At 60.2% G+C, this 44,783-nt stretch carries 35 protein-coding genes; 13 read left to right on the top strand and 22 right to left on the bottom strand.

What is annotated here, in order from left to right:
* Positions 1-194 precede the first annotated feature (194 nt).
* A complete protein-coding gene (locus tag EYB53_RS18295; protein ID WP_135479841.1) occupies positions 195-3,305 on the bottom strand; it encodes a carboxypeptidase regulatory-like domain-containing protein in 3,111 nt (1,036 codons plus the stop codon).
* 90 nt (positions 3,306-3,395) lie between these two features.
* Between EYB53_RS18295 and EYB53_RS26090 the strand changes: the two genes are divergently transcribed.
* The 3 genes from EYB53_RS26090 (at position 3,396) to EYB53_RS18305 (ending at position 4,165) form a co-directional block, all read left to right on the top strand.
* Positions 3,396-3,521 (top strand): hypothetical protein, encoded by a 126-nt coding sequence (locus EYB53_RS26090; RefSeq protein ID WP_256439725.1) that lies wholly within the window; start codon positions 3,396-3,398, stop codon positions 3,519-3,521.
* 82 nt (positions 3,522-3,603) lie between these two features.
* Positions 3,604-3,948, top strand: a complete 345-nt coding sequence (locus tag EYB53_RS18300) for a type II toxin-antitoxin system RelE family toxin (RefSeq protein WP_135479842.1) — start codon at positions 3,604-3,606, stop codon at positions 3,946-3,948.
* Entirely contained in the window at positions 3,914-4,165 is a 252-nt protein-coding gene (locus EYB53_RS18305) for a type II toxin-antitoxin system Phd/YefM family antitoxin (RefSeq protein ID WP_135479843.1), read from the top strand. The genes EYB53_RS18300 and EYB53_RS18305 overlap by 35 nt, the downstream gene beginning before the upstream one ends.
* Positions 4,166-4,329: 164 nt before the next feature.
* On the opposite strand, the gene EYB53_RS18310 is transcribed toward EYB53_RS18305, so the two are convergent.
* Together EYB53_RS18310 and EYB53_RS18315 are read right to left on the bottom strand one after the other, a co-directional pair.
* Positions 4,330-7,779, bottom strand: a complete 3,450-nt coding sequence (locus EYB53_RS18310) for a reprolysin-like metallopeptidase (RefSeq protein WP_135479844.1) — start codon at positions 7,777-7,779, stop codon at positions 4,330-4,332.
* Positions 7,780-8,240: 461 nt separating this feature from the next.
* Entirely contained in the window at positions 8,241-8,480 is a 240-nt protein-coding gene (locus EYB53_RS18315) for a hypothetical protein (protein ID WP_135479845.1), read from the bottom strand.
* A 783-nt stretch (positions 8,481-9,263) separates the two neighbouring features.
* On the opposite strand from EYB53_RS18315, the gene EYB53_RS18320 reads away from it, so the two are divergent.
* A complete protein-coding gene (locus EYB53_RS18320) occupies positions 9,264-9,404 on the top strand; it encodes a hypothetical protein (RefSeq protein WP_167857470.1) in 141 nt (46 codons plus the stop codon).
* Here EYB53_RS18320 and EYB53_RS18325 read toward each other — a convergent pair.
* From EYB53_RS18325 to EYB53_RS18350, 6 genes are all read right to left on the bottom strand, one after another.
* On the bottom strand, positions 9,379-9,633 hold the full coding sequence (locus tag EYB53_RS18325; protein ID WP_135479846.1) for a Txe/YoeB family addiction module toxin: 255 nt from the start codon (positions 9,631-9,633) through the stop codon (positions 9,379-9,381). The two genes, EYB53_RS18320 and EYB53_RS18325, sit on opposite strands and share 26 nt — an antisense overlap.
* Positions 9,630-9,884 carry a type II toxin-antitoxin system Phd/YefM family antitoxin gene (locus EYB53_RS18330; RefSeq protein WP_135479847.1) on the bottom strand — a complete coding sequence of 85 codons (255 nt, stop codon included), beginning with the start codon at positions 9,882-9,884 and terminating at the stop codon, positions 9,630-9,632. The genes EYB53_RS18325 and EYB53_RS18330 overlap by 4 nt, the downstream gene beginning before the upstream one ends.
* A 555-nt stretch (positions 9,885-10,439) precedes the next feature.
* Positions 10,440-12,914: a tetratricopeptide repeat protein gene (locus EYB53_RS18335; protein ID WP_135479848.1), complete on the bottom strand. Its 2,475-nt coding sequence runs from the start codon at positions 12,912-12,914 to the stop codon at positions 10,440-10,442.
* A 229-nt stretch (positions 12,915-13,143) separates the two neighbouring features.
* Positions 13,144-15,966, bottom strand: coding sequence for a CHAT domain-containing protein (locus EYB53_RS18340; RefSeq protein ID WP_135479849.1), 2,823 nt, complete (start codon positions 15,964-15,966; stop codon positions 13,144-13,146).
* A 5-nt stretch (positions 15,967-15,971) separates the two neighbouring features.
* Positions 15,972-16,697, bottom strand: coding sequence for a hypothetical protein (locus tag EYB53_RS18345; RefSeq protein WP_135479850.1), 726 nt, complete (start codon positions 16,695-16,697; stop codon positions 15,972-15,974).
* Positions 16,698-16,785: 88 nt separating this feature from the next.
* Complete coding sequence (locus EYB53_RS18350) at positions 16,786-17,574, bottom strand: sigma-70 family RNA polymerase sigma factor (protein WP_135479851.1); 789 nt, start codon at positions 17,572-17,574, stop codon at positions 16,786-16,788.
* Positions 17,575-17,792: 218 nt separating this feature from the next.
* Here EYB53_RS18350 and EYB53_RS26660 point away from each other — a divergent pair, with 218 nt between their 5' ends.
* Both EYB53_RS26660 and EYB53_RS18360 read left to right on the top strand, forming a co-directional pair.
* Entirely contained in the window at positions 17,793-18,005 is a 213-nt protein-coding gene (locus tag EYB53_RS26660; RefSeq protein WP_371879132.1) for a helix-turn-helix domain-containing protein, read from the top strand.
* Positions 17,977-19,614, top strand: coding sequence for a peptide chain release factor 3 (locus EYB53_RS18360; protein WP_254151130.1), 1,638 nt, complete (start codon positions 17,977-17,979; stop codon positions 19,612-19,614). Before EYB53_RS26660 ends, EYB53_RS18360 begins: the two co-directional genes overlap by 29 nt.
* 37 nt (positions 19,615-19,651) lie before the next feature.
* Here the strand turns inward: EYB53_RS18360 and EYB53_RS18365 are convergent, their stop codons facing one another.
* Positions 19,652-20,656: a substrate-binding domain-containing protein gene (locus tag EYB53_RS18365; protein ID WP_135479852.1), complete on the bottom strand. Its 1,005-nt coding sequence runs from the start codon at positions 20,654-20,656 to the stop codon at positions 19,652-19,654.
* 386 nt (positions 20,657-21,042) lie between these two features.
* On the opposite strand from EYB53_RS18365, the gene EYB53_RS18370 reads away from it, so the two are divergent.
* From EYB53_RS18370 to EYB53_RS18385, 4 genes are all read left to right on the top strand, one after another.
* Entirely contained in the window at positions 21,043-22,359 is a 1,317-nt protein-coding gene (locus EYB53_RS18370; RefSeq protein WP_135479853.1) for an ABC transporter substrate-binding protein, read from the top strand.
* A gap of 350 nt (positions 22,360-22,709) precedes the next feature.
* The gene (locus EYB53_RS18375; protein ID WP_135479854.1) at positions 22,710-23,639 is read left to right on the top strand and encodes a carbohydrate ABC transporter permease; all 930 of its coding nucleotides are present in this window, start codon (positions 22,710-22,712) and stop codon (positions 23,637-23,639) included.
* A complete protein-coding gene (locus EYB53_RS18380; protein ID WP_135479855.1) occupies positions 23,636-24,508 on the top strand; it encodes a carbohydrate ABC transporter permease in 873 nt (290 codons plus the stop codon). The genes EYB53_RS18375 and EYB53_RS18380 overlap by 4 nt, the downstream gene beginning before the upstream one ends.
* Before the next feature lie 68 nt (positions 24,509-24,576).
* The gene (locus EYB53_RS18385) at positions 24,577-27,981 is read left to right on the top strand and encodes a 1,3-beta-D-glucan phosphorylase, GH149 family (RefSeq protein WP_135479856.1); all 3,405 of its coding nucleotides are present in this window, start codon (positions 24,577-24,579) and stop codon (positions 27,979-27,981) included.
* A gap of 307 nt (positions 27,982-28,288) precedes the next feature.
* Here the strand turns inward: EYB53_RS18385 and ppdK are convergent, their stop codons facing one another.
* From ppdK to purL, 8 genes are all read right to left on the bottom strand, one after another.
* A complete protein-coding gene (ppdK, locus tag EYB53_RS18390) occupies positions 28,289-30,919 on the bottom strand; it encodes a pyruvate, phosphate dikinase (protein WP_135479857.1) in 2,631 nt (876 codons plus the stop codon).
* A gap of 171 nt (positions 30,920-31,090) precedes the next feature.
* Entirely contained in the window at positions 31,091-31,504 is a 414-nt protein-coding gene (locus tag EYB53_RS18395; RefSeq protein WP_135479858.1) for a type II toxin-antitoxin system death-on-curing family toxin, read from the bottom strand.
* A complete protein-coding gene (locus tag EYB53_RS18400) occupies positions 31,501-31,899 on the bottom strand; it encodes a type II toxin-antitoxin system death-on-curing family toxin (RefSeq protein WP_135479859.1) in 399 nt (132 codons plus the stop codon). Before EYB53_RS18400 ends, EYB53_RS18395 begins: the two co-directional genes overlap by 4 nt.
* Complete coding sequence (locus EYB53_RS18405; protein ID WP_097652317.1) at positions 31,899-32,111, bottom strand: hypothetical protein; 213 nt, start codon at positions 32,109-32,111, stop codon at positions 31,899-31,901. Before EYB53_RS18405 ends, EYB53_RS18400 begins: the two co-directional genes overlap by 1 nt.
* A 6-nt stretch (positions 32,112-32,117) precedes the next feature.
* The gene (gene aat / locus EYB53_RS18410; RefSeq protein ID WP_503827070.1) at positions 32,118-32,705 is read right to left on the bottom strand and encodes a leucyl/phenylalanyl-tRNA--protein transferase; all 588 of its coding nucleotides are present in this window, start codon (positions 32,703-32,705) and stop codon (positions 32,118-32,120) included.
* Positions 32,702-33,430: a hypothetical protein gene (locus tag EYB53_RS18415; protein WP_135479860.1), complete on the bottom strand. Its 729-nt coding sequence runs from the start codon at positions 33,428-33,430 to the stop codon at positions 32,702-32,704. Before EYB53_RS18415 ends, aat begins: the two co-directional genes overlap by 4 nt.
* A gap of 66 nt (positions 33,431-33,496) precedes the next feature.
* Positions 33,497-34,069 carry a DUF1444 family protein gene (locus EYB53_RS18420; RefSeq protein ID WP_135479861.1) on the bottom strand — a complete coding sequence of 191 codons (573 nt, stop codon included), beginning with the start codon at positions 34,067-34,069 and terminating at the stop codon, positions 33,497-33,499.
* 81 nt (positions 34,070-34,150) lie between these two features.
* Positions 34,151-37,096: a phosphoribosylformylglycinamidine synthase subunit PurL gene (gene purL, locus EYB53_RS18425; protein WP_135479862.1), complete on the bottom strand. Its 2,946-nt coding sequence runs from the start codon at positions 37,094-37,096 to the stop codon at positions 34,151-34,153.
* Between the two features lie 130 nt (positions 37,097-37,226).
* Between purL and fsa the strand changes: the two genes are divergently transcribed.
* The 3 genes from fsa (at position 37,227) to EYB53_RS18440 (ending at position 40,913) form a co-directional block, all read left to right on the top strand.
* Positions 37,227-37,874, top strand: coding sequence for a fructose-6-phosphate aldolase (fsa, locus tag EYB53_RS18430; RefSeq protein ID WP_135479863.1), 648 nt, complete (start codon positions 37,227-37,229; stop codon positions 37,872-37,874).
* Positions 37,875-38,801 (top strand): phosphoribulokinase, encoded by a 927-nt coding sequence (locus EYB53_RS18435; protein ID WP_135479864.1) that lies wholly within the window; start codon positions 37,875-37,877, stop codon positions 38,799-38,801.
* A gap of 213 nt (positions 38,802-39,014) precedes the next feature.
* Positions 39,015-40,913: an RCC1 domain-containing protein gene (locus EYB53_RS18440; protein ID WP_135479865.1), complete on the top strand. Its 1,899-nt coding sequence runs from the start codon at positions 39,015-39,017 to the stop codon at positions 40,911-40,913.
* Here EYB53_RS18440 and EYB53_RS18445 read toward each other — a convergent pair.
* The 4 genes from EYB53_RS18445 to EYB53_RS18460 all read right to left on the bottom strand — a co-directional run bounded on the left by EYB53_RS18445 (position 40,868) and on the right by EYB53_RS18460 (position 44,349).
* Positions 40,868-41,410, bottom strand: a complete 543-nt coding sequence (locus EYB53_RS18445) for an L-2-amino-thiazoline-4-carboxylic acid hydrolase (RefSeq protein ID WP_167857471.1) — start codon at positions 41,408-41,410, stop codon at positions 40,868-40,870. The two genes, EYB53_RS18440 and EYB53_RS18445, sit on opposite strands and share 46 nt — an antisense overlap.
* 112 nt (positions 41,411-41,522) lie before the next feature.
* Positions 41,523-41,774, bottom strand: a complete 252-nt coding sequence (locus EYB53_RS18450; protein ID WP_135479866.1) for a UPF0175 family protein — start codon at positions 41,772-41,774, stop codon at positions 41,523-41,525.
* A gap of 152 nt (positions 41,775-41,926) precedes the next feature.
* Complete coding sequence (locus tag EYB53_RS18455; protein ID WP_167857472.1) at positions 41,927-42,649, bottom strand: uracil-DNA glycosylase family protein; 723 nt, start codon at positions 42,647-42,649, stop codon at positions 41,927-41,929.
* Positions 42,646-44,349 (bottom strand): endonuclease domain-containing protein, encoded by a 1,704-nt coding sequence (locus EYB53_RS18460; protein ID WP_205712684.1) that lies wholly within the window; start codon positions 44,347-44,349, stop codon positions 42,646-42,648. The genes EYB53_RS18455 and EYB53_RS18460 overlap by 4 nt, the downstream gene beginning before the upstream one ends.
* Between the last annotated feature and the right edge of the window lie 434 nt (positions 44,350-44,783).

Here is a 44,783-nt window from a genome sequence, read left to right on the forward strand (position 1 = left end):
CGGGGCGGGGGCCGAATCCGGTGTAGGGGCACCCCTTGCGGGTGCCCTTGCGGGTGCCTTGGCGGGGTGCATCCACGGAAGATGCGATCGCCCTGGTACTTCCAGAGCCAGAGTTTGGGTAATCGTGGCAAAATCGATTGTGGGGGAGACTTCGCCTCCCCCACGCCCCCGCCGGGGGCCGCAGGCCCAGGAACTTACCGCCTCACCAACGGCAGATAGACCGAGAAGCTCGTGCTCAACCGCACATCGGTGGCTTCGACATCGGTGCCGGCGGTGGTCACGCTCACCTCGCGGCTGACCGTCCCCAGGCCACTGTCCGCCGGCGGGATGAAGCGTAGGTGATAGCTTCCCGCAGGCAAGCCGGGTGCCGTCGTATAGCTCCCGTCGGCATTCGTGGTCGCACTGGCAAGGATCGGGTCGTCTGCGGCTAGCGTGGCCTGTGCCCTGACCTCGATGTGTACCCCGGCAAGCCCGTTGCCTTCGGGATTCAGCGCACGCCCACGGATCTGGCTTCCCGCAGTGAGACTCGCGTTGATATTCTCAACCGGCGTTGGTGCCGTGACGGTGATCGGATCGGCGCTGGCAAGATCGGGCTTGTTGTTGTAGCAATTCGCCATCAGGCGGCTATTCTGGGGCCGGAAACAGACGCGATACGTGCCACTGGGTAGGGCTGCCGTGATGTAACGCCCATCAGCGCCAACACCTGCCGTCTGCACAAGCTGATCCGTTGCGTTGTAGACTTGCACCAACGTCCCCTCGGCACTCAGTCCTTCTGGCGCACTCACTTGACCCGAAATCGCACTGCCCACGACCAAGACTGCATTGATGTCGCCAACAATGCCTGTGCCCTGAACCTGCACCGGATCGGCGCTTTCCAGATCGGGCTTGTTGTTGTAGAACTGCGGCGCGTACTGGGCTGATCCTCCATCAGAGAAGGGCCAGAACTGCAGGTAGTAGGTTCCATCAGCCAGACCAGGGGAGGTGTAGCGCCCATCGCTGTCCGTCGTGGCACTGTTCACAAAGTTCCGGTTCGCGTCATAGATAAAGACCGAGACATCAGGCAGCCCGGCCCCGGTGCTATTGGTCACTCGCCCACTAATCCGGCCCCCGAGGGCCAGTTGGGCATCCACCAAGGTAAACGTGTTCGCCGTAATCTCGAATGGCCCCAACATCACGCGTGCGAACCCGGTGCTCGGCCCAGATGAGGATGGCTCCAGTTCAAGCATGTAGCGGCCCGGTGCTACGGCTGCCGAGGTAAACACGCCGTCATCGCTGCTCCACGTAGCACTAAACGTCGCCAGTGCGCCATCAAGGGTATAGGCCCATGCGGTAATTCCACTGAGCGGATTGCCCTGCTCATCGGTTACCGTTCCCCGGAAGGCCCCGCCCGGCTCCAACACGGCGTTGATGTCGGGAACGTCGGTGCTGGCAACCACCATCGGTGCAGCATACTCCTGCCTGGCATACCCAGGCCGAAGACTCGCATTGGATGCAGAACGACCCGTGAACGCAACCTGGTACGTTCCGGGCGGCAAGCCCGTCGTGCGGTAGCTGCCGGTGGAATCCGCGCTGAAGCTCTCGAAGAATCGCCCCTCCGTTGTGCGAATCTCTACTCTTGCATTTGCAATCCCGCGTCCAGTATCGTTTGCACTGATACACCCGCTAATCCGTGCGCCACGGGCCAAGACGGCATTGATATTGCTGGTGGTATTTGGCGCCGTTACCGTAACCAGATCAGCGTTGCCTCGATTAGATTGGTTGTTGTAGTGTTGGGTGATGTATCCTTCAGAGGTACGAGACGGACGAAACTCAAGCTCATACTGCCCGCTCGGCAGACCACCGATGCGATAGGTACCATCCTCGTCGGTTGAGGTGACGTTAAAACCTGTTATACGGCTGTATGCAAAAATCTGTACGCCGTGTAGCCCCTGGCCTTCGGCGTTGGTGACCCTGCCGGTAATCGTGCCCTCGCTAACCCGACTCATCTGGGCATTCACATTCGGTGTGATGGTTGTTCCAGTGAGCGTAAGCGGAGTTGCTTGTTCCAGTCTCGCTTGGGCGTTGTAGTAGACATCAGCGTAGCCACTCTGTTCAAAGCCAACCTTATAGCTACCCGGCACGAGGCCCCGCGAAATAAACGTGCCATCAGATCCAGAATTGGCTACCAGCCCGCGTGGCGCATTCGTTGCCGCATCATAGGCATAGACCGAAACGTTACGCAGCCCAGCACCATCACTGTCCGTCACCCGCCCACTGAACTGCGCCCCACGTACGAGTTGGAAGTTGACATTGGGGTTGCTGCTGGCAGCGGCAACGGTTAGTTCATTAGAGGTCTGGTTGAAGAATGGGAGCGCTGTCGCATTACTTGAAGCGCGGATGTCGGTTACTACCACATAGGTGCCAGGTGGTAGTCCCGTGAGCCGATAATTGCCTTCGACATTGGTGTCCGCACTGCGTACAAAAGCACGCGCACCATTGACCAAACGATACGCTTCGAGTCGCACCCCACTTACCGGCTCGTTATTCGCTGTAGTCACCGTACCGCTGATGATCGCTGGGGCCACTAGAGCCGCATTGATATTACTAACGGCAGCCCCTTCAGCGACCACAACCCGATCAGCGAAGTCAGCATCCCATTTGCCATTATAGAATTGCCCAATCGGGCTGTCTGTGCGGGGCTGGAAGCGGATGGTGTAGCTGCCCGCTGCAAGATTCGTCAAGGTGTAAGCACCAGTCGCATCACTGTCCACTGTGCCAGCGTTAGGTCCGCTTGCCGTCACTCTGACTTGATTGATCGGTGCCCCGGTTGCTGCTTCCGTCACCACTCCACGAATCGTCGCCGTCCCCGGCGGCAACTCTTCGCAGCGCGTATCCTCCGCCGCTAAACTCGCTCCAGGCTGCGCCAGCGGTTCTCCAAGCGCCATAACCACTGTTTCACCCGGATGCAGGAAGACTTCCTCGACGGCAAACGGATGATCCATTGCATCATACGCCCGCACCTGGTAACTGCCCTCTTCTCGTACCTGGAAGTGGTACATCCCAGCCGCATCCGTCGTTGTGACCTGAAGCAGCGCCTCCCCTTGCGCCAAGCTGACGCGCAAACCCACCTGTGGCAGACCATTGGGCGCAGCCGAACCAATAAGTAGGGCTGGTCGAACTGGGCGTAGCACGGTCTCCCCCTGGCGGGGGTGGGTCGGTGCCGCTTGCGAATTGGGGATGCGCGGTAGCATAACCGTTACGAGCAGGAGCATACAGACGGTTAATACCATTCGGAGCGAAGACGACGGTAGAACTGATCTTTGCATCAGGCTCTCCTTAATCAAAGCTGAAAACTATGGGGCATCAATAAGTAGCCAAACGCCCCCTTCCGTGCTTGCGCAAAAGGGGGCGTTTGGATGACAATGTTGTCATCTTGGCGCGACAGGGGAGGGGTGAGTGTCAAGCTCCGGGCCGCCCTGCGCGCCTGGCCGCAAGCTGCTCCGCGCCCGCTCGTACTCCTGATTGACGAGATCGTGATCTAGGCATTGCCGTCTGAGCAAAATTTAGCTATAATCTAGCCAGAATTTTGTTGCGCGGGCTTTCTAACCAGTCCATGGTGGTGCTATGGCTCTACCCTATACCATTATCTTGGCACCGGAAGCAGTAGAGGATTTACAGCAACTCAAAGCTCATACACGAGCAACCGTCCGGGCTGCACTAACCACGCATCTGCGCTACCAACCCACACAACTCAGCAAAAGTCGGATCAAGCGCTTACAGGGTCTGCGCCGTCCCCAGTATCGTCTGCGGGTGGACGACATTCGAGTGTTTTACGATGTGCAGGAACAGGCGGTCGAAATCCTTGCCATCATCAATAAGGCGGAAGCCGATGCTTGGCTAGCCCAGTTCGGTGAATCTGAGGAAGGAGTGAGCGATGAAGCAGATCCCCCTTTCGGAAGTGAAGAATGACCTCTCGAAATATCTGCGCATGGCTGAGGAGGAGCATATTATTATTACGCGGCATGGCAAGCCAGCAGGCATCCTGATTGGCTTTGAATCCGAAGATGAGTGGTTCGAATATCGCTTGGAGAATGATCCGCGTTTTCTGGCACGGATCGAGCAAGCACGCGCTAGCTTACGAGCGAAGCGCGGCATTCGGCTTGAGGATCTCCCGGAAGAACCCTAAGCGCAGGCTTCGCCTTTCCGTTTTCAGCTTTCAGCTTTCTCTTGCCCTCCGCATCCACCCCATCGGAATGGGGGGTTGCGGGAGCCATGCCCCTTCGACAAGCTCAGGGCAGGCCCCGCACCCTTGCTACGGCAGCGGCAACAGCTGTAACGATGCACCTGCCCCTAGCGCCGCACCAGCGGCAGGTAGACCCGTTGCGAGGTGATTGGGCCAATTGTTGGGGTGGGCGACGGCGTCGGCGATGGGCCGGCGGTGGGTGAGGTGGTGGGCGAGGCTGACGGGCCAGCGGTGGGCGAGGTGGTGGGCGTAGCTGAAGGCTCCGCGGTGGGTGTAGGCGTAGGCGCAAGGGGATCACTGGCGCTGCGCTCGACGGCACCGATATCGCATGCTGGCCCAACCGGGCGGGCGATGCCCCGTTGATCGGTGGCGGGGCAGGTACTCCCGGCTGTGTCTACCGCCGGACTGTCGGCATAGGGCGGATGGTTTAGGGTCGTGCCGCCGTAGATGCCAAGCGGGGCGAGACGCGGATCCAGGGGTGCTTGGAGTGTGCCGCCCTGATCGCCAGTGGCGTCAAATAAGCAGGAGCCGTCACCAATGAGGTTATGGCCTCCAGAACTGAGGCGGTCTGGACGCTCAGCAGCATTCCTACTGAACGTGCAATCACGATTACCGTTAGCAGCAATAATGTTGCCCGTCGCAGTGACGCTGCCGCCTGCCCAGAAGATACCACTGGGGCTGTTGTTGGCAATCGTATTGTAATGCAGCAGCACAGGTTGTACATTTTGGGTGGTGTTGGCTTCGACAAAGAGAGCACCACCAGTACGAGCGGTATTTTCGCTCAGGGTACTATTCTCGATCCGCATGTCACCAGTTGCCGTTCCATAGTTGGTTCCCAAATATACTCCACCGCCCGAACCTGCCTCATTATTGGTAAGCGTGCTACGTTCAATGCGCAAGGTCGCACTCGGCCCCGTCGTAAATGAGAGGAAGTAGACGCCACCGCCATTTAGATCAGCACGATTCGCGCTGATGGTACTATCAATAATCGTCAATGAAGCTGTCGCGTTGATCCCACCACCTCTGCCTTGGGTTTGGTTGTCACGGATGATGCTCTTCACGACGACGAGTTGCCCACTTCGATGAAAAATCCCGCCACCGACTCCTGCTTGATTAGTTTCGACCATCGCATTCTCAAGGGTCAGATCGCCTTGATTATAGATGCCACCACCGACATCTGCTTGATTGCCTGCAATCACCACATTCTCAAGGGTCAGGTTAGCGCGACTATAGATCCCACCGCCATTGCCGTCGGTAGCGCCATTGCGAATCGTCAAGTTGCGTAAGACGACCTGGTTGGTTTGCAGATCAAAGACGCGATCCAGCCCCCCGCCATCAATGATCGTCTGATCTGGCCCAGCGCCTTCGATCGTCAGCGTATCGTTGATCACCAATGGCCCTGCCCCGTTCAGGCTGAGTTGGTAGACCCCGGCGTTCAGTTCAAGGACATTCGCGCCAGGGAGGGCGTTGACCAACGCGACCGCTTCACGCAGCGCACAATCTTCACGCGTGCAGGTGCCGTTGTCGTCGCTGGTTTTGGTGACAATGGAACCTGCCGTGCTGAAGGTGGGCGAAAGATCAAGGAAGATGTTGTCGGCGCACTTGACGCGCAGGTTAGCGGCGAGCAATGGGTAATCGGGCAACGTGACATTGGCACTGCCGGTATTGGGCGTGCTGGCGAGCAGGGTGGTGTAGCTGACACCGGCGTCTTCGGTGAGATCGATCTGCACATTGGCGCAACTAATCGGCGCTTGGTCGGTGTTGGCAACATCCCACTGCACCGGGATTTGTTCACCTTGGGCAAAGCGTTCGCCGCCGGCAATACTCGTGATCTGGAAGGGGCCAGCAGCCGCCACGACCGCCAGGGTCGTCGTATCGAAGGCAAAAGCCCCCGCGCCGGGACGGTTATCGCGAGCGGTGAAGCGAAACGTGAGCGTGCGATTCGTCGTTGGCAGCGTTTCACCAAGCGTCTCTTCACGGGTCACAATGTCGAGGTACTGCGGGAAGAGTCGGTTCGGGTTGGCGCTCGGCGGCGAGGAACGGAACAATGGGCGCGCCCCATCATCGCTCAGCGGTGGCGAGGCTGGCCCCAGGTCGTACTGTTCCCAGGTGAAGGTCAGTTGGTCGCCATCGGGATCACTGGCCGTACCAAGCAACTCAAACGGCGTGCGGGCCGGGATGGTGTAGCTCGGGCCAGCACTGACCACCGGCGGGGTGTTGCCGGTGGGCACGTCGGTGCCGCCACAGGCCAGGGCGTTGCCACTGCGGGGGTAGGTTGTCATCTGTTCAAGGCTGTAGCTGTGGTAGTAAAGATCAACAGCAGTGCGGAAATTGATGATATTTTCGGGGGCGCAGCTACCCGCATAGCTCATGATCGTCGAACCGCTACCGGGTTCGTAGGCTGTGGTTGGTGAACGTTGACTTCTACCAAGCAGATTACCACATGCTCCACTTTCGCTATTGAAGGTATGTTGGGATCCGAATTGATGACCTAACTCATGGACGAAGGTTCCAATGATACGGGCACTTGTCGGTTGCCAAGACCCACTATTTGCCCTTCCCCGATTCTGAAAGAATTCGTTGCACCAGAGAAACGCCGCAATCCCACCGCTTCCAGTCGTGAGCAGATGTCCAATATCGTAGGTTCTTCCGAGGGTCGCTTCGATCACTGTGTTTGATTCACCGAGCCAAATTTCGCGTACATCGTTATCGGGATCGTATGCGGTGAACGGATCAGTAGCTGGATCAAGAAAAAAGAGTTGATCGGTGTTTTCGGCCAGGATGAACCGAAAGGCAATCTCGCGCTCAAAGATCGCATTGGTCGCATTCACCAACGCCACGACTTCCGCCATGACACTCGCGGTCGTCCCGCCGTGGAACTGGGCATACTCGCCGGTGGTAGCAATCGCCAAGCGAAAGTCGTGGCGCATGCTGCCGTTGCTGCCGCTCTGGGCGAGAGTAATGGCCTGAGCAGGCTCCAGTTCGGGTTCGGGCAGCCATTCCAAGGCGCGCTGATCGCTGGAGGCGAAGGCGATATGCAAGGTGCGATCCGGCCCGCCGTAGGGCGTGACGAAGCTGCTGGTAGTAGGCCCAATGATAATAGCATGATAGCCATTTTGGCTGCGAGTGAGCCGGGCGGTCACGCTGGGGTCGTCGCGCTGCTGCCCGAGGTAGGTGCGGATCTGCGGATAGCGGGCGGCAAGTTCGGGGGCCATGACCGGACTTTCCACCAAGGCAAAAGAAGCCACACTACCGTCGGGCAGCGGCAGATCGAGCATCGCAGCGCGCTCCCAGGCGCGGGGGCTGTCCTCGCGTGGCGCACGGTTGAGCACCGCATCGATCGGTTCTTCCACCGCAAGTAGCGTCACATAGCGCAGGGGATCATCGGCGGGCGGTTCGGCGGCGAGCGTAGGGCCAGCGGGGATCTGCCAGAACGGAGAGGTTTGTCCCGTAGCAGAATGCGACAGCGCGGTTGGTTGCGCCGGTTGAGGCAGGCTAACGACGATCGCGATCAAGGCCGTGACGACCAGACTAGCGAGCAGCAAGCGTGCGAGCATGGGCTTCCCTTTCAGGCACAGAGCTTCAGGAACGGCTTTCTTGCTATGTTACGGCTGCCAATCAGTTGCGGTAAACGACGCAACGCAACCTTCCCTTCTGCAGCGTTGAGCGGGCGACGTCATCGGCTGCTCAATGCACTATTCATAAGTAGCCAAAAGTTGCCTGCCGCGCTTGCGCGATGGGGAGGGTATTTGGCTGACAATTTTGTTGTCTTGGCTCGACAGGGTATGGGCGGGTGTCAATCGCTCTGATGCTCTGCCCATCAGCCGACCAGATAAAATGCTCAGCCCACTGTTCGCGGCGGGGATGAAAGAGTGGAACTAAGCGCAATACCTTGCAAATAAGGCGGCTATTTTGACGCAAAGGCGCAAAGGCGCAAAGGTTTTTGCGTAGGTGAGCGTAACCCTTCGCGTCTTCGCGTCTTCGCGTGAGCCTATTTGAAAAGTATTGGAACTAAGCGTCATGACTCAGCAATGATCCGTGCATTTATCAAGGTAAAAATGCGCTCAAGCTCAGTCAGGCCAGCTAATTCAGTCGCCTCTTCAGGGGTCAGCAGGTTGGCTTTTTGGCGCTCAATCAGGGTTTCAAGCCGTGTTTGCAACTCATGGTTGAACTTAAACAGCTTGAGCCCCCGAACTTTACGGAGGTCGATCCCTGCTTCAACCCAAGAAGAAGGTTGAACCAGGGTCTGGGTAATCATGGGTGCATACCCCCCTATTGGTTGGCCACTGCCGTAGCAGGGCTGGTGTCCCAACCCTACCCTTCGCTATCTGCGAGCGTTGCAGAGCCGTTTGCATCGCTCGTTGACCGTGCGTGGTTTCGTTCGCATGCTCATGCTATGCCATCACCCAGCCCTTGTCAATCAAACAGCGCACTTCGAGCAGGGCGATTGCATCATACGAAACCGGAATACAACGGGGCACCCGCAAGGGGTGCCCGTACCGGGGCGGGGGCCGAATCCGGTGTAGGGGCACCCCTTGCGGGTGCCCTTGCGGGTACTCGTGGCAAAATCGATTGTGGGGGAAACGTGCGCTCCGTGGCGTCATACGCCCGCACCTGATAGTTGCCCTCTTCCCGTACCTGGAAGTGGGACATCTCCTCCTCATCCGTCGTTGTGACCTGAAGCAGTGCCTCCGCTTGCGCCAAGCTGACGCGCAACCCCACCTGTGGCAGACCATTGGGCGCAGCCGAACCAATAAGTAGGGCTGGTCGAACTGGGCGTAGCACGGTCTCCCCCTGGCGGGGGTGGGTCGGTGCCGCTTGCGAATTGGGGATGCGCGGTAGCATAACCGTTACGAGCAGGAGCATACAGAAGGGGCGTTTCGCTGACAATTTTGTCATCTTGGCGTGACAGGTTGGGCGCGGGTGTCGATCGCCCTGTGGCGTGGCCCAAGGGGTATGGTCAGAGAGGTGGGATGGGTACGGATCGCCCCAACCTCCTCCGGCTGAGCAATGGGGGCAAGCTGCAACTAAGGGGGCTACGATGACGGCACAGCCGCAACGCACGTTCACCGAAATGGCAACCGGGCTCTATACCTATCCTGATGTCACGGTGGTGGGTGAGCAACCCCGATTTCTGGACAGGCTCATGCCGTCCCTCAATAATGGTAGCGGCATGCAATGATGATGATCTCGTTCGCAGTCGCAGCGTACACCAGACGATGCTCGTCGTTAATGCGTCGTGACCAGTAACCGCTGAGATCGGCCTTGAGCGGCTCCGGCTTGCCGATGCCTTCAAATGGTGAGCGCATAATATCTTGGATCAACAGATTGATGCGCCTGAGTAACCTGCGATCTTGCGTTTGAAACCATACGTAGTCTTCCCAGGCCGAACGCGAAAAGCAGAGTTTCATACCTCAAAGAGTTTCCGTTCTGCGATTGCGCCATCTGTGACTTCGGCGATCGAGGTGCGTAAGTGAGCCGCATTGGCGGGACTTGCAAGCAGGTAGCGCGTTTCTTGCCAAGCCGCGTATTCTTCCTGTGGTAACATCACAACCTGTTGCCCACTTGCCAAAAGCACAATAGTTGGAGCGGCATCGTCAAGAACTTGCGTGAGCAACCGTTCCAGATCCCGCTTGGCTTCCTCAAGGGTGACGATCTGCATATGCTTGCATACTCCTTCGGTTGCTTGTAGCGATTGAACTTCATTCGCTCTTAGTATAGCGCGATTGTTCTGTGGGTTCAAGATCGGCACCAGTTGCAACCAGGGCGATTGCATCTTCCGTGTATGCACCCCACCAGGGCACCCCTTGCGGGTGCCCGCCCGTACATCGGATGCGGCCCTGGCCCCGGTAGGGGCACCCCTTGCGGGTGCCCGCCCGTACACCGGATTCGGCCCTGGCCCCGGTAGGGGCACCCCGTGCGGGTGCCCGCCCGTACACCGGATGCGGCCCCCGCCCCGGTAGGGGCACCCCGTGCGGGTGCCCCGTTGGATCCGGTTTCGTATGATGCAATCGCCCTGGCCCCGGTAGGGGCATCCCTTGCGGGTGCCCGCCCGTACATCGGATGCGGCCCGGCCCTGGTAGGGGCACCCCGTGCGGGAGCCCGCCCGTACACCGGATTCGGCCCCCGCCCCGGTACGGGCACCCCGTGCGGGTGCCCCGTTGGATCCGGTTTCGTATGATGCAATCGCCCTGCAGTGGCAACAAGCGTAACTTGGTTACGAACCATCCCCAAGCTCCTCCAGCCGCCCCCGCGCCCGCTCGGTCAACGGGTGCTGCGGCCCGTAGGCGCTGCTCAAGAGGCTTTCGAGCAGGCGTAATTCGACCAGCGCGGCGTCGCGTTTGCCCAGCATGATCAATGGTTCGACTGCGTTCAGCCGCGCTAGCAAGGTCGTCGGGTGGCGCTCGCCGAGTACGTCGCTGAGGCTCACCACGGCTGTGCGCTGCGTCTCACGCGCTTCGGTCAGGTCGCCCAGTGCGGCCAGGGCGGTGCCCAGGTTGATCTGCGCTGTGGCGACCCGTGGGTCGTTTGCGCCAAAGAGGGCGCTGGCTGTGGCGATGAGGGGCCGTAGTTGTGCGGCGGCTTCGCGGTGAAATTGGAGTTTGCTGAGCAAGAGCGCTAGGTTGTTGCGGGCCGCCAGGGTGGTGTTGTGCTCGGGGCCTCCCGTCGCTAACGCCAACGCTAGCGCCTGTTCGTAGTGGTAGCGTGAGGCCGCGTAGTCGCCCAGTTCGCGCAGCAATTCGCCCAGGTTGTTGTGGCTCTCGGCTAGGGCCATGTCGCCCGGTGGAAGAATGCGCTCGCGGATGGCGAGCGCCTCTTCGTAGAGCGGGCGCGCTGCATCGCGGTTCCCCAGGAGCCGCTGCCATTCGGCTAGGTTGGCGATTACTTCGGCCCCCAGTGGGGTTTCGAGTTGAGCCTGGGTTGCTAGGGCGTCATAGGCCCGCTGTGCGTACGCTCGGCTGCTGTGTAGGTCGCCAATCAACTCGCAGAGGAAGGGCATGCTGTTGAGCAGATCCGGCGCGGGTTCGCGGTTGCTTGCGTCAAGGCGGGCCATGTGCGGCAAGAGCAGCGGGGCTTCGCCGGGTTGCTGGTTCAGGTAGGCCTGTTCGGTGCGGGCGATCAGGGCGGTCACCAGCGCGGTGCGTTGCGGTGCCGCGCTCACCGTTGCTTGCGCACAGTCGGCCACGAGACGGTGGACGCGCAGCAGGCCTACGTCACTGCGTAACAAGCCCAGGTCGCGTAGGCGCCGTACGGCGAGCCGTGCCGCCCCCGCTGCGCTGCTGGTCGCGGCCGCCAGCAGTTCGCCGTCGAACGGTTCACCAGGCGCCAACCAGCCCACTGCGCCGAGCATCGTGCGGGCCAGGGCGTCGCCAGGGGTTGCTGGATCGAGTTGCTCAATGCTCAGGGCGAAGGTGCGCCCTAGGTGTTGCTCGTGGCGCGTGAGCGATGGCGCCGCGCCTTCCCCTTGTAGGGCCGTGTGTTCGAGTGGCCCCTGGGCCTGGAGTTCGCGGAGAAAGTTCGCTGGATCGCCCAGCCTCCGGTCGTCCTGATAGGTTTCGAGGTAGCTCCCGGCCAGGTGCAGCGCCAACGGCAGCCCGGCCAGTTCGTTCGCAATTGCGGCCAGGTGCGGATCGTTGCTGGCAAGATCGGGGCGGTAGCGGTGCAGCAACGCCACGGCGTCGGCAGAGGCAAGCTCGTGTAGCGGCAACTCGCTCACCCCGAGGCTGCGCGGCCAGCGGGCGCGGCGACTGGTCAGCACCACCCGGCAGCCGCCGCTCGTCGGTCGCCAGCGCAGCAGGGTCTCGTCCTCTTCGCAGTTGTCGAAGATCAAGAGGCGTGGAACCGGCGCTTGCCAGGCTTCAAGTACCAGTGCGGCCCGTTCGCTCAGGGTGAGGTCGCGCCAGTCGGGGTGTTGCACCAGTCCCGTTGCCCCACACACGGCCAGCTCGCGCTCAATTGCAGTCGGGTCGGCGCAACTGATCCAGAAGACGCCGCCGCTGAAGTATTGTCCATACCGATGAACCAGTTCGCTTGCCAGGCTTGTCTTGCCCACCCCACCAATGCCGGTGATCGCCACGGCTTCGCCCACCCCCTGATCGCGGAGCAGGCGCACCAGGTTTTGCAATTCCTGGTCCCTGCCCCCAAAGAGCCGCGCCGGGGCAAGTGGCATGCGATGGGGCACAGGAAGCGTGGTGGGCGGTGGCGGTGGCCGGGTCGGATCGAGGTGCAAGGTGGCACTAGGTGCGCCGGGTGTCGCGGGACTGGCCCGACGCACTAGGTCGTCAATCGCGGCTAGCAGGGTGACAGGATCGGGCTGTGGCGCGACTGAAGGCAATTCGATCGCAAGGTGCTGTTGGAGCGCTGCACGCCAGATCTCGGGTGGGAAGAGGCCACGCTGCAGCACCTCGGGGTAGCGGTCGAGGGGGAGGCGTGTCGAAATAAAGAAGGCGACTGCCTCCTCTGGGGTGCAGCGCTCAGCCTCGGGGAGCCCGGTTGTCAGCGCCTGCACGACGCGCAACGCCGCCTCGGGATCAGTGCTGAGGGCCCGGCTCTGATCGAGATAGGCGCGGTAGAAGTCATCGTAGCTCCCAAAGCCGGCCCGGGCCGCCAGCGCCTGCTTTTGCAAACCGGCCCGGAGCGTCCAGGTATTGATTAACGTTCGCACCGCCTGTTTTGCCGCAATGTCATCCATACGTTGCTATCCTCACCACTCCCCAATTCTGGCGCTTACTTTCGCCAGCCTTGCCGACTCTCCACGGCCCTCTCGCTTTATCCTGGTTATACACCCGGGTGTACCTGAACAACTTTGTCACCGGCCGCTGTGTCGGTGGCTTCATCGCAATGAGGTACACCATGCCCGCACAATTTTGGCTCTGTCTCGTCGGCGATCCCGGCAATGAGAATGGTGGTGGTGGCTAGGCTCAACGACAGACAACATGAAACCCTCCCCAGATGTAGGGCGTATGCAACATCGAACCGGTGACCTCTGGGCGTGCGCACAGGTCACGCTGCGCGTGGGCCAGCGCCGTTGGGGCGTCATGACCACCGGCCAGAGCCTGGTAGAGTGGTTCGAGGAGGGCGAGGAGGCCTTGATCGTAGACCGTCCAGAGGCTCGCTATGACGCTGCGCGCACCTGCGGTCAGTAGCGCCCGGCTGAGACTCAAGACTTCATCGCCGGGTAAGACCGCCCCGGCACCGCCTTCGCACGCGGTGAGGATGACCAGATGCGCCTGCAAGCGCAACTGGACGACGTCGTCGAGCAGCATGTCATCGTCGGTGAGCTTGATCTGAGCCAGTAGGCCATCCGCAGACCCGAGTTGGGCGTGGCTGGCGATCTGGATCAAGCCGTAACGCTCGAGCGCTCGCTGTGCATTGGCGGCGCGGAGGGCAGCCAGGGTGGCGGCCTGATCGCGGAGTTGCACCACGGGGCCGGGCCACGTCCGTGCTGCGATCTCCAGGTTCGCGCCGACGAGCGGCAACGGCACGGCCCGGGTCCCAAACTCGCTGCAACCGATCAGCAAGGCCGGGGCGTGGGGATCGAGTGATGGCTGTGTCCGCGCGGCACGCAGGTTCGGCAAGATCTGCAGGATGGCCTGCTCGCAGAGCCACGCTTCGTTCACGCGTAGCGCAGCCCAGGCGAGCCCGTGCAGTGGCCCCGAGGGGACGATCAGGAGACGATGCTGCGGCGCGAGCCGGGCCGTCAACCATGTAGGTAACAGGCATTGCCCCAGTGCGCTGAGCGTCGCCCACGCTGGTCGTTCAGCTTCTCGCAGTCGCGCCAGGTCGCGGTAGGTCATCAGGCGCTGGCCTGGCAGACAGGCCCGGTCGAGAAGTTGGTGTAGCTGCTGGTCATAGGGCCTCGTGGTACAAAAACTCCCCTCAGCGGTGACGCCAACCAGCAACAGCGCATCGTCAGTGAAGAGCGGGCAGAGCAGTGTCCACGCAAGGCCATAGGCCGCCGTCAATTCGTGGCGTAACCGCACGGGATCGCAGGGTTCGACAGGTTGGTGTGGGGGCAGGGTGACATGGCGCGTGTGCAGCAGCGTCGTGAGGTAGTGTTCCACCGCAGCGTCGCGTTGGGCTGGCTCTGCCGAGCTCGACAGCGCCTCGCGCAACGCTCGCCCCGCCGCCTCACGCACTCCCGCCGTGGCAGGTTGGTGTGTCGCCTGGATCAACTGGTATTCCAGGCTCAAACTGTGCTGACTGTCGGCCAGCCGAAGGAGTGCGTCGTGGTCTTCCAACTGCACAGCCAGCTTCAGGGCCGCGTTATGCAAATCCTGGGCCTGCCGAAAAATCCCACTTGAGGCATGCTCGCTGGCGAGGCGACGACGCATCCCGGCCACGAGGGTTACGGCGGTGAAGTAGGCGTCGCGTGCCTCGTGCAACGCGCCCTTCTGCACCGCAATGCGCCCAAGTGCAGAGTGGACACGCCAGAGTTGGGCTGGACGATCGGCAAGATCGGCGGCAATCACATGCAAAAGCCGATCAGCTAGCTCAACGTCCCCGGCTTCAAGCTGGAGCCAGGCCAGTTCCAGTTGACAGGCGGCGGCGGCACCCCGGTTGCCCAGGGCCACGAAACGGCTCGCCGCCGTCGCCCAGGTCTCGGCAGCCTCGGTCGTGCGCCCCAGTCCAAGCAACGCTCGCGCCCGCGCCTCCAGCAGTTTACATGCTCCCAGGTCATCACCGAGTCTTTCACCCTCGGCGGCCAGGGTGTCGGCCAAGGCCAGGGCGTGCGCCGGATCACCCTGGGCACAGGCGACCAGCACTTGGTTGCGCCCCGCGACGAAGGCAAGAAACGCATGCCCCCGTTCTCGGTAGGTCTGCGCGGCACGCTGGTAAACCGCCATCGCCAGATCGTAGAGTCCGCTCACATGCGCGACGGTTCCGAGATTGAAATCGCATCCGGCTGCGTGGGCGTGACGACCAAGCGCCAGAAAGCTGGTACGAGCGGCGACGCCGCGGGCGATCGCGTGCCCATAGTCATTCTGCAGATAGGCGACCGTCCCCAGGTCGCGTTCGCAGAGGGCCACCCGGAAGGGGAGATCGAGGCGTCGGTAGATGGTGTGGGCCTGCTCAAGCATCTGCTTCGCCGTAGCCAACGCTTCCCGCCGAAGCGCGAGCCAGCCTTGCTCAAACGCAACCCGGGCCACTTCGGCGCGGTGTCCCAACTGGCGAAAGAGGGCACCTGCCTGGTTGAGGCATTGCTGGGCTGTCGAGAAATCACCGCAGCCAATCGCGGCGACGCCGCTGACGTGGAAGAAGCGCGCTTGCAGGGCCAGGCTCGTGCGGGCTGTCACGAGCGGCGTGAGCATTGTTGTCAGGGTACGCGCCTCACGGTAGCGCCCGAGCACGTTCAAATGCGCCACTTGCTCACAGCGTGCTGCGAGCATCGCGTCGCCTCCTGGTAGCGTATGACACCTCGCGACGTGGTCTTCCCAGCCTGCCTGAAGTTCCGCCCCGCGACCCTGCAATTGCGCTAGCATCAACTGCGCACGTTCGCACAACAGGTGTGTCGCATGATCGGAGGGTGGCAGGTTTGCTGCGGCGGTGCCTAGCGCCTGCGCGGCAGCCTCAAGGCGTTCCCAGCGCAAGAGCGCCCAGCCAATGGCGAGCTCTTCATAGGCTGTTCGCGTACCCCGCTGCGACCACTGGCAAGCAATGCGCCCACTGCGCCGAGGATCGCGCTCGGCCAGTTGCATCAGGCGTACCCACTGCGCCGTGGTTGTCTGGCGGGAACTCTGCAACGCCACTACCCACCTTCTGCTCGTGCAAGCGCAATGGCAAGCTCGGGGCCATCCGGATCAGTAAGCGTGGCCAGCGGCAGGTGCGTCAGCAAGGCCACCTGATCATCACGCAGCGCCTGCACAAAGACCTGTTCGCCCAGACCAACCAGTACCGTCCCTGGGTGAGGAGGATGCACCCGTACTTCGAGGCACCACTGGTCAACATCGTGCGCCCCCACCGAGAGGCTGATCCGTCCTTCTGGTACATCTTCTTCAGCGACCAGTTGAAGTTCAGGCGTCGCACTGTTCCAGGCTGCTCCCGCTGCCAATTGGGGCGCAAAGACGTTCGCCAGGAAGGTGTGCGACAGACGGAGCGTCGGCTGATGCGCCTGGGGAAGCGGCGCAGTCAAGACCCCCGCGTCGGTTGCATCCATCAGCACGGCGGTATCGTGGTACACCTCGGCGCACAAAGGACACGTCCACAGGTGCCACCAAACATCAGGAAATGCGCGTGCAGCGGCAACTGCCCCTTCACTCCGCTCTACATCGAGCATCGCTGGCAGATCCATTTCCGTCGTTGCACAACTCGGATCACGTGGTGCCGGAATACCAATGCGTTCAGCGAGAAACGTCAGCAACGCCGTCTGGCAACGAGCGCAATCCTGCACATGGGCCACCAGGGCCACAGGCGGAGGGGCCTCATCGTAGGCAGCAAGCCAGTGATGAACCTCAACACACGGCGAAGAACTCATCGTCGATCCTTCCATCTACGTAGGGAGGGCTTGGCGTCCCTGAGACCCTCCCTATCTCCTGAATGTGGCAAGTGCAGCTTGCAGACATTCAGGAAGCAGCCTGCTGTTCATCGCCAGCTGCATACCACTGACGAATGACAGGATCATTGCGGAGCACCGTCCGCGCAAGTTTCAGCAGGGCGCGCACCCGTGACTCGTGGAGATTGACCAGGCTCCCGATTTCAGCCGAAGTCCGTTCCTCCAGGGCCCACAGCCGAAAAATTGGTAATAGGCGTTGATCAGTATGGGCAGCCAGCACAGCCTGCACCCGTGCCGCGAGCAAGCGTGCATACGTTGTCTCCTCGTGGGACACGGCCAACGCCTCACCTGACCGGGTTGTCGTGAGGAGGTCCAGCGACACACTCGGTGCTGAACGTCGTTGCGCATGGCTCATCCGCACATAGCGGTGCGCACTACGCACCACCACACTATAGGCCCACGAGAGAAACCGGCTTTGATAACGATAACTCGGGAGCGCCTGGGCCAGATCGCCACGGGCAATCTGCGCCAGATCATCAAGCTCGAGCGAGCCATCGCGTGACCAATCGATCCCCGCACGGCGCAACACCCCAAGCACTTGTTGTGACCACTTCACCCAGGTCTCGTGGTGCGCGGGGTGATGGGCATCACGAAGTGCAGCTACCATGCGATGATCGAGATGGTAATGTAACACCACCATTGATTGACGCTCGGGCGGGACAGCAGTTATCAATGGTGTCAACGCATGCACGTAATACTCGTATGTGAAGGCATCCAATTGCCACCCATACGCTTGATTGCACGCACTAATGATCTGGCGGCAAGCAAGCAAATTGCTTGCATCAGAAACAACTGCCATACGCTGAAAGATAAGAACATAAACGGATCGTATTCAAAGTATAACATGAAAAGATGGAGTTTCTCCTGGATGATGAAGTTCTCACCTGGATCACATCTTTCTTGTGTTCACATGTAGGGTAACAGGCAAGCCTGGGAGCGAGGGCGTCTCGCCCTCAAAGGCATTCCGAGGGCGGGACGCCCTCGCTCCCAGGAAAAGTGTGAACACTTATTTCACATTTGTACAATAATAGTGTACAATACGGCTTTTCGCCCTCTTTTATCGCTCAAATTGAGGCAGATGTGGCCTCGCCTTCGCTTGCTTCGCTCGAGAAGATTGCCAGTGCCCTTGGAGTCACTCGCGGCCAACTCTTGAGCTCGCTGGAACATAACGCTGCGGACGGTTCTAGGAGATGCCTGCCTGATGTCTATGATGATCACCCCACCAACTGAGCAAACGCTTGCCGATCAGCAGTTGGTTTCCGAGACCGCCCGCCGTCGTACATTTGCGATTATCTCGCATCCTGATGCAGGCAAGACAACGCTAACCGAGAAGTTGCTGCTCTACGCGGGGGCCATCGATCTCGCCGGTTCGGTGCGAACCCGCAAGCACCAGCGCCATGCGACGTCTGACTGGATGGCGATGGAGCGTGAGCGTGGCATTTCGATCACGTCCACGGTGCTGGCGGTTGACTATGCCGGCTGTCGGATCAATCTGCTTGATACCCCCGGCCACCAGGATTTCAGCGAGGATACCTACCGTACGCTGATGGCGGTTGATAGTGCCGTCATGGTGCTCGATGCTGCGAAGGGTATTGAGGCACAGACGCGCAAGCTCTTTGAAGTCTGCCGCCGCCGGGGGGTGCCGATTCTGACCTTTATCAACAAGCTCGACCAACCAGGGCGCGAGCCTCTCGATCTGCTTGATGAGATCGAGCAGGTGTTACAAATCGGTGCGACGCCACTCAACTGGCCGATTGGCTCGGGCGGCGATTTCCAGGGCGTCTACAACCTGTCTCGGCGTCAGGTGCTGCGTTTTACGCGTACTGCCCATGGTGCCCAACGTGCGCCGGTTCAGGTGGCTGATCTCGCTGATCCGTCCCTTGATACGCTGATTGGTCGTGCTGCGGCCCAGCGCCTGCGTGATGAGGTCGCCCTGCTGGAAGGTGCCGGCGCAGCGTTTGATGAGGCGACGTTCCTCCGCGGGGAGGTAACGCCGGTCTGCTTTGGAAGTGCGCTGAACAACTTTGGGGTCGAGCCCTTCTTGCAGACGCTGGTTGAACTCGCCCCGCCGCCTGGGATGCGGATGAGTGACCGGGGCTTGATCGATCCGATTGCCGAACCGTTCTCAGGCTTTGTCTTCAAGATTCAGGCCAACATGGATCCGCAGCATCGCGACCGTACCGCCTTTATCCGGATCTGTTCGGGTCGGTTTACCAAGGATATGCAGGTTCAGAACCCGCGCCTCGGGCGGAGCATCCGGCTCACACGGCCGAGTCGGATGTTTGCCCGTGAGCGTGAGACGGTGATCGAGGCTTTTCCGGGCGATGTGATCGGCGTGACGAATCCCGGGGTCTTTGCCATTGGTGATACGCTCTGTGCCGGATCGCCCTTGACGTTCACCGCCATCCCGCGTTTTGCGCCCGAGTGTTTTGCGGTGCTGCAGAACCGCAGCCTCGCCAAACACAAGCAATTCCACAAGGGCCTTGAACAACTCGTTGAAGAAGGGGTTGTGCAGTTGCTCTATGACCCTGATGGCCTGCGGCGCGAACCAACCCTCGCTGCTGTCGGCGCGCTCCAGTTTGATGTCGTGCAGGCCCGCATGGCCGCCGAGTACAATGTCGAGACCACCCTTGAGCCTTTGGCCTATACTGCTGCCCGCTGGCCGACCTGCACACCCGAGGTGTTGTCAGAGACGCGCCTCTTTTCAACGATACGTCAGATGCGCGATCACAATGGCGATCCGGTGCTCCTCTTTGCCAACGAATGGGAGTTGGCCTATGTCGAGCGTGAGCGCCCCCAGTTGCTGCTTCGCGGCCCTGACAGGATCGCGGATGAGTGAGCTTCCCGGAAGCTTTTAGCTTCCGGGAAGCTACGCCTCACCCGCGTACGCGGGCGGTCGTTTCCCGAATCACGAGTTCGGTTGTGATGGAGGGAAGCGCGGGTGGCTCGTTGGCAAGCAGCCTCAGCAACCCGCAGGCGGCCTGGCGACCCTGCTCAAGCATGGATTGACGGACGGTCGTCAGGGGCGGGGTGGTGTAGACTGAGCCGAGCAGATCGTCAAAGCCGACGAGCGAAATATCATCGGGAACACGAAGCCCGCGCCGGTAGAGGCCGAGCCTGATGCCGTAGGCCATCTGGTCGTTGGCGGCAAAGATCGCCGTGAAATGACTTCCCCGCGCCAGGAGCGTCTCAAGCGCAAGCAGGCCGCTCTGCTCGGTGAAGTTGCCCTCGACGATCAGGCGCTCATCAACGGCAAGCCCGGCTGAGGTGAGCGCCTCGGTATACCCGCGTTGCCGTTCGCATGCATCAAGGTGCGACGGAATGCCACTGATATGGGCGATCCGCCGATGACCGAGATCGATCAGATGGCGCACAGCCTGAAACGAGCCGGAGGCATTCTCGACGCGGATGCAGTGCTCTTCGAGACCCTCGATGTGGCGCCCGACGGCAATCAACGGGATTTGCTTGTTGATCGCACGCAAATCGATATCAGGATGATAGCCCCCCAGCACGATCAGGCCATCGACCTGGCGAGCCAGCAGAATATCAAGTGCAGCCTGTTCATCGAGCGACTCCCAGTGACCACTCGCAAAGACCCCCTGGTACCCACTGCCCGCCAGACCCTCTTCGATTCCCTGCGCTAGTTCACCATAAAACTGGCTCATCATGCTCTGCGTCAGGATGCCGATCACCATCGACTTCCCGAGAGAGAGGGCTCGGGCCGTCAGGTTAGGACGAAAGTTCAACTGCTCGATGGCCGCACGCACGGCTGCACTCTTGGCTGGGTGAACCCGGCTGCTCCCGGTGAGTACCCGCGAAACCGTGCTTGGCGAGACGTGGGCGAGCCGGGCGATATCACTGACGGTTGGTTGCTTTGACATAGGAACTTGCCCTATTTTTTGACAGCGGTTTCACGAACTGTTACGCGCAATATACCGACGTATTCTACCATAGAAGCAAAAAAGAGCCAATATCCGATTGGGTAATTTTGAAAACGGTTTCAAATATTTGGGCTTATAATGCCTTGACAGGATTCTTTTGGCCTTGTATAATGAAATCGGTTTCAAGATATGGGTCGGCAGCGTAAAGGCCGCAATCTGTTTTATTAGCTGACACTTATTTGCAAAAGAGGCCAACGTTGTTCCGTTATATCTCTGAAATCGGTTTCTTAATCAGGCAACGAGCCAAGACCGGTCAAATGCTGTACCGGTAACGCATCGTTGCAAGTCAATGGCGACGTGTCGCTCAAAGCTCTGGGAGGTTTCCTATGTCTAGGTGGCGTTCAACGATGTTCGGCCTGATCCTTGTCTTTGCGCTGCTCCTGTCGGCGTGTGGTGCCTCTTCTTCGGGTGGTGAGGGTACCGCCGGTTCGTCAACAACCCTTCGCGTGCTTGTCCATCAGAATCCCCCAATGGTCGCTTTTATGGAGGAGTTCAATAAGGCGTTTGAGACAGCCAACCCCGGTGTCAAGGTTGACATGACAGTAGTTAACGCAAATGAACTGAGCACCGTGACCCAGACCCGCCTGACGGCCAATGATATTGATGTGATTGGCATCTTTGGCTTCTCGAATCAGGCTCAACCCTTCATGTCCAATGTGACTCCGCCGAACTGGCAGACCCTGATTGAGGCTGGTTTGCTGCTCGATATCACTGATCAGCCGTTTGTCAAGAACTATGACGAGGTCTCGATCCGAGATGCGGGCACCTACAACGGCCAAGTCTATCATATCAACCTGGGCCGTGTCTCCTACAGTGGCATCTACTACAACAAGGATCTCTTTGCGGCCAACAATGTTGTCGTACCCACCACCTGGGACGAGTTGGTGCAAGCATGTGAGACCTTTGCGCAGGCGAATATCTCTTGTATGACGGCGGGTGGCAAAGATGGCTGGCCGATCTTCGTCGGGGCCTATGGGTTGATTGGTGCGTTGTTCCCCGATCAGGCCCAACTGGTCGAAGACCTCTGGACCGGTGAACGGCGCTGGAACGATGAGGAGTCGATGGTGATGTGGGAACGGATGCAGATCTATGCCCAGCAGATGATGGAGCCAGGGGCGAGTGGGATTGCGGGCGATGCTGCGCCTGGTCGCTTTGCTTCGGGTGCGGTCGCGATGTTCCCCGGTGGTACCTGGTACGCTTCGGCGATCGAGGCGGCTGAGCCCGAGTTTGAATGGGGCTATATTCCCTTCCCAGGCAGCAATGATGTTGCTGACAACTCCTTCCTCTTTGGCAAGTATGACCAGGGTTGGGCACTTGCCGCCAAGAGCCCCAATACCGAGGCGGGCATCAAGTATCTGACGGCCTTCTCAGAGCCAGCTAACTATCAGGCCTTTATCAATGCCGTTGGCTTTATTCCCACGCAGCCCGGCGCTACGCTCGATACCTTCATCGGCTCGGAAGTGGCTCCCTATCTCGCGAACTTCCGCGTAGGCTACGAGCAGTACTGGGTTGCCCCCAAGGGTGCCGGCGAGTATGCCAATCCGTTTGCTTCCTACTTCAAGCCCTTTGGTACCTTTGATGATCCTCAGGAACTTGCCGATCGAGTGCAGTCCGATTTGCAGTCGGGCCTCGATAGCAATTAGGTGCAATACCTTGCAAAGAAGGCGGTTGTTTTGACGCAAAGGCGCAAAGGCGCAAGGGTTTTCGCGTAGGTACGTTCACCCTTCGCGCCTTCGCGTGAGCTTCTTTGAAAAGTAGTGCAACTAGGCGTTCAATGATGCTTCACGGTGGGTTGCCGTTCGTCAGGGCAAGGTGCCTTGCGGCAACCCGGGAGTGCGGGCGGCCCGCCCGCGCTCCCCGCCGGTTCATGAAGCTGAAGCATTACATTGGGCATATGCGGAGTGCCGACTGAAGTCGGCTGACCCGGAAGCCGACTTCAGTCGGCACTACCCGGAATACTTCGTTCATACACTACTCAGCGTGGAGGTGTAGCTTGCATAACTATCATTTTGGGCGTGGTCGGGCGAGGTGGGCGCCCTATTTGCTGTTACTGCCCGGCTTCTTCTTTTACGTCCTGATTATGCTCGGCCCTTCGCTGGCGACGGCGGTCTATTCGTTCACCGATGCCAGCGGCATCCAGGGGTCGCAGCTCAACTGGATCGGTTTCGAGAATTATCGCGAGTTCCTCTTTATGGGCCAGGCTTCCATCGATAACTATGGGGCTCTCTGGCGCACCCTCGTCTTTTCCTTTTTCGTGACCACCATCCAGTTTAGTCTCGGGCTCTTCCTGGCGTTGCTGGTGAACCAGCGTCTGATTGGTGTCAATATCTTTCGGACGATCTTCTTTATGCCGGTGATCCTTGGTGCGGTGATCCAGGGTCTGATCTGGTCGCTCTTTCTCTATCCGCTCGGTGGGCCGCTCGCGACGATGCTTGAACCATTCGGCATTCGCTCGGAGTTTCTCGGTGGGCAGCCCTCGACGGCAATTGCCTGGGTGATCTTTGTCCAGATCTGGGCCAATGTTGGCGTGACGATGATGATCTTCATCGCCGGGTTGCAGACGATCCCTTCCGATCTCTACGAGAGTGCGCGCATTGATGGCGCGAGCGGCTGGCAAGCCTTCCGCCATGTGACATGGCCGCTCTTGACGCCGAGTGTCAATACGAATTTGCTGCTCAATATCATCGGCTCACTCCAGGCCTGGCAGTTGTTCCTGGTGCTCATCGGCTATCGCAATGGTACCCAGGTGCTCGGCTATCTGATCTTCGCCCAGGGCTTTGGTCAGACCTCGGGGAGTGTGACGAGTGCGTTCCGCCAGGGCTATGCGGCTTCGGCCTCGATTGTGCTCTTTTTTATCGTGCTGGCAATCGGTTTGCCGGTGCAGTATTTCCTCCAGCAGCGTGAAAAGAGGATTCTTGGATGAGTACGATAACGAACCCTGAAACAACAGCGCTTCCCGAGCGACGTTTATTCCCGGTCAAGCGCTTCAACTGGATCCGCTTTGTCTCGTATCTCATTCTCGGGCTCTTTGCCATCGTCTACCTCGGGCCGTTGATGATGCTGGTCATTACGTCGCTCAAGACGATGCCCGAGTTTATGAAGAGTGCGACGGCGTTGCCCTCTGGCTTGCACTTTCAGAATTTCATTGATGCCTGGCAGCGGGCCAACTTCTTGCGCTACATGACCAATACGTTGATCTATACGGTCTCGGCAACGGTGGTCTATGTGGTGATGGCGGTCTTTGTGGCCTTCCCGATCTCCCGTGGCTATGTCAAGGGCGCGGGTTGGTTGCTGACGCTCTATGTCATTGCGCTCTTTTTGCCTGTCGCCCTGATTCCTCAGTTCCAATTGATGCTCGGTCTGGGCCTCTACAACAACCCGTTCGGCTATGTGATGCTCTTCCTGGTCAATCCGATTGGCATTGTGATCCTGGTCAACTATATCAAGACGTTGCCAATCGAGTTGGACGAGGCGGCGGCGATGGATGGCTGCGGGTATTTCCGTTTTGTGACCTCGATTGTCTTTCCGTTGATCCAGCCGGCGATTGCAACGATCGCGGTGCTGCACGCGATCGGGATCTGGAACGAACTGATCTTGCCGACGATCTATTTGACCAGCAAGGATTACTATCCCATCACCCGTGGCATGATCGTCTTCCAGGGCGTCTATGGCAGTGAGTGGCCGACGCTCGCCGCTGCCGTCCTGATTATGACCTTGCCGATGCTCTTGCTCTTCCTTGTGCTGCAACGCTATATCGTTTCTGGCTTGACCGCAGGTGCGGTCAAGGGGTAAGGTTTTTCGCTGGGCGTGGCAGCGGCTTTGCCGCTGCCACGCCCAGCGAGGGGTGAGGAGCTATGCATATGGTTGAGGTGCAGGGTGACTTTGTTGAGCGCGAAGGTCTTGCGTGTTACCGGATCAGCAACATTGATCAGATGCCTCCCTTTCTGATGACTTTGGTCAGTGCGGCTGACCATTGGATGTTTGTGACGAGCAGTGGGGGCCTCACCGCTGGCCGCGTGAGTCCTGATACGGCGCTCTTTCCCTATGAGACGGTTGATCGGCTCTATGATAGTCAGGCCCACACCGGCCCGCTGACGGTCGTTGCGGTTACCCGGGCGGGTTTTACCCATCTATGGGAGCCGCTGGTGCGCTGTGATCAACACGATGACAAGGTTGTGCAGCATCTCTATAAGGATGCGTTGAGCACAACACTGGTCTTTGAGTCGATCAACCACGCGCTCGGGCTTGCGTTTACGATGACCTGGCAGACAAGCCCGCGGTTTGGTTTTGTGCGTACGTGTCGCCTCCAGGAATTGACGGGGGCACCATGTACAGTACGTCTGCTTGATGGTCTGCAAAATATCCTCCCTCACGGGGTGACTAGGCTTACCCAGTCACAGATGAGCAATCTGCTTGATGCCTATAAGCGCACCGTGCTTGACCCGAGTGGCCTGGCGATCTTTGCGCTCAGTTCGACCCTCACTGATCTCGCCGAGGCAAGCGAGTCGCTCCGGGCGACGGTGGCCTGGCAACACGGGCTGCCCAACGCGGTCACGCTGCTCTCTTCGGCGCAGGTCAGGGCTTTCCGCCGCAATGAGCCACTCCTTCCCGAGCACGATGTGCGTGGGCAACGCGGGGCCTATCTCCTTGCCACGACGCTTGACCTGGCCCCCGGTACGACCCATACGTGGCGTGTCGTTGCCGATGTTGCCCAAGATGCCGCTGCGGTCGCCGATCTTGCGCGGGCGCTGCGCGATGATCCTGCGGGCCTCGTCGCTGACCTCGAGGCCGACATTGCCCGTGGCCGCGCTGAGGTCGAGGCGCTCGTTGCTGCCGCCGATGGCCTGCAACAGAGCGCCGAGCCGATGACGATCGCCCACCACGCCGCCAATACCCTCTTTAACCTTCTGCGCGGCGGGGTCTTTGCCGATGGGTATCGTTTGGATGCTGATGATCTGCGTGCGTTTATGGCCGAGCGGAGCCCGCACCTGCTTGACCAGCACCGTGCCTTTTTTACGCATCTCCCCCCTCATCTTGAACTCCGTGACCTGCGGAGCAAGGCGACGACCAGTGGTTCTCCCGATCTCGAACGGCTCTGCACCGAATATCTGCCCCTCACCTTTAGCCGTCGCCACGGCGATCCCAGTCGTCCGTGGAATCGGTTCAGGATCAATGTCCGTACCCACGATGGACGCCGCCGCCTCACGTATGAGGGGAACTGGCGCGACCTGTTCCAGAACTGGGAACCACTCGGCTATGCGTTTCCCGCCTTTCTCGAAAGCATGGTTGCGCTCTTCCTGAATGCCACGACTGCTGATGGCTACAATCCGTATCGGCTCGCCCGGTCGGGCGTTGAATGGGAAGTGCCCGAGCCTGAGAATCCCTGGGCGAACATTGGCTATTGGAGTGACCACCAGATTATCTATCTGCTCAAACTGCTCGAGGCTACCGAGCGCTTTGAGCCGGGGCGGCTCAGTACGCTGCTGAACCGGCGCTGCTATAGCCATGTAGAGGTGCCGTACCGCATCAAGCCGTATGCGGCGCTGATCGCTGATCCAACTGCTACGATTGTTTTTGACTGGGAGCGTGAGCGCCTGATCGAGCAACGCGTTGCGGTCCGAGGTGCCGATGGCAAGTTGCTCCCCGGCCCCGATGGACAGGTCTTCCACGTGAGTCTGGCCGAAAAGTTGCTGCTGCTGCTGCTGGCCAAGCTCGTCAATTTCGTGCCTGAGGGTGGCATCTGGATGAATACCCAGCGCCCTGAATGGAACGATGCCAACAACGCTCTCGTCGGCAAGGGACTCTCGGTTGTCACCCTCGCCTACCTGCGGCGCTACCTCATCTTTTGCCGTGCCCTGTTTGCAAGTGGTCCCGGCGATCTCACCGTGACGACCGAGGTGCGCGCGCTCTTCGACAGCGTCTTTGGCCTGTTGGAGTCAGCATGCTTGTTGCTGCCTGCTGGCTTCGATGATACGAGCCGCCGTATCTTGATGGATGCGCTGGGCAGTGTGGGCGAGCATTACCGCGAAGGCATCTATGCCTCTGGTCTGAGCGGCACATTCCGCCCGCTCTCACGCAGCACCGTCGTTGAGCGTCTCGAGCTTGCGCTTGCCTTTGTCGAACAGAGCCTGCGGGTCAATCGGCGCGATGACGGCCTCTATCATAGCTACAATCTCTTACGGCTTGACCCAGATCGTGCGTCCATCGGTCGGCTCGGCGAAATGCTGGAAGGTCAGGTCGCGATCCTTTCGTCGGGCCTGCTGAGTGCTGAAGCGAGTCTGGCACTGCTCGCAACGCTGCGCACAAGTGCCCTCTATCGACCAGACCAGCAGAGCTACATGCTCTACCCGAATCGCGATCTGCCCGGTTTTCTGCAGAAGAACCATGTCGCGGCCACGCAGGTCGCCTCGCTCAAGCTTGTTGCGGCGCTCGAAGCGACTGGTGACCGCCGACTGCTTGTGCGCGATGCCAACGGTGATTACCACTTTGGCGGCGATCTCCGCAACCTCCGTGATCTACAGGCGCTTTTTGACGAACTGAGTCGCGACGTACGCTTTGCCCCCGCCGTTGTCACTGATGGCCCCAGGCTGGCCGCGCTCTTTGAAGAAGTCTTTCGTCACAGTGAATTCACCGGACGCTCGGGCAGTTTCTTTGCCTACGAGGGTCTCGGCAGCATCTACTGGCACATGGTTGCCAAGTTGTTGCTGGCGGTGCAAGAGACGCATGCGCGTGCCATCGCCGAGGGCGCTGATGTTGCGACGATCAACGGGCTTGCCGAAGCGTACCACAGTGTACGGACGGGGCTCGGCTTCCGCAAAGATCCGGCCACCTACGGGGCGTTTCCGTTCGATCCCTATTCGCATACCCCGCTTGGCCGTGGGGCGCAGCAGCCTGGCATGACCGGTCAGGTCAAAGAGGAGTTGCTCACGCGGATGGGTGAACTCGGCCTTGTGGTCGAGGGCGGATGCCTCGCCTTTCGCCCGCACCTGCTCGATCCAGCCGAGTGGGGGCGTGCAGCGAGCGTCTTCAACTACCTTGATGTCGCCGGCCAGCGTCGCACCCTGCGCCTCCTGGCAGGCGCGCTCGCCTTCACCTTTTGCCAGGTACCGGTGGTCTACCAGCGCGGCGACACTCCGCAGATCACGCTTCAACTCACCGACGGCACCACACAGACGATACCTGGAGACACCCTGGATCTCGCGACGAGTCGCAGCATCTTCGAGCGCACCGGGAAGATCGAGGCCGTCACCGTCATCCAACCTTAGGGGAAACTGGCAAAACACCGAACGGCCCGCTCGTCCTGCAAGGACGAGCGGGCCGTTCGGTGCTTGTCACCATCTCTACCAGTAGAAAGCAAAGACAAAGACGAGCAGCATAAACGACAGTGCCCCGGCCAAAGTATACATCAAGACCGTAGGCCCAACTTCCGGACTTCCACTCCACTCAGGCTTCATCGAGACCTCCTTCCACGTCAGCGAGGTGACGCTCCACGCAACTATTGTGCTTGTCGCATCCCTCGCTATGAAACGTCGCTACTGACGCCCATCAAGACAGGCGTCAGCAGAGCGCCACTTATTTATCGCGCTTGGCATCGCCAATCGCGGCCTGCGCCGCTGCGAGGCGGGCAATCGGCACCCGGTAGGGTGAGCAACTGACATAGTTGAGGCCAACCTGGTGGAAGAAGACGACCGAAGCCGGATCGCCCCCATGCTCGCCACAGATACCGACCTTCAGATTGGGCCGGGTGCTCCGTCCGCGTTCGGTGCCCATCTGGACAAGTTGACCAACACCACGCTGATCAATCGTCTGGAAGGGATCGTCGGCCATAATCTTACGCTCGACGTAGAGGGGCAAGAAGCGCCCGGCGTCGTCACGTGAGAGCCCGAGGGCCGTCTGCGTGAGGTCGTTGGTGCCGAAGCTAAAGAACTCGGCGACACCGGCGATCTCATCGGCGGTCAGGGCTGCACGGGGCAACTCGATCATCGTGCCCACGAGATACGGGATCTCAATGCCCGCCTCGGCAAAGACCTCGGTGGCGACCTTGCGTACCAGTTCTTCTTGCGGCTTGAGTTCACTGAGATGGCCGACCAGCGGGATCATCACCTCGGGATGCACATCAACGCCTTCGCGTTTTACCGCGACGGCAGCCTTGAAAATCGCCCGGGCCTGCATTTCGGTGATCTCAGGATAGATAATCCCAAGGCGGCAGCCACGGAAACCAAGCATCGGATTGGCCTCGCGGAGACTCTCGACCTTGGTTTTCACCCGCCTGGGATCGGCGCCAAATTTGGCAGCGAGGGCCTCGATCTCGTGATCGTCGTGAGGCAAGAACTCGTGCAGCGGCGGGTCAAGCGTTCGAATAGTGACGGGCAAACCGTCCATCGCCCGGAAGAGCCCTTCAAAGTCACTCTGCTGCAAGGGTTCGATCTTGGCCAGGGCGGCGCGGCGCTCTTCAACCGTATCAGCCAGGATCATCTCGCGCACGGCATCAATGCGGTCGCCCTCAAAAAACATGTGCTCGGTGCGACAGAGCCCGATGCCCTCGGCCCCAAACTGGCGGGCAACTTCGGCATCGTGGGGCACATCGGCATTGGCGCGTACGCCCATCGTCCGGATCTCATCAGCCCAACTCATCAACTCGGCAAAGTCTTCGGACAATTCAGGTTCGACGGTTGGCATCGCCCCGGCAAAGATCTCGCCGGTACCGCCATCGAGGGTGACCCAATCACCCTTGCGGATCGTCACGCTCCCGACCGAGACCGACTGATCGGCGTAGCTGACGCGCAATTCACCGGCACCAGCCACACACGGCTTGCCCATTCCACGGGCGACCACCGCAGCGTGCGACGTCATACCCCCACGGGCGGTCAGAATCGCCTGAGCGGCCACCATGCCGTGGAAATCTTCGGGGGCCGTCTCAACCCGGATCAGCACCACCTTCTCGCCCGTATTCGCCAGCAACTCGGCCTCATCGGGATCAAAGACCGCCTTGCCACTCGCCGCGCCGGGCGAGGCAGGCAGACCAGTGGTTAGCACCGTCGCCGTCTTACGGGCCTCGGGATCAATCATCGGGTGGAGCAACTGATCGAGCGCGTGGGGGTCAACCCGTTGCACCGCGGTTGCCTTATCAATGACACCCTCGTGAGCGAGATCCACCGCGATCTTGACTGCAGCGGCCCCAGTGCGCTTGCCAGCGCGCGTCTGCAACATCCAGAGTTTGCCACGCTCGATGGTAAACTCGACATCCTGCACGTCATGGTAATGCTGTTCGAGTTGCTTGGCAATCGTCGCAAACTCGGCATAGACCTCGGGCATCGTCTCTTGCAACCGGCTAATCGGCTGTGGGGTCCGCACACCGGCGACCACATCTTCGCCCTGGGCATTGACCAGGTATTCACCGAAAATCGCCGAGTCGCCCGTACTGGGGTTACGTGTAAAAGCAACGCCAGTGGCCGAGTCGTTGCCCATGTTCCCAAAGACCATTGACTGCACGTTGACGCCGGTGCCGAGGCTATCCGCGATCTTATTGATGCGCCGATAATCGCGGGCGCGTCGCCCATTCCACGAGCGAAACACAGCGGCAATTGCTTCGCGCAACTGCTCGTACGGGTCTTCAGGGAATTCGACGCCTGCATCTTCTTTGATAATGCCCTTGAACGTCTCGGCGATCTGAGTCAACTCTTCTGCCGAAAGATCGGTATCCTGGCGCTGACCATGGCCTTTGGCCTCGTCCAACACATGCTCAAAACGCTCGCCATCGACCCCGAGCACAATCTTGCCAAAGAGTTGCACAAAGCGGCGGTACGCATCGGCGGCAAAGCGTGGATTGTCGGTCAGTTGGGCCAACCCTTCACGCGTCGCTTGGTTGAGCCCCAGGTTGAGCACGGTGTCCATCATGCCCGGCATGGAAAACTTGGCCCCGGAACGGACAGCCACGAGAAGGGGGTTGGCGGGATCGCCAAACGTCTTGCCTGTCTGCGTCTCAAGGTCTTTCATTGCGGCAATGACCTGATCCCACAGACCCTCAGGAAATTCCTGTCCGACATCGTAATACGTGTTACAAGCCTCAGTCGTGATGGTAAACCCTGGTGGCACTGGCACACCGGTGCGGGTCATTTCTGCTACACCTGCACCTTTGCCGCCAAGAAGATCCCGCATCGTCGCGTCACCCTCACGAAAGAGGTAGACCCATTTCTTGCTCATAGAGCCTCCTGCTCCTGCTGGCGTAGTCTTGAAAACCATATCAAACTATAACGCCCTGATCGCCAAATGTCAAAGGTTTGGGCCATATTCCCCTTCTGGCACGGGGTCAATTGTTGCAGGGAGGTGTGGGCGACTTCGCCGCCCACACCTCCCTGCAACATACGTCTCACTTCAGAGTACGGCAGGCGTACCTGGGGGTGCTGCCGTGGTATGTTCCACGATCCAGGTGGTGAGCATGCTATCACGGGGATCGTGGGTGGTCGTGGCAAGCCTTGTCAGGGCATCGAGATCCTCGCTGGTTGCCTGCAAGGCCAGGCCATTGCGCCCGAGAAAGAGCCGCATCGCTTCGCCGGCGATGCGTTTGTTGCCGTCACGAAAGGGGTGATTTGCGATCAGCAGAAAGACGAGGGCGGCAGCCTTATCGGCGAGACTGGGAAAGGATTCTTGCCCAAAGGCGGCCTGAAACGGCGTTGTGAGCGCCGAGAGTAACCCCGAAGGGTTGACGATCTCGAAACGCCATGGATCATCGACGGCAATCCGGTCACGAATATCTACCAGATCCCCCAGTGTAATATGGTGGGTCATGCGTTTGTCACCATCAGATGTTCACGTACCCAGGCAATGACCTCGGCACGTGCGTGATGTTCAGCTGCCGCCAGCGCAAGGGCATAGATCTCATCGTTACTCGCGGTGAGACTCGCCCCATTTAGCGTTGCCATCAGGTCAAGCGCTACAACAGCAACTCGTTTATTCCCATCCGAAAAGGGATGCCCGCGAATAAGCGCATAGGCCAGCGCACCAATCTTGCTCGCCAGATCAGGATATAAATCAACCCCAAACATGCTTTGTTGAGGCGTCGCGACGGCAGCTTGCAGACGGGCAAAGCCCGCCTCGGTAATGCCTGGCATCCCGCCAAACTGCTCGATCAGCGCTTCATGGATAATGAGCAGGTCGGTCGCGTGGAGATAGTGCATAGGCATCAGGTCAGGTTCATCAGCGCTTCACGATATTTTGCCATCGTGATGCGCAGGCGGGCGAGCAATTCCGGGCTGGCTTCGGGTAACGGGCGCAACAAAACCCGCCCATCGCTGAGCCGTTCAAGTGAGACAGCAAACGCGGTTGGCGGAGCCTGTTCCAGCCAGGTGCGCAACGCAGCGCACAGTTCATATTCTTCAAGCAGTAGATCGTCCATAGAACCTTAAAACCTGGCCGGCACACGCAAGGCTGCGCGTAGACGGCGATGGTATTCATTGCGCGAGATCTCGATAGTACCGAATTGTAGCATATGGTCGCCCACAATGTACTGCGAATCGAGCAAAACAAAGCCCCCGGCATGCAGTCGTTCGACCAGATGCACCAGCGCCACTTTGCTCGCATCACGCTCGCAGTGAAACATGCTCTCGCCCGCAAAGAGGCCGCCAATGGCGACCCCATACAGCCCCCCGACAAGCTGGTTGTTGCGCCAACATTCGACGCTGTGCGCAAAGCCGAGTTGCTGCAAGGCAGTGTAGGCCGCGATCATCTCGTCACTAATCCAGGTCTGCTCGCGACCCGGGGCTGGTTCGGCACAGGCCCGCATCACGTCGCGAAAGGCCGTGTCATAGCGCACCTCAAAGCGCCCGCTGCGCACGGTACGCGCCAGACGTCGCGGCACGACAAACCCATCTAGGGGGATAATGGCTCGGGTTCTGGGTTCGTACCACCCAATGGCACCGTCTTCATCCGCCATCGGAAAGATGCCCTGGCTATACGCCGCGATCAGCATGTCAGGCGTTACGTGGGTCACCGTCGACCCTCGCCATACCGCTGTTCAGTCTGCCCGATCCCTCTGGTGATAATTTGCCACCCCCAGACCAGAAACAGCAACGTGCTGGCCAGGCCGGCCGTGATCGTCCAGTCGGCCCCGTCTAGCACCAGCGCCAGCCAGAGTGGTGCGCCCAGCACCCCGTACATCAGCAGGCTCAAGCCCAGAATCGCTGGAAGCAACGCGATGAGCATGCTTGTCCACGCAAAGCGCTGGACGACCAGCAGCAGGTAGAGTAGGCCGTAGCTGATCAGGCTCGCCATCATTGCGGCAAGCACCGAAGCACTTAAGCCGAGCGGCAGCCCGCCGTTGCTTGCGTAGCTCCAGAACCCGAGGCGCATCCCAGCCACTTCGATGAGCAGGTGGTAGAGCAGAAAGACCAGATAGGTGAGCAGGCCGGTGACCTGCCCAGGGAACCACCAGCGGAATCGGTAGAGCGTAAAGACCGCCAGCGCCGGTAGGGGGATCAACCAGGCACTACTTAACATAATGCCTAAAGGGACAGGCTCAGCCGCAAGGATCTGGACAGTCACCACATCAAGGCGATACTCAAGGCCATACGCAAAGCTCCAGAGAGGGATGACGAGGGCGCTCACATGGCCGGCGAGCAGCGTAAAGAAATAGATGGGCGTGCGTTGTGTCCAACTGAAATAGCCGATGGCTGCATACCAGATCAGCAACAGGAGAATCGTGAGAAATTCGCTCATAAGCCGTTGCGACAGGTCAGGTTAAGCCCCACCCTGGTAAAAGCACAGAGGCGTGCGTCGACGCTGCTACTGCCACTCATACTCACGTATTTGGCCTCCACGCAGGGTAAAGAGTTGATCGGTCAGTCCGTGGTCGCGTTGGGCTGCATCAAGTTGGATCTGATTGGCGATGTTGGTCAGAATCTCGCGGTCAGCATCGCTAAAGGCAATCAGAAAGTCGCGATTGGGAATACCGATCACCATCTGCCCAGGAAAATCGATGCGATGCCGTTCGAGCAGATTCGCTAAGAGCAGACGGGTTGCATCAAACCCGTCAAGGGTATTATAGATCAGAAGTCGCGAAGCCCCCTCGCCAGCGATCGTGTAACTGGTCTTTTCTTCGGTGCGCTGGCGCAGATTGGCGATCGCCGTTGTGTGCAGGTCGTGTTCTGCCAGATCCCAGCGTTCCAGATGATCGTCATTGAGATAGGCAATGCTCGCCTGTTCGTCAATGACGTAGGTAAGCATCAGATCCGCCAGGAAGGGGCGGTAGACAATCATCGGGAGTTTGCGCTCGCGAATTGCCACGAGCAATTGGATCGGTTTGAGCATGGGGTAGACCCGATGCCCTATTTCATTAAAGATAGGATATTCGCGCATACTTTCACCATGTCGAGGCTGCCGCTCTTAAAACCTGTTGCTTTGCTGGCAAAACGGCCAGCGAAGCAGAGATTCTTCCCTTCACTTTTTCCACGCTGTGCGTAACGCTTCAAGCGGCAGGTTGAGCACGCGCGCACCCTCGGCTTCGATCTGCAGGTGTGGCTCAACGGTGACCGTCCCAAGATGCACCAGCGGCACCCCGCGCAATACGTCTTCAAAAGCTTCACGCTCTTCTGACGGTACTTCGATCAGAAAACGACTTGGACTTTCGCTGTACAAGGTGACGACGACGCCTTCGGTGAGCAGGATGGGATCAAGCGTCAGGTCGAGACCCAGGTTGCCGGCGATGACCATTTCGGCAGCGGCCACGCCAAGCCCGCCTTCGCTCAGGTCGTGACAGGCGGCAACTAGTCCGCCTTTGATCGCCGTATGCAGGGCGTTGAAGGTTGTGCGCGCTGTGTCCAGGTCGACCCGAGGCACCTGGGTGCTACCGGGATACGCATGGGTATCCACGAGGCCGAGGTGACTGCCCCCGAGTTCGGCGCGGGTCGTGCCGACAAGGTAGATCGCATTGCCTGGGCGCTTGAGATCCATTGTGACGCAGTGGCGTACATCGGGTACAAAGGCTAGCGCCGAGACGAGCAGCGTCGGTGGAATGGCGACCCGGTTGCCCTCAGCGTCGCGGTACTCGTTGTTGAGCGAGTCTTTGCCCGAGATAAAGGGGGTGCCAAAGGCGACAGCGGCATCATAACAACCTGCGGTGGCGCGTACCAACCCCGCCATACGATCAGGCTGGCGTGGATCGCCCCAGCAAAAGTTGTCGAGGATCGCTGTCTGTGCGGGGTCGCCGCCGACGGCAACGACGTTGCGCATGGCCTCGTCAACCACGGCGAGCGCCATCCAGTAGGGGTCAATGTATCCGTAACGTGGATTGATGCCACAGCCAAGGGCGAGGCCACGCGTGGTCGTTGGCACGGGTTGCAACACTGCCGCATTGCCGGGGCCATCCATCTGTGCCCCGACCAGTGGCTTGATCACCGTTGCCCCACGCACTTCGTGATCGTAGGTGCGCACGATGGCCTCTTTTGAGGCAATATTGGGGTGCCCGAGCAAGGCTATCAGGAGATCGCCCGCAGTTTGGTCTGACGGGGCGGTTGCCGGTAGGGGGGCGGTTTTTCCTTCCCCCGACCAGCGGGCCTCAAGAATACGCTGGGGCCTTCCATCGTGCAGAAAGTCCATCGTCAGATCAACCACATTGAGCCCACTGTGCGTTACGCGCAGGTGTTTGTCGTTGGTGAATTGCCCAATCACCGTTGCTTCGACATCCTCGGCCGCGCAGAGCGCCAGGAATTCGTCGAGATTCGCGTAGGGCACCGCCAGCACCATGCGTTCCTGCGCCTCAGAGAGCCAGACTTCCCAGGGTTGCAAGCCGGCATATTTTAGCGGAACCTGTGCTAGTTCCACCGTTGCGCCACATTCTGCGCCCATTTCGCCCACCGCTGAGGAGAGCCCACCCGCGCCACAGTCAGTAATGGCGCTGTAGAGGCGGCGGTCACGCGCCTGCAGCAGCACATCAAGCATATTCTTTTCGGTAATCGGGTCGCCGATCTGCACTGCACTACCCACGGTGGTTGCTGTGTCATGGGTCAACTCGATGCTGCTAAACGTCGCCCCGTGAATGCCGTCGCGCCCGGTGCGCCCGCCAAGCACAACGACGGCATCCCCTGGTGCGACCTGGCGAGGGTGGTAGCCCCGCGGGGCCAGTCCCACAGTCCCCGCATAGACGAGCGGGTTGGCCGTGTAGCCCGGATCAAAGAGCACCGCCCCATTGACGGTCGGAATGCCGAGTTTATTGCCATAGTCGCGCACGCCGGCGACCACCCCGGTGGCGACACGCTGGGGATGCAACACCCCTGGCTGCAAGCGCTCAGGGGGCATATCGGGCATCCCAAAGCAGAGCACATCGGTATTGGCGATTGGTTCAGCGGAAACGCCGAGCACATCACGGATCACCCCGCCCACCCCCGTATTCGCCCCGCCGAAGGGTTCCAGCGCACTCGGATGATTGTGGGTCTCGACCTTGAACGAAACCTCGTGCTCATCGGTAAAGGCGAGGATGCCGGCATTATCAACAAACGCACTCAAGACCCACGGCGCGCTGGTGTGCGCAGCGCGGGCGGCGAGAACGGCGTCGGTTGCCGCCATCAGATAGTGGCGAATCAGACTGCTGATCGTCACCGGCGCACCGGCAAGCTCGTGCCACATCGGGTAGAGCGTTGAGGCCCCGGGGGGGGGCGCTACGGTCTCGCCACGAAGATCCTGTTGATACCTAACTTCAGCCTTAAACGTCTTGTGGCTGCAATGCTCACTCCACGTCTGGGCCAGCGTCTCAAGCTCGCCATCACTCGGGTCGCGCCCGAGTTGCGCAAAATAGTCGCGGATGGCGCGCATTTCGGCAAGATCGAGCGCAAGCACGCCCTCGCGGCTAATGCGCAGCAACGTTTCATCATCGGCGGCAAGCAAGGGCACCGCCATCACATGGAGGGCGTGCTCGGTTGGGGCCGCTAGCAGGGTGTCATAGAAGCCCAGGCGCTCATCAAACGCGCCGCCGGGCTGATAGATCAAGGTTGTCTGCACCAGATCGATGGCGAGCTCGTTGGCCCGTTGTTCGGGATCGCCGCCGGGCGGCAAGAGATAGCGCCGCAGGGCGCGGGCGCGTTCCACCTCTTCGATGCCGAGGCGGTGAGCCCCAATACGCACACTTTCCCCTTCGTTATCCGTCACCCCTGGACGATACGCAACCTCAATAACGTGGCCCGCAACCGGGATCGGCTCGGTCGCCAGCGCTACCCGCTCGAGCGCACACCAGGTCGCTGTCTGCACAACGGGATCGTGCAGCAACTCTTCGGTCAGGCGGGCGACTGATGCAGCGTGCAACGCTTCACCAGCAAGCAAATAGAGCAGATGCAACTGCTCGTGATACGCGGTCGGCTCGCGTGGAACAACTGTGACCAGGAACTGAGCCATAGGTTATGCCTCCGGCGGGGTATCGTCAAGGATGGAGGCGATTGTAGCCGATCAGTTGCAAGCCCGTCAAGCAATGAGGAGCATGCTATAATAGCCAAAATGTTGCCTAAGCAACTCAAAAGGAGACGTTATGCAGCTCTATCTGGATACCGCGAACCTCGATGAGATTCGCGAAGCAGCGAGTTGGGGTATCTTGAGTGGGGTCACGACCAATCCAACCCTGATTGCACGCGAGAAGGGGGCGGATTTCAAGCAGACGATTAGTGAGATCGCCGAGCTGGTGAATGGGCCCATCAGTGCCGAAACCATTTCGCTTGATGCCCCGGGCATGATCAACGAGGGCCTGGAATATGCCCAGTGGCATCCAAATGTCATCATCAAGGTACCCAGTACCACCGAGGGGCTGAAGGCAGTCTATGAACTGGCGAAACGTGACATCCGTACGAACGTTACACTCTGTTTCAATGCAGCCCAGGCGCTGATGGCCGCGCGGGCAGGTGCCTTTATCATTAGCCCATTTGTTGGGCGGGTTGACGACACCGGCGTTGATGGTATGCAACTGATCCGTGAAATTGCGACGATCTATCGTCAGGATCGCGCCATTACGACGCTCATCCTGTCGGCGTCGATTCGCCACCCACGTCATATTATTGATTCGGCGCTTGCCGGGGCCGATATTGCGACATGCCCCTTCAAAGTGCTGCAACAGGCTATGCGCCATCCACTCACTGATCGCGGGATTGAACAATTTCTTGCCGATTGGAAATCACGAACCTAGATGGAAACGATGCAGCCATTGATGTTAGGGCTTGTCGGTGATGGGGCTTCCGGCAAGACGACCCTGGTGCGCGGGGTGGTGCGTCTGCTTGGCAATCAGGGGGTGACGCCGATCTGCCTCGATGACTATTATCGGTATTCGCGCGCCGATCGCCGTGCTCGTGGGCTCACCGAAGCCGATCCAGCCGCCAACGATCTCGAGTTGATGATGCAGCACCTGGCGACGCTTCGCGCCGGTGGCACTGTCCGCAAGCCGTTCTACGATCATCGCACCGGCACGCTGCGTGGCCCCGAAGAGGTTGCGGCGACAGGGTTGGTGCTGGCGTATGGGATGTTGACGCTGGCCTTGCCTGATCTGCTGCCCCTCTTTGATCTCACGGTCTATCTTGAACCCGACCAGGCGCTGCGGCGAGCATGGCGGCTGGCGCGTGATGTGCGTGAGCGTGGGTATACGGCTGCCGAAGTGAAGGAACAGCGTGAGCGGCGCGAACGTGATGGGGCTCGTTTTATTCGTGTGCAGCGCGTGCTGGCCGATGTGGTGGTGCGCTTTCACGATCGCCCCAGTGGCTCGAACCCCGATCTTGATGCCGAATTGATCTTGCGCCGTGCCGATCGTGCGACTCCACTCGATCCGTTGCTGGCGCGGCTTCAGCAGGCTAATGTGCCCGGCCTGCACATTACGCAACTCGACCGCGATGACGATGGCAAGCCCGCCGATCTGGTGACCATTGATGCCACGATCAGCCAGTCAGCAGCGACGGCAGCCGCGATGATTCTCGGCGTCGGCATTCCCGATTTTCAACTCGCCGAGTGTGTCAATCTTGGGCAGATCCGAACCGACGATACCGCCCAGCATAGCCGTAGCCTCGCGCTGACCCAGTTGTTGATCGTGCGCCGGTTACTCCAGCGCTCGTCAGATACGAAGTAGTGGGTCAACGACGTTTTCTGCTCTGCTCGCGGCCTTTGATTTGACGCAAAGGCGCAAAGGCGCAAAGAGCGTTGAGACCGTATCTGGACGCCAAGTATGCGATGGATAGCTGTGCCAGAGGTAGAGAAGAAAACGTAGGTTACACACTACTCAGTAGTGTGTAACCTACGTTTTCTGCTGTTGTACGATCTTCCTTGCCTAAGGATAGACGGTATGATTCGCTACGGTTGGGCCATATCTTTGCTCTTGTGCCTCGGAACGGTCTTTGGTTTTGGGGCAGCGCAGTTGCTGGCCGTTCCCGAGTTGCCTGCAGCCTATCAGGTGCAACCCGCTTATGTCGTCCATGCAAGCACCCCCGTGCTCCCGGCGAGTCTCCCTGCGCTACCTGTCGTTGAGGCAGGTGGTACGCATACGTGCGTGATCAATGCCGTGGGTCAGCTTTCGTGTTGGGGCTTGCCCAGTGATCCGCCTGCGGATCTCGGCCCTGTCACCCAGGTCAGTGCCGGTTCGGCGCATACCTGTGCGCTGACGAAGACCGGGGAGGTGCGGTGTTGGGGGTGGGATGTTGATGGTCAGGCGAGCGTGCCTGTTGAGCTTGGCATCGTTACCCAGGTGAGTGCCGGCGGGTTGCATGCCTGTGCGCTGACGAAGACCGGGGAGGTGCGGTGCTGGGGCAATAACGATGATGGTCAGACCACGGTACCGAGTGACCTCAGCAGTGTGACCCAGGTTAGTACTGGCTGGGGTCACACTTGTGCCTTGATGAGCAGCGGATTGATCCGTTGCTGGGGGGCCAACGACGACGGTCAGACCGGCGTGCCTGGAGGCTATGAGCGCTTTACCCAGGTCAGTGCGGGATGGTACCATACCTGCGCCGTGACGACGACCGGTGAAGTGCGCTGCTGGGGGGCCAACGACGATGGACAGACCACCGTACCGCGCACGCTTGGACGCCTTACTCAGATCGATGCCGGATGGCATCATACCTGTGCGCTCACGAGCGGGGGGATTGTCTTCTGCTGGGGCCAGCATACCTATGCTCAGACGACCGTGCCATCTGATGTTGGGCGCGCGACGCAACTCAGTGCTGGCTGGGGGCATACCTGTGTGCTGACCGTCAACGGAGCAGCACGCTGTTGGGGCTACAACGCGTATGGACAGGCCAATGTCCCGGCTGATGTTGGTGATGCCGTGCAGGTGCGTACGGGTTGGGGGCACACCTGTGCGTTGAGTGACACCGGGGTGGCGCACTGTTGGGGCGAGAACATCGCAGCCCAGGCGACCGTGCCACCGGATCTTGACTCTGTCGCCGCGATGACCGCGGGCTGGTTTCACACCTGTGCGGTAACTGATAGCGGCCATCTGCGTTGCTGGGGCGACAACAAAGATGGACAGACCACCATTCCACCTGACCTCGGCATCATTGCCCAGGTGAGCGCAGGCAGCGAACATACCTGTGTCCTGACGAACAGTGGTGACGTACGTTGCTGGGGGTACAACTGGGAGGGCCAGGCAACGGTGCCACGTGACCTTGGTTTCGTCAGCCAGATCAGTGCCGGTGGGTATCATACCTGTGCCTTGACCAGCAACGGAAACCTACGCTGCTGGGGGAGCAATACGGATTGGCAGGACAATGTGATTGGACAGGCGACCGTACCAGCAGATCTTGGTATGATCACGCAGGTCAGTGCAGGGTCGTATCATACCTGTGCGTTGACCGACGAGGGCCTGGTTCGTTGCTGGGGGAACAATGTGGATTGGGAGGGCAAGCTGACTGGGCAGGCCACCGTGCCGCCGGATCTCGGCCCTGTCACCCAGATCAGTGCCGGCGGGTTGCATACCTGTGCCTTAACGAACACCGGGGCCGTGCGTTGCTGGGGCAGTAATGCCCATGGTCAGGTGGATGTCCCAGAAGATCTTCATCTTGTGACCCAGATCAGCGCAGGTCACGGTCATACATGTGCCTTGCTGGAGAGTGGAAGGCTGCGCTGCTGGGGTGACAATCGCTCGGGGCAGACGCGCATCCCACGCGATCCGCTGAAGGTACGACTCTATCTGCCAACGGTCTACGGTCTTTCTGGTTCACCTGCGGCAGCCTCAGCGAGCCGATAGCGAAAATCGCAGTGACTCGCCCCTTGCATAATCGTCTGGGTACGGGTCAACTCAACCCCAGGATTGAAGCCCTCGATCAGAGCATAATCGCGATTGCACGAGAGCACCGCACCAAGTTCAGGAATACCGAGCGCCTGGTAGAGTTCTGCATAGCGACAGCGCGTCACATTGAAGCCAAAGCGTTGCGCATCGCGCTCGACGACCTCGATGCGCAACGCATCGTCTTGCGTCCAAGCGTCCAGCGTCTGCTCAAAGGCACCGAGGTCATTGCGGCCCACTTGTGTTGCCAGTTGCGCCCCTTGCTCGCGGGCGATCCGCACAATCGTCGCACGGGCGACCTCAAGCACCGCCTCACGACCGAACTCAGCCCCCAGCGCGTCTAATAATGGCCCAACGATCCGCGCCTCGATCTCACGACGACGCAGCACCCCAATCGCATTGCCCGTATCGGCAAGGGTTCCCTGGGCGAGATTCTTTGACGCTTCCTGCTCGTGCATGGTTGGTACTCCTCAATCACGTGAAAAACACGCACTCTCGATCCAGAAACACGAAATACACGATATCTCTGCACATATTATATACGCGCGCTCATACATCTTTTGCCCGCGCTCATAACTGCGACCGCAGGTGCTCATCTTCCAGGTCGATATCGTCGTCGAACTCCGAGACGCCGTAGCGCCCCAGGAGTCCGAGGAATTCGCGCCGCGACACGCCAAGGATCTCGGCGGCCTTGCCGGTCGAGAAAGCGCCGAGTGTATAGAGCCGGATCAAGCCCGCCTCGTGGGCAAGGTGCTCAAACTGATCTGGTGTCAGACCTGCAAGAGTGAGCAACTCGTCGGGGTAAGCAATCTGAATGGTCATACCCTCCTCCTCTGTTGGTATAGATCGCACCGCCCTCGGTGTTCGCCAGGCAGACCACCGTGGCGACCAGTTCACCGTCGGGCAGGCGCTTGAGGTCACTCTTGAACTCTACGCTGATGGACTCACGTTCGGAGATGGTGCGCATGACTTACCTATGCGGAAGCTGGCGGCAGCCCGAGCCCCGCCTGGCGAAGGTATGCGAAGTACGCGTCACGCCGCTCGCGGTAAAAGAGCGTGCGCTTGCCTCGCTGGGTCGGCTGGTGTACCACTGGGAAGATCGCTCGGCTGACCCTGCTTTCAGTGGCGCTGATATGGTGCATGGGCGTGAACGTGCCCTGCTGCCAGTTCTTATGGTAGCCCCAGTAGTTGCGCATAGGCAGGAGCTGTTCTGCGTGAACCAGCATCGTTAGCACTGGCTCCCCAAGGCTGATCACTATGGCGTCGGGGAACTGGGCCAACTCTCGTTGGAGCACTGGTAGCCAAATATGGGCGCTGGCGTCCAGGACATCGACCCCGTGATCGCGCTTAATCGTTGTCGGCGGGTCGCTGAAGAAGCACTTGCAGGCGTTGGTAGCGTAGACATGCTGATCGAAGACGAGGCCGAGCCGTGTGCAGATGTCCTCGAGATAACTGCGCAAGCTCCCGCGCCGATCAAGATTGAGTACTGTCGTAATGTTGCGGCGGCTTGCGGCTCGCTGAACGGTTGGGTCTTGGCCGATCACCACCAGCCGGATCGGGCCGGTCGCCAGATATGGGCGGGGGAGATCAAGGGTCATATCCACATATGACCCCACGCCAGCGAGCTGGCGAGTCTGTTCGTGCGCCGCTTGTGACAGCGCCATCATCTCATGAACAAAGTCGGAAGCTGTGCTCATCTCACCAGCCCTTTCGCGCGCAGCTGCTGGCCGATGCTGCTCCACGCATACTTGCCGGCCAGCAGTTCGTTCCAGTAGTGCTTCGCTTCTTTCCATGGTACCAGTTCGTGAAGCGGTGCGATCGTCAGCACCACGCCATCGTTGAGATCTGGCTTCAGGTAGCTCTTTACCGCTCGGTCGAGCCGGTCGCGTAGCTCGCGGATATCGGCGATCACGCCTTCTTGTCGCTCGATGGCACGCTCGGCCTGACGGAGATCATACCCTATTGTACGGCTCTTGGCCTCGCGGAGGCTCGCCAGGCGCTCCTCTTCGCGGCGCAGCTTCGGCTCAACATAGCTCACCAGCGCCTTCGAAAGGGTATCGTCATCCAGGCGGTGCAGGTAGATCCAGAGGGCGTAGCTTCGCCTGGGCGCTTGCAGCAGCCAGTAGATCGGTGCCTTGCGTCGGCTCTTCGCGTAGCGCTTGATATGGTCGTCCCAGAAGCCCCCCTTGCCTGGCCGACGAACGTAGTCACGCAGTTCGTTCACGCCGAGGATCTGGCAAGCCTCGCGCTCGATCGCCTCGGCGCGTTCGCCGAAGATCACGTCGAGGGCAGCGCGCACCCGGCGCACGATGTCGTCGGCGTGGTCGGGGTCGTCAACCAGGATGCCGTTGGCATCGATGTGCAGCGGGTAGCCCTCGGGTGCCGTGCGCAGCGGCAACCCATCGGTGCCGGTGAGCATGCCCGGTGAGCATGCTGGCAACGGTGCAAAAGGATCGGGCAGCACCGGCGTGGGCCGCTCGCCGGTGGCATAGCGGATGTCAAAGCGCCCAAAGGCGCAGCCGACGAGGTAGGAGATCAGAGCAGTGACGAGTGACGAGTGATCGGTGACGAGTGGTTCTTCGTTGGTGTCATCGTCTTCGTCCCCCCCACCCCCCCTGCCCCCCTCCCCCACGAGGGGGGAGGGGGGAGTCATATTGCTCCACCCCCCCTGGCCCTCCTCCCCCACGAGGGGGGAGGGGGGAGTCATATTGCTCCACCCTCCCTGGCCCTCCTCCCCCACAAGGGGGGAGGGGGGAGTTTCGGTGCCGGCCTCAATCGCCCACCGATCTTCGCCGTCAATTCCATACAGCTGAAAGGCAAGCTCATCAATCTCGCGCTGGTGGGCAGCGAGGTGTGCCTCGATAGTGGCGACGTGCGCTGCCCATGCGGCGGCACGGGCGGTGAGCGTTAGGGGGGGGGCTTGGCCCCCACCCCCCCTGCCCCCCTCCCCCACGAGGGGGGAGGGGGGAGTCATATCGCCCCTCCCCCCCGGTGGGGGAGGGGTTGGGGGTGGAGTCATATCGCCCCTCCCCCCCGGTGGGGGAGGGGTTGGGGGTGGGGGGGCCAGCGCTCGAAAGTCAAAAGCTGCCCGTATCGCCTCCAACGCACGCGGTAGATCCTGCTCTACCAATGCGGCGCTGACGCGCACAAAGCGTAGTCCGAGGGACTCGATCAACTCCTGCCGTGCTCGATCAGCCTCGATCTGGTTGGCGTGGATTGCGCCGTCAACTTCGACAATCAGGCGTTCTTCCGAGCAAAAGAAGTCGACGACAAACGATCCGATTGGTTGCTGACGGCGGAACTTGCGGCCACCAAGCTGCTTGCCACGTAGCGCGTTCCACAGGATTGCTTCGCTGCCCGTCGGTTCCTTGCGGAATGTGCGTGCGACCTCGATCATCCGTCTGCGAAGCGGCTCTGGGACATGCCAGCGATCCCCCTCAGCCCCCCCACCCCCCCTGCCCCCCTCCCCCACGAGGGGGGAGGGGGGAGTCATCTCGCCCCCTTGGCCCTCCTCCCCCACAAGGGGGGAGGGGGGAGTCATCTCGCCCCCCTGGCCCTCCTCCCCCACAAGGGGGGAGGGGGGAGTCATCTCGCCCCCTATGCTCTCCTCCCCCACGAGGGGGGAGGGGGGAGTCATCCCTCCCCTCCCCCCCGGTGGGGGAGGGGTTGGGGGTGGGGGGGGAGTCATCTCGCCTTGACAAAAGGAAGCCGGGTTGTTGCCCTCTTCCCCCCCACCCCCCCTCCCCCCCCCCCCCCGGGGGGGGGGGGGGGGGTCCTCTCCCCCCCCCCGCCCCCCTCCCCCCCCAGGGCGGAGGGGGGGGGCCTCCCGCC

It is taken from the genome of Candidatus Chloroploca mongolica, assembly GCF_004762035.2.
GTDB lineage: Bacteria > Chloroflexota > Chloroflexia > Chloroflexales > Chloroflexaceae > Chloroploca > Chloroploca mongolica.

Coding starts and splice junctions, on each gene's coding strand:
- purL (WP_135479862.1), bottom strand. CDS start 37,096: ATGGCTCAGTTCCTGGTCACAGTTGTTCCACGCGAGCCGACCGCGTAT.
- EYB53_RS18310 (WP_135479844.1), bottom strand. CDS start 7,779: ATGCTCGCACGCTTGCTGCTCGCTAGTCTGGTCGTCACGGCCTTGATC.
- EYB53_RS18325 (WP_135479846.1), bottom strand. CDS start 9,633: ATGAAACTCTGCTTTTCGCGTTCGGCCTGGGAAGACTACGTATGGTTT.
- EYB53_RS18305 (WP_135479843.1), top strand. CDS start 3,914: ATGAAGCAGATCCCCCTTTCGGAAGTGAAGAATGACCTCTCGAAATAT.
- EYB53_RS26090 (WP_256439725.1), top strand. CDS start 3,396: ATGACAATGTTGTCATCTTGGCGCGACAGGGGAGGGGTGAGTGTCAAG.
- EYB53_RS18445 (WP_167857471.1), bottom strand. CDS start 41,410: ATGCACGAGCAGGAAGCGTCAAAGAATCTCGCCCAGGGAACCCTTGCC.
- EYB53_RS18460 (WP_205712684.1), bottom strand. CDS start 44,349: ATGATCGAGGTCGCACGCACATTCCGCAAGGAACCGACGGGCAGCGAA.
- EYB53_RS18330 (WP_135479847.1), bottom strand. CDS start 9,884: ATGCAGATCGTCACCCTTGAGGAAGCCAAGCGGGATCTGGAACGGTTG.
- EYB53_RS18400 (WP_135479859.1), bottom strand. CDS start 31,899: ATGCCTATGCACTATCTCCACGCGACCGACCTGCTCATTATCCATGAA.
- EYB53_RS18350 (WP_135479851.1), bottom strand. CDS start 17,574: ATGGCAGTTGTTTCTGATGCAAGCAATTTGCTTGCTTGCCGCCAGATC.
- EYB53_RS18295 (WP_135479841.1), bottom strand. CDS start 3,305: ATGCAAAGATCAGTTCTACCGTCGTCTTCGCTCCGAATGGTATTAACC.
- EYB53_RS18300 (WP_135479842.1), top strand. CDS start 3,604: ATGGCTCTACCCTATACCATTATCTTGGCACCGGAAGCAGTAGAGGAT.
- EYB53_RS18395 (WP_135479858.1), bottom strand. CDS start 31,504: ATGACCCACCATATTACACTGGGGGATCTGGTAGATATTCGTGACCGG.
- ppdK (WP_135479857.1), bottom strand. CDS start 30,919: ATGAGCAAGAAATGGGTCTACCTCTTTCGTGAGGGTGACGCGACGATG.
- EYB53_RS18440 (WP_135479865.1), top strand. CDS start 39,015: ATGATTCGCTACGGTTGGGCCATATCTTTGCTCTTGTGCCTCGGAACG.
- EYB53_RS18365 (WP_135479852.1), bottom strand. CDS start 20,656: ATGTCAAAGCAACCAACCGTCAGTGATATCGCCCGGCTCGCCCACGTC.
- fsa (WP_135479863.1), top strand. CDS start 37,227: ATGCAGCTCTATCTGGATACCGCGAACCTCGATGAGATTCGCGAAGCA.
- EYB53_RS18405 (WP_097652317.1), bottom strand. CDS start 32,111: ATGGACGATCTACTGCTTGAAGAATATGAACTGTGCGCTGCGTTGCGC.
- EYB53_RS18380 (WP_135479855.1), top strand. CDS start 23,636: ATGAGTACGATAACGAACCCTGAAACAACAGCGCTTCCCGAGCGACGT.
- EYB53_RS18360 (WP_254151130.1), top strand. CDS start 17,977: ATGTCTATGATGATCACCCCACCAACTGAGCAAACGCTTGCCGATCAG.
- EYB53_RS18415 (WP_135479860.1), bottom strand. CDS start 33,430: ATGAGCGAATTTCTCACGATTCTCCTGTTGCTGATCTGGTATGCAGCC.
- EYB53_RS18335 (WP_135479848.1), bottom strand. CDS start 12,914: ATGGATGACATTGCGGCAAAACAGGCGGTGCGAACGTTAATCAATACC.
- EYB53_RS18420 (WP_135479861.1), bottom strand. CDS start 34,069: ATGCGCGAATATCCTATCTTTAATGAAATAGGGCATCGGGTCTACCCC.
- EYB53_RS18320 (WP_167857470.1), top strand. CDS start 9,264: ATGACGGCACAGCCGCAACGCACGTTCACCGAAATGGCAACCGGGCTC.
- EYB53_RS18315 (WP_135479845.1), bottom strand. CDS start 8,480: ATGATTACCCAGACCCTGGTTCAACCTTCTTCTTGGGTTGAAGCAGGG.
- EYB53_RS18435 (WP_135479864.1), top strand. CDS start 37,875: ATGGAAACGATGCAGCCATTGATGTTAGGGCTTGTCGGTGATGGGGCT.
- EYB53_RS18345 (WP_135479850.1), bottom strand. CDS start 16,697: ATGAGTTCTTCGCCGTGTGTTGAGGTTCATCACTGGCTTGCTGCCTAC.
- EYB53_RS18385 (WP_135479856.1), top strand. CDS start 24,577: ATGGTTGAGGTGCAGGGTGACTTTGTTGAGCGCGAAGGTCTTGCGTGT.
- EYB53_RS18370 (WP_135479853.1), top strand. CDS start 21,043: ATGTCTAGGTGGCGTTCAACGATGTTCGGCCTGATCCTTGTCTTTGCG.
- EYB53_RS18450 (WP_135479866.1), bottom strand. CDS start 41,774: ATGACCATTCAGATTGCTTACCCCGACGAGTTGCTCACTCTTGCAGGT.
- EYB53_RS18455 (WP_167857472.1), bottom strand. CDS start 42,649: ATGAGCACAGCTTCCGACTTTGTTCATGAGATGATGGCGCTGTCACAA.